We start from the raw sequence: 56423 nt of genomic DNA on the forward strand, positions 1-56423 counted from the left end.
TTGAACACCGGTTTTTGCTTATCGAAAGTATAATTGACAATAGCGTTGCCGCTTCCCCATCCTGCTCCCAGACTTTGAGATGCGCGATATTGCGTTCCGCCGCCTTGCGTCGATGTTCCCCAAAGCAAGTCAGTTTCCGCTCCCCGCACATCGTCACGCAAAATAATATTTACAACGCCACCGACGGCATCGGCGCCATAGATGGCCGACGCGCCGTCAGGCAAGATTTCAATCCGTTCGACCATGGAGGAAGGGATGGCTGAGACGTCAGCAGCGCCAACTCCTGATAATGAGCCGGCAGATACGCGCCTGCCGTTGATCAAGACAAGCGTATTTTCATCTCCCAACCCCCTAAGATCGATAGATCGATCCCCGGTTAGGCCTGAAATTTCGGACGACAGGTTCTGCGGTATTGTTCGCAAGAAGCCTGAGAGCGTCGTTTGGCCGGAGTTTAAGATGTCTTCCCTTTCGAAGACGGTCACCGGCGAGCCCGCGGGCGCAACCCCTTTGATGCTCGTCCCGGTGACTACAATTATATCAGGCTCTTCTTGATCTTCATCTTCCTCGTTTGTTTTTCCGCCTACTCCCCGAACATCATCTTCCTGATCCACCTGAGCCACGCGAAAGGTGCGGGCCTCATCGGCGCCGGCCGATGCGAGGGTTATGGTGTAGGCGCCGTTTGACAGCTCGTTGAACTTGAGCCCGGAATTCACGAGAAGCTTGTTCAGCGCTTCTTCCGGCTCCATTTCGCCTTTGACCGCCGGGGCCATCTTGCCTTCCACGAGATTTCGCGGCGCAGCGACGGCGAGGCCGGATTGTTCGTTGATAGCCAGGAGCGCTTTAGCGAGCGGTTGCGCTTCGATATCGAATTGCCGTTCGCCTTCAGCAAATGCCGGTGTTACGGCCACGGACAGCGCGACCATGGATGCCGCGCCAACAAAAATTCCCTTATATTTAGTTCCTGTCATGATGATCGCCCCTCTCGACGGTTTATTTGCAACTAAGCCGCCGAAGCGCGTCACCCCTGCTCCGCCTTTCCGGCTTCTTAACTACGACGGGGAGGCGTCCCTCGCGTTCCAAAAATTTTCATCGAACCGTCAAATTTTCATAACGTAGCGCGAGCCATTTCGATCAGCGGCGACGGATGACGATTTCCCGCGAGCCTGTCCGATCGACTTTGACCGGCTGGATCGACTCGACCACATCAAAGAACTGATCGACGTCAGAGGTCTGGAAGGCGAGCGTCGAGCGCAAATCCCCGACATCGGACGATGCAATTCGGACCGGCTTATCATAGTAGCGGTTCAGATCAGCGACGATTTCGGCGAGGCTCGCATCCTCATAAGCGAGCCGGCCCTCGCGCCAGGCGCCAGGCGGCGCCTGTTCGACCTGCCGGACTTCAGGCAGCGCAACGCGCCGCGCAGACGAGACGCGCTCGCCGGCGATCAGCACCTGTTTTCCAATATCGGCGACCTCGCCGCTATCGATCATTCGCTCAATATTGTCCGGCTTCATCACCTCGACGACGCCTTCGAGAACCGACACATGGACGATCTCGGCGCTGCGCTTGACGTCGAATTTTGTGCCGACGACGCGCACAAGCGTGTCCTGGGCTGCCACGAAAAACGGCCGGCCCGGATCTTTCGTGACCTCGAAAAACGCCTCGCCTTCTAGCAGTGTCACGCGCCTTGCGGTCGCTGTGAAATCGGTCGTAACTTCGGATTTCGCGCCAAGCGTAATGACCGTTCCGTCTTCGAGGGTGACGTCCCGGATTTCGCCAAGCCCGGTCGCGTAGTCGGACGTTGCGACCTGCGCCGACGTCGATGGCGGCGCAAACAACGCCGTATAGGAAATGACGCTGACAGTTGCGATCACGCCAAGCGCCAATGTGACGGCGAGTGCAGGTTTGCGCAGCCAGTCGGCGATCAGCACGGCGAGCCCGCGCTTTCGGTCAAGCGCCTCGTCAAGATCGACGCCGGCTTCGAACGCGACATAGTCGAGGTCGCGATAGACCTGCTCGAATTCGCGATAGGCGATTTTGCGAGCGCGGTCGCCATGGAGCCACACTTCGAAGGCCTCGCGAATCTCACGCGTGACTTCGCCCGAATGCAAAGTTGTGAACCATTCGGCCGCATCGCGCTCCAGCGCTTCCTCTTTAGAGAGGCCGTCCTCGTTATGGTCGACAGTTTCCGTCATGAATTCCTAATTCACTTCCTTCGTCCGTTGCTGAGCGCCAATCGTTTTTGTCGCTTCAAGGCAACCACGAGCGCCGCTATCCCAGCATTCATGTTCCGGCTAATATCGCCGGCGGACCATCCTGTTTCCTCGCTGATCTCGCGATAGCTTTTGCCTTCAACACGGCTCATCGCGAGGATCACCTGCTGCTTATGCGGTAATTCCTGCATGGTCGCGATCAATGTCTCAAACCGTTCTTTTGCAACTACGACGCGCTCGGGCGTAATTTCTTCCAACCGCAGCTCAGCGTCGAGGGCGATTTGCTCGGCGATATAGGCGTCGGCGACCTTGCCGGAGCGCTTGGCGTCGAGCACCAGGTTACGTGCCGCGATGAAAATGAAGGAGCGCGGATCCTTGATATCCTGCGGGTTCTCGAGAGCGGCGTATTTAGCAAATGCCGATTGGACAACGTCTTCTGGTTCGGGCGGTCCGGACCCGAATGATTTCCGGATATTTGCGACAAGGGCGGCGAAATGCGCGCGATAGAGGTCGTCAAGGCGGTTGTCGGCGGTGACTGACGAGTCACCTTTCCCGACGGCCGTTTTGTTACGACTTATCGACTTCGACTTTCGCAACCGCGCGCTTAACCTCCTCAGAAAGGCGGCATCGTAGATTGCAGCCGCCTAGGGGAACAAGGAATTTCCATGCATCATTGGGCATTTTAACAAATTGGTTGGCTTAAAGGACACAAATTGAGGCGTGCGCGCAACGAGAGCAAAAAAATCACCGGTCGAACAGTTAAAGCTTGGAACGGAACTGCGCTTCATCCGTCTTTGCGCCCATAACAGCGACGCAATCCTAAGTCGCATTTGCTCGATTTGGAGTAAATTCGGACCTGCGTCGTCATTAATGTGAAGGGAGCTTCCCTTCGCCCAATAATAAGCCCTCGGAACTAAGGTTCGCGCCACCCCAATCCCTCCGAGCGGCGCGGGTCTTTTTTGAAGAGACGCCCCACCTTCTGCTATTACTAGAATAGTCACTTTATTGCAGGTATTAAGTAGCCAAGATCTATCTTAGTCTGCATGACGTTTATGGCTCATGGCGGACATTGACTAGGCACTGTTGACGAAGTGCCGAAACCAGAGCCGGATCGAGGCGCGATGGATGAAGCCGAGATAGCTTTCGGCGCTTTTGTCGTATCGGGTCGCGAGGCGGCGTGAGCTGCGCAGCTTGTTGAAGCACCGCTCGATACGGTTTCTCAGCGTATAGACGAAGTCTTCGATCTGGATAGGATCCTTACGGTTTTTGCGAGCCGGGCCGGCGGGCGGCCGCCAAGGAAGGCAGGCGGCGGCGCGCATCCGACCGCCCTGCTCCACCGTGAAACCGGAACGCAAGCCCAACGCAAACGCACGCCCGCCGGTCAGCTCCGACCGCAAGAGAGGGAGGCCGGAGAAAGCCACCTTCAGGCCGCACCTGTTTGATGACGCCAAAAGCCCCTCGGGGAAACGCCGAATATGTGGCGAAAGGCGTCTAGCTCAGCGCAAAAAGAGGATATCCAAAACAAAAGCAGTTACGTCGCCAACATCCTCTTAGCGGTCGTTAGCCATCCGACCATCATGCTCCATAATGGCTACTTGCAGTAATTTTTCATACTTGCAGCGACAAAACGACACTAAAGCTCTATACTTTCGGCGAGCGCCAATGCGTCTTCGACTTCCACGCTTAGATACCGAACGGTGCTGTCGATCTTCGTGTGGCCTAACAACAATTGGACAGCCCTCAGATTTCCAGTTTTCCGATAGATTAATGTCGGTTTGGTTCTTCTCATTGAATGAGTCGCATACGATGATCGGGGCAAATCTATCTATCCAATCCATCGTTGGACCAGTCTTGCGTACTGCCGTGTGGTCAGATGCTTGTTTCGATCTTTTCTGCTTGGAAACAACCAATCGTGTGAGCGTAGCTTCTTAAAGTTGCTCCATTCGTCAATGGCTTCACGCGTACACTTTGTCATCTCAAATTGAACTGGATTTCCGGTCTTGCTTTGTAGCATCTTCGCGCGACTTCGAATTTCGCCACCTATTCGTAAATCTGAAACCCGTATTCGCAAGAGATCGCAGCCCCTTAGCTTGCTATCAATCGCTAAATTGAAGAGCGCAAGATCCCTCTTATTATTGCCAAGTTGCAGGCGCACCCGGATTGCCCATGCTTCCTGCGGCTTGAGCGGTGTCTTTTGGCCGACAAGTTTTCCCTTGTTCCAAGGAATATGGTTTTCCTTTGCTTTGGCAATCGCCATATTCAACTCCTACACTCTGGGAACTAAACATGTAACAGATCGATCACTCATTTCCTGGAGTAAGTTAAGTGCATTGCCAATTCCGCTATCACACACCGGCAATTAACAAGAGAATTCCGCTTGCGTTCGGGCGATCTCCTCCCAGTCGGCTTGCGAAGATTTGTTTGATGCAGCGTCACGTGGCTTATTCGCCGTCCGGCGCGGACGCCGCCGCGGCTGTTTCCGTGCCGCATCCAGAGCCTATTGCGCGCGAGTGATTGCATCCTCTTTCTTGATCTCCTCTTTTAACCATTCGGCATATTGCGCAACCGATCCCGCCCGCGCATCGACGACGGTTTTCGTAATCTGCATCGTTTGCTTGTTTTCCAGCAGTCGGACCTGTCGTTCGGCCTGTTTCAGCGCGTTTTCCATCATTTCTTCAAACCGCGCTCTCTGATTTGCCGGCAGCGCATCTAACTGACCCCTGTTTTGCTCAAATTCCCTCCGCGCCTCGGCGAGATCCTTTCTCGCCTTCGCCAGATCTTTCTGGTCCTTCTTACTGATACTCGGCAGGCCTAGCGTCATCGTCGTCTCATGAGGGATGAGCATCGTCGTATCGCCGCCATTCATGCTTTTCAGATATTGGTGCTTGCGGTCGATGCGTTGAATGAAGAACGGTTCGGACTTGCCTTTCCTTTTGGCGACGCCGTCGAACCGCATGCCAAGCGCAATATGACGGTCCTTGTCAATCAGCAAGCCGACGGAATTGATGGTGTAGTCAACGCCGTCAGCTTCTTGCGTTGCGTTGAGGCCATCCTGAAACAAAAAGTAGGCTTCATGCCCGTCGGCGCTGACGGCGTTCACAAAGTCCGCTTGCGCAGCGAACTCTTTTGCGTCCGACGCTGTGTCTTTTACCACCTGTATCTGCTTTTCCGGATCATCGACCAGGGCCTCTTTCACACCCTCCGCCATGGCGTTCAGCCCCAACTCGAACACGATCAGTTTCTCTTTTTCATCGGATGTGAGCGTACGTCCCTGACGGCCCGCCTCTAAAACCGCGATCAAATAGACGACCTCGCCGGTAATGCTGTACATTGTGAAGCCGGCGTGAGCCATCATGGAGCCCATTCCATAACCCCCTCCATTAACCGGTCCCATTTGATCCATCGCCTTCATGGCGGCTTCGCCGGGATTGACTTGCCGAAAACCGATCGTTCCCCCGGCATCGCCCTTGACCGCTTCGAAATAAAGAAACGCGTCAGGCGTGTTGGGGATGCCAGTCGTTTCACGAATGAAAAAACCCTCGATTCCGTTCATGCGCGCCGCCTCGCGCTGTTGCATGGTCTCGAATATTTCGGCGGCGGTTTGCGCGTTCGCCGCGGGCGCGAAAAGCATCGCGGCGACTGTCGATAAAATCAGTTTACGCATGGTCGTCTCCCCTTCGGGTTTGGCGTGAAAGCGTCGTCTGCGGAGACGTCACCGCGGCTTGGCGGCGTTGATCAAGGCGGAATTATATTCCATGGCGAGATTGCGCGCCTGGCTGAGACGCTCGTCGGCCGTACGCGCCGGATCTTGCAGAATCACGGCGAATGCGGCTTCGGCGGCCATCGTTTCAGCATCATAGGCGCCGCCGGCGACGCCAAGACCGGTCATGACGAACATCGTCACGCTGTCATCCGTTTCGGCGACGAAGCGCTGCGCGCCGGGGCCGAAATCGGCCGGCTTATAGGGCGCGCTCGGCTGGCCGTAATTCAGATCGGCGAGTGCAAGCAAGTCATCGACCGGCATGGTGGAGTTGAATGTTTCATAGGGCGTCATGACCGCGACCACGGAGACGTTTCTTCCAAGCCCCTCCGCGTCGCGATAGGAACAGCGCGGATTGGCGCTCCCCTGTCTCCTATTGCTGGCGTCGGCGACAACCTCTCGGACATTCAACAAGCTCTGTGCGACAGCCTCGGTGATCTGTCTGCAGGGGTTCAGCAAGGCATCGACGTAATAGGCCGGGCCGGTCGGTTCCGGCGCTGAGGCATCGGTTGTTTCTTCGGATGCTTGTCGCCTATCCGCATCGCGCGCCGCGTTGCCGGTCGCGGATTGCTCGCCGCCGCAGCCGGCGAGGAATGCAACGCCTGCGAAGAAAGCCAAGGCGTTGCAACAGGCAAGATGCTTGCGATATTTCATCCCGGATTTGGCCAACTCATTGATCATTGCGCCCATCCGTTATCTCAGGCCGATTTCGCGGCAAATCAGCTGCAGGCCGACAATTTCCTTTGTGGACATAAGCCCATGTTCATTCCAATGAACGATCAGCCCTGTCGCCAACGTGTCGGACGGACACAAAACGGCCTTGTGCCATTCCCCGCAATTCGGTCGTGTGTCCGTGTGAACATTGGGCCAATAGGTTGTGGATCCATCTTTGTTTATCTTGTCGCCGGATATCCGTAGGCCTTTCATGCGTTTATTGCCGTTGAAAGATGAGCAAACTTCGATAGAGCCGATCCCGAAAAGATCCTGAGGATCCTGGTTCAGGCTAACCTGTTTGTGGCTGTGCTCTGAATAGCTGCCGCACCCCCGCGTCTGACGACCAATGTTGAGTCCTATCCGACATGGCCGATTGGTGCGTTCCCACCAGCTGATATGGTTCAGAAATTCGTTGCGGAGATCCATCCTTATCGTATCTTCGCCCTCATAACCCGTGAGGCCGGAAAACTTCGGCTCCCCCACCGGCCGGGGTTTGCCGGCCGCCTCCAGGCCCTGCTGGTGATCGCGCGCCTCTTCCGCCGCCGCTTCAGCTTCCTCTCGCTCGCGTGCAGCTTCCTCTGCCGCCTCAGGCGAGTCATATTGCGGGTCCGGCGCGCCAGTCGGCAGGCGGCTCAAATCCGGGTTTTCAATTTCGTCCGGTATATGACCAACAGAACGCTCGTCCGTCGGCTCAAGTTCCGGCGCCTGGGACGGCGCGCCGATATCCGTATTCTTCATATCGTCCGGAACCTGACCGACGGACCGCTCCCCCTGCTGCGTCATGCCCGTTGCCCCACTCGATTTCTTGAGGGGCGGGTCATCGGGAAATTGTCGGTCACCCTGCGAAACGCACGCGAACCGATCAACTGACGTTGATGTCTCAAACTGATCTCCAGGCAGCGCACCGCAGCGGAACTGATCCCCCGGCAGATCCGCCCTATCGAACTGATCGCCCGGAAGAGCCTTGCATTCGAACTGATCGCCCGGAAGACGCCGACAGGCGAATTGGTCTCCGGGTAATTGCGTATTTTCAAACTGATCGCCGGGCAGCCGACTGCAAACGAATTGATCGCCGGGTAGAGCCGCAGGGTCGAATTGATCGCCGGGCAGCAGTGCGGAATCGAACTGATCGCCTGGCAGCTTGGCGAATTCGCGCTCATCGACAGTAATTTCCCGACAATTAAACTGATCGCCGGGCAGGAAACGCGGATCGAACTGATCGCCCGGCAACGGCTCCACCGTGCGACCCGGCCTCTTGCCAAGATTGCCTGACTCTTCTTCCCCTGCATCATTCTTCTCGGTCTCGCCGATAGCTTCGGCGGTTTGCGCGTCGCCGGAACTTGCATCAGGGTCGAGGTCAGGCGCATTGCGGGGCCGTCCAATTTCCGGATTGGCGATGCCCTCGGGAATTTGCGACACGGTGCGGCGCTGCTTTCCGGCGCCTTGCCGGAGTCCGTCGATGAGATCTGGCGATAAGGCGCTAGCGTAAACCCGCACGTCATCAATCGCCAGGTCTCTCGTAGTGCCATAATACGTCTTGAAGTCGTTGCCGCCGACAAAGACATAGGGCGTCTTGCCGGCTTCGGGGTCGTCCGGATCCAGAAATTTTCGCGGCTCTTTTGTATTAATATTGAGCCCGTCCTTGATTGTCGGCGGGCCGTCATTTTGATGGAGCCGGGCAATTCCAGCGCCTGTATCAAGCACGGCGGCGACAAAGACCCATTCGCCATTCGGGACTTTGTCGCCAGAATAAGAAACGCCCGGCCCGCCCGTACGCATGGCGAGCGTGCCGCCATTGACCGCCAAGGAAAGCCCTGCGGTGCTGCCGGAGTGAAAGACAGTGCGCGAACCGCTCGCGCCGTCTTCCTGTTTCACCCAGGCGGTGACGGTGACTTGCGGATAATCCTGGTGATCGAGGTTGAACGGCAGCGCGAGAACCGCCTCTCTGTCAAAGCTCAGGGCTTTCCCGACCTTTCCTGGCACCGCGACCGCTCCGCCTTCGCGTGAATAAGGTTTTCCCAGGCCGTCATCAGCGCTTTCCATCGGAAAATGAAGCAGCAAGTCTTGCGCCTTCGACACCGAAGCCATCACGGCAAATACAGCGATCAGAACGGCGCCAAAGCGAATTTTATTCATGAGATATTCTCCCGGAGGGTGAGGCGCATATAGTGCAAGGGCGCCTGAACCATCGTGCTGAAAAAGGAATGGACGGCACAGATCATCGCGCGATGATCCGTGTTTCAAATTTTCCGTTGCTGATTTCGAAACGCTTCATCTCGTCAGGCGTTTCGGCCAAAATTTTCTCCGGGGCTGCGACGGTCCCGGAGAAGGCGCCCTTGACGATGAGGTCTTCGCCCTCGCGCTGGACTTTATCGATCGTGACATTGACGGCGCCGCCATTCTCGGAGGACCATTTATTGACGATGCCGTCGGGAAAATAGTCGATTTTTTCCGACGCCAACACGTAAGGTTGATCGATGTCCGGAATAATAAAGTGCAGCAAGATTTCGCCTTCGCCGCGCCGGTCAATCGTCGGCTTCAAGTGACCAAATAGGGTAACAATGGCCGCCTTGCCGACGTTGCCATTCCATCGGCTGCGGCTCTTGATCTTGCCGTCCACCGTTGCGTGCGTGACGAGCCAGTCCCGCTTTTCGCCATTGATGATCGCGGCGATTGATCCGTCGATCCGCGCTGGCGTGAACCCGGCTCTGGCGGAGTTTTCGCGGGCCGCCGGCAGGCCGGCCCTTGATTGCCGCTCGTCGTTCGCCCCCCCGGACTGGCCGCACCCAGCGACCGCCAGCGCCAAGACTGTCAGAATAATCCGCCTCAAATTTCTCTCCCCGTTCATCGCCGGGCGCGCAGGTCGCCGGGATGGAGATCTGCGCCGGAACGCCTGCTTGGGCGTCACACCCGTCAATCAAAGAATCGAGAACGGCGTCCCTTTTGCGACATGGTTTCCCGAAAAATTCCGGGGATTTTTCTAAGCTTTGGAAATATCGAGGTTTTTTGATAGGCTTTGTTAGACGTTCGGGGGATAGCGACCATTCAAACAGCCGATGACATAACAAAATTGATGTCTGCAATCGGCGACGGCGACGCTGCGGCGTATGACGACGCAGTCAGCCTGTTGTATGACGAGCTGCACAAGCTTGCTCACATCCAACTCGCCAAGCGCGACACTGATAATGCGCTGCAAACCACGGCGCTGGTGAACGAGGCTTATCTCAAACTGAAGCACGGCGCCTACAAGCCGGTGGACCGCGGTCATTTCCTCGCGATCGCCGCGACGGCGATGCGCCACATTATCATCGACTATGCGAAGTCGCGCCTGGCTGCAAAAAGAGGCGCCGGCGCGGTGCATATCGAACTTGACGCAAACACAGGACAAATAGACGCCGAGGCTGAACAACTGCTTCAGATCAACGACGCCCTCTCGAGGCTGCGCGAGAAACATGAGCGCTTGGCGCGTATTTTTGAATGCAAGTTTTTTGCTGGTTTCGACGATGACGAGACGGCCAAAGCGATCAACCTTTCAAAGCGAACAGTCCAACGCGACTGGATTAAGGCGCGCGCGTTTTTGCAAGAAGAGCTCACGCCAAGCAGCTAGCTGTCGCTTCTTGACCTAATTTTTCGTTAATCAGGATCGAAAGCTAGAATTGGGACAAGAAGGATGACGGCGCATTCCGCGAACGAAATTGAAGTTCTGATGGACCGGCTCCTTGATCTTGGCGACAGCGACCGGCGCGCCTTGCTTGTAGAACTGGAAAACGACGATCCCGCACTCGCTAAGCGCATGAGACGCCTGTTGTCATTTGTAGCGGACGAGGAGACTCTGCCCGGCGAAGTACACCAGTCAGCTCCGGCGCTGATGACCGCTTTCAGAACCGCCGACCGAAACCAGCTTATCGGCCAGCGACTTGGCGCCTATGAGATAACTCACTTCGTGCGGCGTGGGGGCATGGGCGCAGTCTATCGAGGCGAGCGCGCCGATGGCGCCTTTGAGCAGAGTGTTGCGATCAAGATCCTGCCGGCTCGAATGGCGAGTTCCGAACGCCGTGACATGTTCGAACGCGAACGGCGCTATCTCGCAACACTGGAACACCCAAATATTGCTCGCATTATCGACGCAGGAATGGCGCCGGACGGCAGCCTTTATTTCATCATGGAGTTTATCGACGGAGAACCATTCGATGTCGCATTGGAAGATGTCAATGACGATGGCAGACTCCGGTTCTTTACAGATCTGTGCAACGCAGTTTCCTTCTGCCACAGGTCCTTAATAGCTCATGGCGATCTAAAGCCTTCAAATATTTTTATTAGCGACGGACGCCTGCGCCTGCTGGATTTCGGCGTAGGACGCTTGATCGGACCGTCGGCAGCAACGCCTTCCTCCGCCCCGCGCGGCTATTCACGAAATTACGCAGCGCCTGAACAAATCACGTCGGGCGAACCAAGCGTTGCGGCCGATATTTACTCGCTTGGTCGTTTGTTTGAACGCCTCATTGTTAAGGAGAAATCCGATACGGAATTGGCGGCAATTGCTGCAAAGGCCTGCGCCCGCGAGCCAACTGATCGTTATGGGAGCGTTGATGCCCTGAAAGCTGACTTGAGAGCCTATCAATCAAATCATGTGATCTCAGCTTTGCCGCAAACCGCCGGGTACAGAATGCTGAAGTTTACACGTCGTAATGTGCTGATTATCGCGTCGTTCTCCCTTATCGTTTTAACCTTGGCCGCAGGACTGTTCACCACATCCTGGCAATATCGAACCGCCACACGACAGGCGGCGCGGGCGGAAGCCGTTGCTGCGTTCGTAAAGAACATGTTTGAAGAGGTCGACCCTGAAGAGGCGGGCGTCAAGCCAGTGACCTTGCGACAAGTCATGGACGATTCCGCCGATCGTCTCGCCAATGAATTAAGCAGTGCGCCGGGTATCTATAATGAAATAAAGGCTGTAATTGCGTCCGGGTATTTTGGCGTTGGTGAATACGAACGCGCTCTGCAAATGCGCACTGAAGTCCTGGAATACGCACAAGGCGAATACAAACCTCCGAACATTGAACTCGTCGGAGCGCAGAATGCAATTGCAGCGGTGTATCGCAGTTATAACAAACTGGACGAAGCGATCACCCTTTGCAGGAATTCTTTGAAACAACTTAAGGCGCTTAGGTCTTTATACGAGAAAGCTCTGGCTGACACGCATTTTTGTCTGAGCATGAATCTCGCGCAGAAGGGCGGCGCAAAAAACATTGACGAGGCGTTGCGCCACCGACGGCAAGCTCTCGCCATCTATAGCGACTTGTATGGTGACGCGAGTCCTGAATACGCGAAAAGCCTGGCAAGTTTGGGAATGGTTGTTCGTGCGGCGGAAGACTACGTGACCGCCGCCCAAAATAGGGAAACCGCGTTAGCAATCGCCGAGCGCCACGGTCTTTTGATGGTGCCCTCATTTATTCGAACGCGATGCAACCTTGCACTTGATTATGTTGCGCTTGGGCGGCACGCCGAAGCCATATCTGCGAATAAAAAGTGCCTGCAGCTAAAAAAAGAAAGGCTGGGCGACGACCACCCTGAGATCGCAACGTCCCTCAACAACATAGCCCGATTGAATCTGCAATTGGGTGAAATCAACCACGCCCTTAATGCCGTGAACGAAGGACTTGCGGTCGCGCGCGAGTCTATTCCATCGACAAACTTTACGCGACTTGCTCTTGAGATTAACAAAGCCGCAGCGCTTTGGCAAAGCGGCGAGCCCGAGCTAGCAAGCATATTGGTAAGCGACGTCGTTGAACGTATGAGCGATCAGCTGGGTCCGGAGCATGGCGCGACAAAACGAGCGAACACGATTAAAGCACGGATCTTACTGGAGACCGGCGATGTGGAAGAGGCGGCACGTCTGCTTTCCGCGTCGTTAGAAGGGCTAAGTCAGTCCTGGCGCGCCGATGCTCTGCTTTGGCGCGCCGAAGTAGCTTACAAGCAGGGCGATCATGAAGGTGCGCGCAAGTTCGCTGATGAGGCGGTTCGCATGCGGCGGACATTGCCGATCTTTACACCCTGGCAAATAGCCGAATCGGAGTTCGTTAGAGCGCGAGCAGCCGACGACTCGGCGGAGGCGATAGCGGCTGCGGAGATTCTAGTTAGCCTGCCGCCAAATCACATCAGAAGAATCGAGGCGCAAGCCTATCTTGATGGACAGAAATAGATCTAAAGCAAACCTGTCCCTACCGAAAACTCTATCAGCAACAGATTCGCAGCATTTGGCGGCTCATGATCGCCTGTGATCGTGTTTGATGTTCTCAAGATTTTGGCTCTTGCCTTTCGGGACCTGTTTCGAGGCCGCGCTGCAGTCGAGGCCGAAATCACACTCCTGCGTCATCAACTCGCGGCCTTACGGAGAAAGGCTCCAGCCCGAATTCGATTAACTCGGTTGGTCTGAAAGCTTACGCTAAATACTACAACCAAGCGCGAACGCATCTGAGTTTAGATAAAGACGCACCCGTAACGCGGCTCACCCGGCAATCCGGCCTAATCAAATCCATCTCCCATCTCGGCGGGCTGCATTATGAGTATGTCAGAATCTAGTTTTCGGGAGGGACAGCCAGATCTCGCGCAAGCCTCTGAAGTTCGGCGGCTTCAGTCCACGGGAAAACGGAACGGGAAATTCGATCGGAATTACTGGCGGACAGGGTGGGATTCGAACCCACGAGACGGTTGCCCGCCTACACGCGTTCCAGGCGTGCGCCTTCGACCACTCGGCCACCTGTCCTCGCGCCAATGTCGCACGGCGCACGCGAGTCTTTCATTTCGCCGCCTTCGCGGCGTCGTCGGGTTGCCCCTTCGCGGCGGGGCGGCCTTCGACCACGCGGCCGCCTGTCCGGAAGGAGCCGGACTATAGCCATGGCGGCCTCCCGCGCAAGGCCGAATCCGCGGAAATTGCGCCGGAATTTCAGCCCCTTTGGCCGTTAACCGAGCGGTTTGCAGGCGGCGGCCGCGCGGGCTAATGTGGCCCCGTTAAGATTGCGTTTACCACCCGAGGGGGGCTTGTCATGGCGGCGTTTCGTATAATCGCATGGGTTCTGGTGGCGGTCGCCATCGCCTTGCTGGGCGCGGACGGCGTGTCGTCGCTCGAAGCGGGCGAGCCGGTGATGCGCTCGACGGGGATGGTGCTTTCGCTCTTCGGGGTCGACGGCGCGGCGCTTGTGGAGAATTCGCCCGGCGGCGTCTCTCAGGCGATCGGCACGATCATGGGCCTGCCGCTCTGGGGCGTTATCGGCGTCATCGGCGTCGTCATGACTCTCATCTTCCGCCCGATGGAATAAAAAGGCCCGGCCGACAGCCGAGCCCCTCTTTTACAGTCAGCTCAAGCCGTCTGCCCGTGCTCTTTCGCGCGCAGCTTCTCAAGCTTGTTGCGATAGCGCGACTGCACGGTCGAAACGACGACCATCACGAAGATGACGAAGTAGAAACTCGCCTTCGACATGGCGACCACTTCGAAGCCGAACAGCATCATATGCGCCAGATGCCCGCCTTCGGAGATCAGAAGCACGCCGACGATGAAAAGAATGAAAAGGCCGATCACCTCGAACATGCGATTCTTCTTCAAAAACACCGAGACCTGATCGGCGAGCGCGATCATCATTAGACCCGAGATGATAATCGCCGCGGCGATGACCCAGACCACATGGGTGAGCGCGATCGCCGACAGAAGCGAGTCGAAGGAAAAAATGAGATTCATGAAGACAATGGTTGCGATCGCCACCGGCACGGATTTTTCATGGTCTTCATCGAGATTCTCCACATGCTCGACGGCGAGAAGATGCATGATCTCTTTCGTCGCCGTGTACATGATGAAGCCGCCGCCCGCGAGCGAAACCAGCGAATGGAAAGTGAAAGACGCCTCGAAAATCCCGTCTATGGTCGCGGCGAAAAGCGGCTTTGTCAGACTGTTGATAAGCCCGAGCACGACGACCATCAGGATGAGGCGCAAGATGATGGCGAGGATGATCCCGACCCAGCGCACATATTTCTGGCGCGCCGGCGTCACGCGCCCGGATTCAATCGAGATATAGAGAAGATTGTCGAAGCCCAGCACCGCCTGCAGCAGGATGAGCATCATCAGGGTGAAAAGATTTTCCAGCGACAACAGAGATTCCATGGCGCGGCGCCCTCCATTTTACGTGCAGGGTAAAGGGCATGTTTCGGCGCGAACAATCAAGCGCTGGCGCGGCGCCTGGCGTATGCGGGCGAATTTCGTCATGCTTGAGGCAAGAGGAGTCATGCATGATGAAAATCGCCCTCGCCCTCATCGCCGGTCTCCTGGTCCTTGGGCTGCTGACGGTCGCCTTGCGCACGCCGCGCGGCGACCGCAACTGGGAGAAGGGGCTGTCGCGGACCCCGGCCTTCGAAACCTTAAGCAAAGGCCGCTGGCGGCTGCATGATCTGCGCGCTTTCGAATTCGCTGCTGACGGCGAAGTGAAACAGGCCTGGCGCGATAAGATAATCGACGCAAACGACCTCGAAGCGATCTGGTTTTTCGTCGAGCCCTTTCCGTCCTATGAAGGCGCGGCGCACACTCTCGTCAGCTTTGTCTTCGGCGGCGAGACCGACGAGACGATCGCCATTTCAGTCGAGGCGCGCAAAGAAGAGGGCGAGGTCTATTCCGGCTTTAACGGCCTTTTTAACAAGTTCGAGCTGATCTATCTCTGGTCTACGGAAAAGGACGTTCTGACGCGCATCGCCGTCGGCCTTAATCACGAGATTTACGCCTACCGGCTCGGGGTCGAAACGCCGGCGGCGCGCGAGATTCTCAAGCATTTCATCGCGCGCACCAACGCCCTCGCGGGCAAGCCGCGCTTTTACAACACGCTGACCTCGAACTGCACCAATGAGTTGGTGAAGGCCGTCAACAGCGCCCTGCCGGACACCCTGCCCTGGCATTACTCCCATGTGCTGACGGGTTATTCAGCCGAGCGCCTTCATGCGCTGGGATTTCTCGGCGAAACGAAAGCGTCTTTCGAAGGCATGAAAACGCAGGCGGCGGCGGGCGGCGCCGTTCGCGCCGCCGCCGGCGCGCCGGCTGGTGCGTTTTCAGATCTCTGGCGTGAGAAGATCGGCGCCGAAAACCATCTCACGCCGTAACCCACCGCGCCGAAACGTGCGCCCGGCGAGGCGAACCGAGATTGCTTAAAAGTCATGCGGCGAAATGATTTTCTTCTGCGGCGAACGGCGCGGCGGCGCTCTTCCCTTTTAAAAAATCCGATCCTATCTCCCGCTCATAACAAGAAACGGAGAGAGACCCATGACACGCCTGATTACAATCATCATGAGTTGCGCCGTCATCGCCGCGGCGGCCTATCCGGCGCTTTACGCTTACACGACCCTCGCGTAACCGCCGGCAAGTCTGCGGCCCCATAAGGCGCCGTCAGGACAGCAAACATGCCCCCACACTCCCCCAGCTGTCCGGCGGCGCCTTTACAGCGTCAACGCAGGCGAAAACGCCCTGTCAATCGGGAAAGAAGAAACGCGCCGCCGAGCCCGGCCGCAGCGCCGAGCGCGTTGCACACGGCGTCGGCGATCTCCGGATCGCGCACGCCGCCGAGCCCCTGCAGCCCTTCAAGCAGAACGCCGTAAAGACAAAGCGCGGCCCATGCGCCCCAGCGCTGTGAAAACACCTTCACCTCAGCCCAGAATGCGAGCGCGCCCAGCGAAGCATAGGCGAGAAAATGCGCGACCTTGTCGGCGAGCGCATCGTCGCCGAAGAGCGCGCTTGAAATCCATCGCGTCACGACGAAACCAGGCTCGGTATTGTCCGGATCGGGCGTCAGCGTCAAAAACGTGACAAGGGCGAACAAAAGAAAAAACAACGCCCGCGCCGCCATCAGGGAAAGACGCATCAATTCGTCCCTTCGCGCGCGGCGAGGCGACGCTCCCAGTCGATCGCCGTTTCGACAATGAAATCGATATCGTCATAGCGCGGGCGCCAGTCGAGCACCGTGCGGATCGCCGCATTGTCGGCGATCAATTGCGGCGGATCGCCGGCGCGGCGAGGCCCGACTTCATAATCCATCTCAGCGCCGGTGACGCGCCGGAATGCGTCCACCACTTCGTAGACGGAATAACCGCGGCCATAGCCGCAATTCAGCGTAATCGACCCGCCGGCCCCGCGCAGGCGCTCGAGCGCTTCCAAATGCGCCTGGGCGAGATCGCTCACATGGACGTAATCGCGGATAGCGCTGCCGTCCGGCGTCGGGTAATCGCCGCCATGGATCTGCAGCTTTTCCTGGCGAAGTCCCAGCGCGATCTGCGCGGCGGCCTTGATGAGGTGCGTCGGCTTGCCGATTTCTCCGGCGCGCCCGCGCGGATCGGCGCCCGCCACGTTGAAATAACGCAAGGTGACGTAAGAAATATCATGCGCGGCGGCGGCGTCCTGCAGGACGCGCTCGCTCATCGCCATGGAGGCGCCGTAAGGCGTGATGGAGTGGATGGGCGCGGTTTCCGAAACCGGCGTGCGCGCCGGCGTGCCGTAGACGGCGGCGGTCGATGAAAAGATGAAACGCTTGACGCCCGCATCGACGCAGGCGCGCAAGAGCGTGATCGTGTTCGCTGTGTTGTTGCGGTAATAATCGAGCGGATGGCGGATCGATTCCGGCACCAGGATCGATCCGGCGAAATGAATCACTTCCGTGATATCGTGATCTGCGAAGACCTTGGCGAGCGCTTCGGCGTCGCCGACATCGGCTTCGACGAAAGGCGCGGCTTTCGGCGCAAGCCAGCGCGCGCCCGTCGACAGATTGTCGAGCGCGACAGCAGGCTCGCCGGCGTCTTCCAACGCCAGCAGCATATGGGCGCCGATATAGCCGGCGCCGCCGGTCACCAGAACGCTCATGAGGCTCCGCCCTGTTTCACGCTCATAAAAACGTGATTCCTTGACACATTTTTATAGCCTTTTCAGCTAGCCAAGTGTACCGGCTGAGCCGGATTTGAGGTACATGGCGCGCATGATCCAGCGATTATTCAGGAAATCGGAGATGAAGGCCTCGGTCCCCAAGGGCAAGACCATTTACGCCATTGGCGACATTCACGGCCGTTCCGACATGCTCGATGAACTTCTCTGGCGCATTAAGGACGATGCGGGCTCTCTTTACGAGGCGAAACTGATCTTTCTCGGCGATTATGTGGATCGCGGGCCGGACAGCCGCGGCGTCATCGACCGACTGATCAGCCTCGGCCAGGATTACGAGGACGCGGTCTTCCTGAAAGGCAATCACGAAGCCCTGTTGCTCGATTTCCTCGCCGAACCGGAAGATTTGTCGCACTGGCTCGACTGGGGCGGCGCCGAAACGCTGGAAAGCTACGGGCTCGACACGGTCGGCAAAGAATATCGCGCGCTCGCCGAGGAATTTTTCGAAGCCGCGCCGCAATCCCATCTCGATTTTCTGAACGGGCTGGGGCTCACCCATATCGAGGGCGATTATCTGTTCGTGCATGCGGGGCTTCGCCCCGCGACGCCGCTGGAAGAACAGACGGAAGAAGACCTCATCTGGATTCGCAAGCGGTTTCACAACGCCGCGCCGAACTCGCGCCCCGACTATGTGGTTGTCCACGGCCATACGCCCACCGACAAGCCCGACGATGCGGGCTGGCGCATCGGCGTCGACACCGGCGCCTGTTATGGCGGGCTGTTGACCGCCGTCGCGCTGAAAGACAATACGCGGCGCTTTTTAAGCGTGAAAGACGATTAGCCGTTCGCGGTTTTCGCCGCGTCCGGATTGTCAGCGATCAGGCGCGGTCCGCCCGCCGCGGAGAGGATTGCGCGCAGGGTCTGCGCCCCCGCCGGCCCGTCGCCGGCATTGATCGCCTTGCCGTATTCGCTGGAGAAATTCATCGAGGTGATGATATGCGGCGACGGCGTGACGAAAATGATCTGCGCGCCGAGCATCACCGCCTCGCGCCAGCGCTCCATGATTTCGCGCTTGTAACGGGACGACGCGATCAGGAAATCGGGCTCGGCGGAGCGGCATTCGGTTTCGGAAATGATGCGCGGGCCTTTTTCGCCGAGGCGTTCTTTTTCCCGCGCCATCCCCGTATCCACCGCCGCGGTGACAGCGTTCGCCGCCGGTCCCGCCCAGCGCAGCAAGGCTTCGGTCTGGGGATCGGCGCCGAGAATATGGGCGCACTCGCCGCGCGACGCGATGTCTTCGAGGATGGTGATAAAATCGCGGCGCACTTCCGCCGCGCGCTGTTCGAAAGACTGGTAAGGCTGCAGCGCGCGCATGGCGAGGGCGTTTTCTTCGTCCCAGAGCCGCGCCAGACGCTCATACCACGGATCGAAATCATATTCGTCGAAGTCCGCATGGGTGATGAAAAGCCGGATCGACCCGCCCTCTTTCGAGGTCAGCGCGCCCTTGAAGATTTTCAACCCCGCCTCGCGCACCAGCCATTCGAGAACCGACAGCGAGTAGACGCCGGAGACCCCGGCCTGCAGCGTTTCGACAGAGGTGCGCGTCAGCACCATAGGCGCATAAAGCGTTTCCAGCGCGAAAACGCCGTCATCGGTCAGAACCGACTTCACCCGCGCCAGAAAGCCGCGCGGATCGTCGACATGTTCGAAAATCGAAACGGCGGTGACGATGTCGAACTTCTTGTCGCCGAACGCCGCGTCGAGATCTTTCGAAGGAAAAGCGGACCGTCCGGTCCAGGCCCAGTCGCCGATTTCATCCACATGCTCGCCGGGATCGACGCCGAAACGCTCCACCCAGCGCGGATAGAAAGACAGAAGCGTGCCGTCATTGCAGCCGATGTCGAGCGCCGCGCAATCGCGGCCCGAAATCATTTCCAGCGCCTCCGTCGCCACGGCGCGCAGATGATCGCGGGTCGAGGCGTGATGGCCGGAGCGGATATAGGAAACCTCGTCTTCCGGATGCGCCGATTGCAGAAGGCCGCAGGCGCGCGCGTCGCGCGAGGGATCGCAAAGAACGTAATCCGCCGACGCGTCAGCTTTACGCGAAAGACTCTTGCGCGGACCCAGCGGCATGGAAAAGGCCGGCGTCAGCGCTCTCGATCCGCATGCGCGGCAGTGCGTAATTGTCTTCACGGGGCTGGCGCCTTTCGGAATACGGAGCTTGCGTTTCCCGAAACCTCGCAGGCCAGCGTCAACAAATTGTAAAAGCTGCGAAAAAGTCTTTCAAAAGCGGGGGGTTAGACACACCCTGCTTACCGAACTTAACAAAGTCTTGCCAAGAGCCCCGCTCCGCGGGGGCCTCGGGCGTTTAAGACGCCGCGAGATAGATGAGCCACAGGCCGGTGACGAGCAGCGTCAGCACTGTCAAAACTGTGCCGACCGCGCGGCCTGCAGGCCATAGCCCAAGCCCCAACCCCAACAAATGCGCAACGCGCGCAAAGAAAAAGACGCCGCCGAGAATATGGATCGCTGTCGCCGACACGCCCAGAAGCGCCAGCAGGACGAGTCCGCCGATCGCCGCCGGCGCATATTCTATATAATTGCCCTGCGTGCGGATCGCCTTCACCATCTCGGGATTGTCGCCGTCGCCGAGATTGACCTTGTGTTTCATGCGGTTCATGCCGACCCGGGCGCTCAAGAAGATAAGAAGAAGGGCGTTGAGCCCGACCCAAAGGGCTGCGGCTTCCAGCGATGTCACGGCGTCTCTCCTGTTTTTATTGTCTGATCAGGCGCTCATGCGTTCGATGAGGCGGCGCATGAAGACGGTTCCCGCCCGTACTTGCTCGAGCGTGATGTATTCGTTGGGCTGGTGCGCCTGGTCGATGGAGCCCGGCCCGCAGATCACGACGGAAAAACCGCCTTCCTGAAACTGCCCCGCTTCCGCAGCATAGGAGACGACCTCGGTCGAATTGTGACCGGTGATCGCCTTGGCGAGATCGGCGGCGGGATTGTTCGCCTCCGGCGCCAGCGAGGGCGCATTGGTGATCTGGGTTATCTCGATGCGGCAGCCCGGCGCCTTGGCGCGCATCTCCGCCTCGACGCCGCGGGCGAAATCGGTGAATTCGCCGATAATCTCCTCGCGATTGTCGCCGGGAATGACGCGCATGTCCCAGTTAAACTCCGCCTCGCCGGCCATGATGTTCAATTGCGTGCCGCCGCGCACCACATTCACCGTCATGCTGGAATAAGGCGGATGAAACGGGCAGTCCGGATCGGCTGCGGCGGCGTTGCGCTCGCACATATCGGTGATTTTCGAAATCAGCTTCGCCGCCGCCTCCACCGCGGAGACGCCGCGGTCGGTCTGGCTCGAATGGGTGGTGTAGCCGGTCACCTTCACCTTGAAGGAGGCGATGCCTTTATGGCCGTCGATCACCTTCATATTGGTGGGCTCACCGACAATGACAGCCGAGGGCCTCGGCGCTTTTTCGGCGATTTCGGCGATCATCCGCGGCGCGCCGAAAAGACCGATCTCCTCGTCATAGGAGAGCGCGAAGATGATCGGACGCTTCAGCTGCGCTTTGCGCATTTCCGGAACCAGCGAAAGCCCGATGGCGGAAAAGCTCTTCATATCGGCGACGCCGCGCCCATAGAGCTTGCCGTCCTTTTCGACGACAGTCCACGGATCGCTCGCCCAGTCCTGACCTTCCACCGGCACCACGTCGGTGTGGCCGGAAAGCACCACCCCGCCTTCGACCTTCGGCCCGACGACGGCGTAGAGATTGGTTTTGGTCCCGTCATCACTCGGAACCCGGAAGGACTCGATCCCGTAATGATCGAGATAGGCCTCCACATCTTCGATGAGCGGCAGGTTCGACTTCGACGAGGTGGTGTCGAAGGAAACGAGGCGGGAGATCCAGGAGAGCTGTTCGGCAATGTCTGTCATGGCCCGCAAATTGCGCGCAAAACAGCCCGGAACGCAAGCGTTCTGAACGCCTCGCTCTCGTCTTCAGTCCTGAATTTCAAGGAAAATTCGGGCTTTCAGCCTCGCCCGACGGAGGCGGCGTGGATGCCCCGGCGCGTATGGCCGGGGCATCAACAATACGCTTTACAGCTTAGGCCGCTTTCTTGCGGCGAACCGTTTTGCGCTTCGCAGTTTTTTTCGCGGTCGTTTTCTTGGCCGCTTTTTTCGCCGCCGGCTTTTTCTTCACCGTCAGCTTGGTCTTCCTGGCCGTTTTGCGCTTGGCGGGCGCCTTGCGCTTGGCTGTCGTCTTCTTGGCCGTCTTGCGCTTGGCGGTCGCTTTACGCTTGGCCGGCGCCTTCTTGGCCGTCTTGCGTTTGGCGGCGGTTTTCTTTTTCGCCGTCGTCTTGCGCTTGGCCGTTGCGGCCTTTCTCTTGGCCGTCGTTTTCTTGGCGGCTTTTTTCACTGCTTTTCTCATTGGAGCACATCCCCTGAAACACTGACCATGTGTCAGCAAGAATCCCCATTATCTTGATGCGAGTAAACGAACAATAAAAAAAATGAAGAGTCTGCAACGGCTTCCGCAGCGCTGTTCCTCCTACGGAAGGTCTTTCTCACGGACTCAAAACCCCCGCTTGAGACCAAGCGGGGGCGTTTGGAAAGACCGATGGAAAGGACGTTGTCACTTCACATCAATCAGTTCGACTTCGAAGATGAGCGCTTCATTGGGACCGATGGAGCCGCCGGGCCCGCCGCGCGCGCCATAAGCGAGCTCTGGCGGAATGAAAAAGCGGAACTTGTCGCCCTCGCTCATCAGCTGCAGGCCTTCGGTCCATCCGGCGATGACGCCGCTCAGCGGAAAGGTGGCGGACTGGCCGCGGGCGTAAGAGGAATCGAATTCGGTCCCGTTGATCAGCGTGCCCTGATAATCGACTTCGACCGTATCGCTCGCCGCCGGGCTCTTCCCGTCCGCCGGGCCTTCGGAAATCACCTCATATTGAAGGCCAGACTTCGTCGTTTTAACGCCGTCTTTCTTGGCGTTTTCAGCCAGAAACGCCTTCGCCAGTTCGAGATTGCGCTCGGGGTTTTGCACCTTGATGAGCTCGACATCGACGATCAGCGTCTCATTCGGGCCGAAAGGCGCATCGGGGCCGATGCGATCGCCATAGGCGAGATCCGGCGGCAGGAAGAAGCGATAATGATCGCCCTCGTCCATCATCTGCAGGCCTTCGGCGAGGCCCGGCATGTCGACGCCGATTTCGCTGACGCGAACCTGCGGCGCGGCGCCGATCGCTCTCGAAGAACTGATTTCGACGCCGTCGGCGGTCGTCATGGCGAATTCGAAAACCACGAGGTCCGTGGAGGTCGGCGTCAGGCCGTCCCCGTCGCCTTCTTCGAGCGCCATATATTGAAGACCTGAGTCCGTAACCTGCACTCCTTCGCGGGCCTTGTTCTCTTCGAGAAATTTTTCGGACGCCGCGAGGTTTTCCGCCGCCTGTTTTTCGAATTCGGCTTTCAGCTCCGCGCCGGTCTTGGCTTCGTCGGGGAGCTCGGCGGTTTCTTCGACGGGCGCGGCGTCCGTCGCCGCTTCAGCCGAAGGCTCTGCGTTTTCGTCTTTATTCGCACAGGCGGCGAGCGCCAGCGCCGCCGCTCCGATCATCAATCCTGTCTTACGCACCCAGGATGCTCCTTTTTGTTGCGTGATGGAAATTGGCGCCGACCCTAGCCTATGGCGGCGGCGCGAGAAAACCGGCAGGCGCGTTTAATTACGAAAGCGTCGTTAAATCGGGGTAAGGCGGCAATCAGACGGCGAGCCGCGCGCTGACATAAACGGCGTATATCGCAAGCCAGCACGCCGCAAGGCCGTATGGAACAAGGCGTTCAAGCCCTATCCGTTTCGCAAGCGCGGCGCCGAGCGCCGTCAGCCCGATAGCGAGCGAGAAACGCGCCAACCGCGCGACAAAGCCGACAATCGCGAAAAGGATCGGATTGACGCCAATCATCCCCGCCTCCGCCGCATAGATCTTGAACGGCGCGCCGGTGATCGCGCCGAGCGTCAGGTGAAGCGGCCAGGCGCCCGTCATCTCGTCCGCGACGCGCATGGTGAGATCCGGCCCGATCAGCGGCACGGACAAGAGGAACCGACATGCGCCGCCGAGATCATGGGCGCCCCAGAGCCACATCAAGAGCCCCCCGACAACCGCCGCGCCGGCGGCGGCGAGCGACAGGCGGAAAGCAGTCTTCAGTCCGAAGACGAGCACTGCGGCGGTGAGCAACAGATCGGGCACGATAAAAAAGAACGTCGCTTCGGCAAAGCCCCAGGCAAGCGCGCCGGCGCCCCACCATGCTGCGTTTCTCACTCCCATGGCTGGAAACGGCCCTGTTCGGCGAGTTCGGTCATTTGCAGCTCAAGCTCGCCCATGAAGCTTTGCGGATCGCCGGTCCATTTGATGGCGGCGCCTGCAAACACATCGCAATTGAACGGCACGAGAATGAAACTGCCGCGCGGCAAGGCCTTGCCGAGCCCGTGCATGAAAACGGGATAGATGGGAACGTCCGGCCGCGCTTTTGCGAGGTAAGCGACGCCGCGCTTGAACTCGGCGCGCTGTTCCGGCTCGCCGCGCGAGCCCTCCGGAAAGAGGATCAGGATTTCATTGCGGTCGAGCGCGGCTTCGAGATCGGCGAGCGGGTTCTTTCTAACCCCGCCCCGCGCCAGCGGAATGATGTTGATGATATTGAGCGCGAACCATTTGAGCCAGCGATTGGCGAGGAAATAATCCGCCGCCGCCGCGGGCCGCAGGCGATGGAGGTCTTTCAAGGGAAAGAGCGCCATCAGGGTCAGCGTGTCGAGATGGGAGTTGTGATTGGCCACAAGCACCGCCGGCCCCTTTTCGGGCAGATGCTCGCGCCCGCGCACATTCATGCCGAGAATGACGAGCAGAACGGGGCGCACGATAAAGAGGAAGAAGAGGAATTGCAGCACGCGCTTCATCAAATGCGCCCCGAAAACACGAAGAAATGCATGGCGTGATAGAACACCGGCGCGGCGTAGATGAGGCTGTCGACCCTGTCCAAGATGCCGCCATGGCCGGGAATGAGCCCGCCGGAATCCTTCACGCCGAGATCGCGCTTGAAGGATGAAATGGTGATGTCGCCGAGAAAGCCGGCCACCGCGATGATCGCGCCCGCAACGCCCGCATAATAAAACGGCATGGGCGTCAGGAACGGCCCCGCAATCGCGGCGCCCACAACCGTTGAACCGAGCCCGCCGAGAAAGCCTTCCCAGGTTTTCTTCGGACTTACTTGCGGCGCGATCTTGTGCTTGCCGAAGAGCCGCCCCCATGTGAACTGCGCCACATCGTTGAACTGCGTCAGCGCCACGAGAAAGAGGAGGAGCCCCGCCCCGCCGGCGGGCCCCGCGACGCTTTTATCCGCGGCGAGCAGCATCGCCGTATGGCTGAGCGCGAAGACGGTGATCATCAGCCCCCAGCTCAAGGTTCCGACGGCGCGCAGGAAGCCTTCCGTCTTGCCCATGAGGGTCATCGCCATGGGCAAGAACAGGAACATCCAGACCGGGATGAAGGTGAGAAACAGGCCGTAGCTATTGAGATGGGCGAAAAGGAACTGCGCCGGGATCGCCCAGTAGGCAAAGAGCAGGATCACGCGGTCGACGCGGCGCGTGGGGATCAGCGAGAGATATTCCTTGAAGGCGAGAAACGTCACGAAGCCGAGAAAGACCGTGGAGACGACGCGGTTCGTGACGATGGCGACGGAGAAAATGGTGATCATGAACCACCAGGACGTCACCCGGCGGGAGAGCTCCTCCGTCACGGCGCCCGGCTGCTTGCGTTTCATCACCGCGACGATGACGCTCGCCGCGATCAGCAGCGCATAGATGACCGCAATGGCGTAGAAGACAGTGTCGGGCAGCGCGTCAGGTATCGGCATGGCTGACCTCCTTCAGCGCGGATCGGGCGCGGTTGACGATGGTCGCGGCGCCGAGCGCGCAAGCGAACGCCATCAGCACGGTCGACCACCAGCCCGCCTCGAAAAAGACCAAGAGAAGCGCCAGCGCGCCGAAGAAAAAGGCGCGGTCCGATTTGCCGAACGGCCCGTCATAACGCCGCGACGCGCCGATCTGCACCGCGACGACGCCGGTCATTTCCGCGATGATCCCGAGCGTGACGGCGACGACCACCAGCGACGCCGGCAGGCCGGGAATGAAGACGAAAGGCAGGTAAAGCGCCGCGTCGGAAATAACGTCGGTGAGTTCGTTGAGGATGGCGCCAAGCTTCGAGGCCTGCCCGAATTCCCGCGCCAGCATGCCGTCGATGGCGTTGAGGGCCATGCGAAGGAAAAGAATGAGCGGCAGGAGGGCGAGCACCCATTTCGCGCCCGGGTTCATCAGATGCGCCGCGCCATGGGCGAGCGAGAGCCCGCAGGCGATCAGCGTCACCTGATTGGCGGTGACGCCCGCCCCTGCCAGCCGCCCGCAGAAGGGCCTGAGCAGCGCCTGAAATTTCGGCTTGAGGTCGTAGATGCTCGCCAAGGATCGCCCCGCCTTTATTCATATGCGAGACTAGCGGGATTCCTTTTTAAGAAGCCTTTAATTCAGCCCGTACTCGCTGACCGAGGCGAGCTCCGCCGCGCCGATGAGGCGCTTGCCCGCGAGGCGCACGGAGTGGATCGGGCCTTCGATCTCCCGGATCCAGAAATCGAGGAAGCGCGACAGCACCGGATATTTCGGGGCGATGTCGTAATCCTGCCAGACATAGGCCTGGAGGAGCCCCGGATGGTCGGGAAGATGGTAAAGAATTTCCGCCGTGGCGAGGCGATAACCGGCAAGCTGCTTTCTTACTAAAGAGTGGTCCTTATTCATGGACGGCCCTTCCACGCTCTCAACTATACCCAGGCGACATAGTCGGGCCTGAACCTTGCCGATTTGCAAGCTTGACAGCGCCGTTTGAGCCTAAATTCATCCAGTTTTTTCAATATGTTAGCAGCCATGCACACGGGGTGCTGACAGGCTGTTCAAAAAAATCGCCTGCGCGGGAAATTTTCTCTTTACAGGCAGACCCGTCATCCCTATTTCGCGGGTCCGCCATTCCCATGGGACCTCACCGCAAGAATGGCGTTTGATTTGAAGCTGCTTTTGCGAGGTTCCATGAGATGGATCAATTCCAATCTGCGCTTGCGCTGGTCGTAGCCGACCGTCCGGACCTACCCGTTCACTGCATCCGGCCGCACGCCGCCCAAAAGGCGGCGGACTGGTTCGTGCGCCGTTTTCCCGGCGACGTTCTCTATGCGGTGAAGGCGAACCCCCATCCGGCGATCCTCGAGGCGGTCTACGCCGCCGGGGTGCGCTGGTTCGACGTCGCCTCCCTGCCGGAGATCGAGCTCGTCGCGACCCGTTTTGAGGACGCGACGCTCGCCTTCATGCACCCGGTGAAAGCCCGCTCGGCCATCCGCCGCGCCTATTTCGACTATGGCGTGCGGATCTTCTCGCTCGACAGCCGCGAAGAGCTCGCCAAGATCGTCGAGGAGACCGGCGGCGCAAAAGACCTGCATCTTATCACGCGTCTCGCGGTGTGTTCCGACTACGCCCAGCACAAGCTCGGCGGCAAGTTCGGCGCGAGCGGCGTCGAGGCGGTCGAGCTGCTGCGCGAGGCCCGCGGCGTCGCCGACGAGCTCGGCGTTTCCTTCCATGTGGGCTCGCAATGCATGCGCCCCGAAGCCTGGCGCGTCGCCATGGCCCATGTGGGCGATCTCATCCGCGAGGCCGGCGTCACCGTCGACATCGTCGATGTGGGCGGCGGCTTTCCGGTCGCCTATCCGGGCCTCACGCCGCCGCCGCTCGAAGACTACATGGTCGAGATCGAGGCGGCCTTCGAAGAGATGCCGGTGCTTGAAAACGCCGATCTGTGGTGCGAGCCGGGCCGCGCGCTCTGCGCCGAAGCCGGCAGCCATGTGGCGCGCGTGGAACTGCGCAAGGGCGATGCGCTTTATCTCAATGACGGCGCCTATGGCGCGCTTTTCGACGCGGCCCATGACGGGCTCGTCTATCCGGTGAAGCTGCTGCGTGAGAAAGGCTCGCCCCGGCGCCCGCTGCGCCCGTTCAAGCTTTACGGACCGACCTGCGATTCCATCGACGCCATGGAAGGCCCGTTCATGCTGCCGGCCGATGTCTCGGAAGGCGATTACATCGAAGTCGGCATGACCGGCGCTTACGGCTCGGCGCTCGCCACCAAGTTCAACGGCTTCGGCGACTATATCGAGGCGGAAGTCGCGGACGCGCCGATGACCACGGTTTTCGAAGCGCCAAAACCGCAAATCGCCGAAGTCATCGCCATCGGCGATTTTTAAGGTTTCAGCAGGAATGCTGGAAATGACGGCGCTCATCGGCTAGATGGGCGCCCTGAGCCCAGATCCTGAACCAAACGCGTCAAATGAAGGAATAGAGACAGACGTTAGACAGCCTCGACACGATACGTTTCAGGCTCAGCTTTTAGAAGAATCAGAGCCGTCGGCGCATCGGTTTAAGGAAAGGAACGTCTGATCTTCCAACTTCCGAGATGTTTGATGCGCCACGGCTCAGGCTCTGTATACGGCCCTCCGCGCATGCGTTCTTTGGAACGAATGCGGTCCGGATCCGGTTTTTAACCCGGTTACGCGAAAGGACCGATTTCAATGACCCAACCCACCGACAACCGCAAAGCCGAGCTTCTCTCGGCCCCGGTCGAACATATCGACATCACCGAGTTCGACGCGCGCCCGATCATCGACGCCTGGGGCAAGATGAGCTTTACGAGCCGCGAGGCCGCGCGCGCCGCGCAAATCCTCAACATGGCGATCGAAGACGAGGACTGCTCCACCTGGCTCGTCATGGCGGGCTCCACCGGCGCCGGCGGGTGCCTGCATGTCTGGCGCGACATGGTCGAATACAACATGATCGACGCGGTGGTCGCCACCGGCGCTTCCATTATCGACATGGATTTCCTCGAGGCGCTCGGTTTCAAGCATTACCAGGCGAACGAAATCCCCGACGACAACACGCTGCGCTCGCTTTATATCGACCGCATCTACGACACCTATATAGACGAAGAAGAGCTTCAGCATGTCGACGAGACGATCTACGAAATTTGCGAACAGCTGGAGCCCCGCCCCTACACCTCGCGCGAGTTTATCCACGAGATCGGCAAATGGCTCGCCGCGGGCAACGCCAAAAAAGAAGGCTCGCTGATCCAGAAAGCCTATGAAAAAGGCGTGCCGATTTTCGTGCCGGCTTTCTCCGACTGCTCGGCCGGTTTCGGCATCGTCAAGCACCAGGTCGAACGCCGCAAGGCGGGCAAACCCTTCGTCACGATCGATTCCGCAGGCGACTTCCGCGAACTGACCGAAGTCAAGCTCGCGGCGGGCACGACGGGCCTGTTCATGGTCGGCGGCGGCGTGCCGAAAAACTTTGCCCAGGATACGGTCGTCTGCGCCGAAATCCTCGGCCATGACGACGTCGAAATGCACAAATACGCCGTACAGATCACCGTCGCCGACGTGCGCGACGGGGCCTGCTCTTCCTCGACGCTGAAAGAGGCGGCGAGCTGGGGCAAGGTCTCGACCGTCTACGAACAGATGGTCTACGCCGAGGCGACCTCCGTGGCGCCGCTCATCGTCTCCGACGCCTGGCATCGCGGCGGCTGGAAAAAACGCGCGCCGCGCAACTGGGCGAAGCTGTTCGCATAACGGGCGGGTCAACCCCTAATATTTGTTCACCATTGTTACCAATTTGGCGCCGGTGCGGGAAATCCGCCGCACCGGCGCTTTCTTTTTGCAAACAGACTTCAGCCTGCGATTAACCAGATGTTTTCCGAGGAAGGCGCAAAATTGGGCTTTCGACGCGACTGACGCGTTTCATGAAAACAGGTTTTCAAAATGGCGTTGACAGCGCGGCGAACCGGCAAAGCGATGAGCGAACATGCGCGCGACCGCCTCCAAAGCTTGCGCGCCTATCCCACGCTCGACACCTGGATGAACCCGCTGACCCGCGGGCTCGCCCGGCACTTCGCCAATCAGGACTGGCTGAAAACCCAAGAGCAGCTCGACTTCACCTATCGCATGAGCGATTGCGAGTTCGGCGGCGTCAACTGCGTGCGCTATGAAACCGAAAAGACCCGCGAGACTGACCGGATCATCTTTTACGTTCATGGCGGCGGCGGGGTCAGCGGCTCGCCGCGCGTCAACGCGTCGATGATTCTCCCAGCCTGCCAGCTTACCGGTCTCGAGGCTATCGGTCCGGACTATACGCTCGTTCCCGAAGCGCGCTTCCCGACGCAAATCGAGGAAATCGACCGCGCCTATAAGGCGCTTATCGCCAAACGTCCCGAGGCGCGCATCGTCCTTTTCGGCGATTCCATGGGCGGCGGCTTTGCCCTGGCGGCGGTGATGAAGTGGCGCGACGAAGGCGCCAAACTCCCTGACGGCCTCGTCTTGGCCTCGCCGGCGATCGACGGCGAAGGCGCGTCCGACACCCAGACGACGGTCGACGGGCACGATCCTTTCATGCGCTCGCATGGCGGGCGCCATTGCCGGCGCCTGTTCGGCTTTTACGCGCCCGACGAGAATCTCAAAGACCCGCGGATCTCGCCGATTTACGGCGATTTTCGCGGTCTGCCGCCGATGCTTGTCCATGTGGGCACGCGCGAGATCCTGCTCGGGGATTCAGCGCGCCTTTCCGAAGCCGCGCGGCGCGCCGGCGTCCAGTCGACCTTGCGCGTCTTCGACGGCATGTTTCATCTTTTTCATATGCACTGGGACCTGCCGGAAGCGAAAGCCGCGCAACAGGACATCGCCGATTTCATCCACGCGTTCTAGCCGGCCCGGCGCCGGTTAAGCACGGCGATGCGATAAAGCCCGCAGCCGGCCACATAGATTATTTCAACGTCGAAGACCCGGTTGAGCGCGACCACAACCCAATATTTATCGGGTCCGATAAACGCCGTATAAAGATGATAGACGGCGAGGAAGCCGTGCACGAAAACCAGCGGCGCCGGAAACCACCGCCGTTCGGCCATGCGGTACATGGCGAGCGCCGTCGCCCCGTCCACCGCGGCGAAGGAAAACGCCAGCGCCGGCCCCTGTGCGATCATCCATAGCTGCAGGGTGAAAGCCCAGTTGACGCCCAACAGACGAGAGGCCGCCGCGATCTGCGGCGACCTCGAATGAAATCCGATAAAAAGCGTGACGCCGGCAAGAGCGGCGTAAATGCTGATGGTTATCCAATACCCAGAATAGATCTCACCGCCTCGCTTGCCGCGGGCTTGGGACGCCCGCCCCCTGCGGCCTCCAGAAGCTGCGCGCCGGCCTGCATCGCCTGCACGCTCATCATCTCGTGAGCCTTTGCGGTGACATCGGCGAGATTCACCAATGCGGACTGCATCTGCGCAAAAGCCTCGCCGCCATTCGATGCATGAAGTTTGCCATCGACCCCTTTTGCGACAACTGCGCCCGCAGCCAGGGTCGCGGCAAGGCCCGCAATTTGCTTCTCAAAACGCAACAACGCCAACTGTTCTTTTCGGAGATCTGTCATTTCTTATCCTCACAAGTAAAAAGTATGGTACTCAAACAACAATACAACCTTAGCGGGAATGAAGGTGAAATCCAGACCAAATTACAACTTATGCGGGAATTTTCTTGAGCAGGGATGAGGACAATTACGCCGCCCGGATCGGGCGGGCCATGTGGCGGGTCGCCAAGAGGCGGGCCGCCGAGACGCAATTTTATGAGAACATGGCGCCGCAGCGGGCGCCGGTCATCGCCGCTGAAGCGGCCGGTCCTGAAAATAAAGCTCCGACGCCAACTCGGCGCCCCGGTCCAGCGCCGACAGAGACGGAACGCCCCCTGTCTCTTTCAGAATTTCTTCGAGCACTGGGCGAAGAGCTTGCGCAAGACGAGCCGGACCCTGACGGGTCGTGAGACGCGACAGCGCCGCATAAGTGTTGACGGTGGCCTCAGCGGCGATGTCGAGCGTTTCGGGCGCGGCGGGCGCCGCCTCTTCAGGCCGCAAATGGTTGATTACCACCGCCATGGCGAGCCGCAGCCGCGAAGCGTCGAGAAGCGCCTCTTCCGGCGTGGCGGGCATGGCGAGAATATCGGCGCCGCCACGGACCTCGCCGTAAAGCGCGGCGAGGCTCACCGCGCCGCCGGTCGCCTCCGCAATCCGCCGGGCGAGCAACGGCTTTGGAGCCTGGACGCCGGCGATGATCCGGTAGAGCGTCTGGCGGGAGACGCCCACCCGGTCGGCGAAATCCTGAACGCGCTCCTCGACATCGTGGAGATATCGTTTCAGCGGGTGCATGGGGTTAACCGTTTCTCATTTTCCCTTACGGGGCCCGAAAGGTTGTCACGAGACTCGCAACAATCCGTTAAGAATTGCTGCGCTGCGGCAGACGTCCTAAGAGACCGCCTCGCCATTTCAGAAACAAAAGATTATTCCCGCCCCATGAGCGCCCTCCTGTTAACCCTTGCGGACATTCGCCTCTCCATCGGCGGCGAGCCCCTGTTCGAAAACGCGTCTCTCAATGTGGGGACGCGCGCGCGCATCGCGCTCGTCGGGCGCAACGGGTCCGGCAAGTCGACGCTGATGAAAATCGCCGCCGGCCTCGTCGAAGCGGACGGGGGCGAGCGCTTCATCCATCCGGGTGCGACGGTGCGTTATCTCGCCCAGGAGCCCGATGCGAGCGGCTATGACGCCATCGGCGATTACGCCCGCGCCGGATTGGACGAGACCGGCAAGGCCCATGAAGCGGAAATGATGCTCGAGGAGCTCGGCCTCAATCCGTCCCTGTCGCCGTTAAAACTGTCCGGCGGGGAGCTGCGCCGCGCAGCGATTGCGCAAGCCCTCGCCGCGGCGCCGGACATTCTCCTTCTCGACGAGCCCACCAACCATCTCGACCTGCCGGCCATCGCCTGGCTCGAACAGAAACTGCGCGCCCTTCCCTCCGCCATCGTCGTCATTAGTCACGACCGGCGCTTTCTCGAAACCGTCACCAACGACACGGTCTGGATCGACCGCGGCGCCACGCGCGCCACGGGTTCCGGCTTCAAGGACTTCGAAGCCTGGCGCGACAAGTTCCTGGAAGAGGAAGAAGCCGCGCTGCACAAGCTCGGTCGCAAGATCGCCGCGGAAGAACACTGGATGCGGTACGGCGTCACCGCGCGCCGCAAGCGGAACATGCGCCGGGTCGGCGAATTGAAATCCATGCGCAAGCAATTGCGCGAGGCGAAACGCGTCGAAGGCGGGCCGACCTTCACCCTGCAGGCGGGCGCGGCCTCCGGCAAGCGCGCCATCGTTGCCGAGCATGTTTCGAAATCTTACGGCGAGCGGAAAATCATCGACGATTTTTCGATCGAGATCGCGCGCGGCGACCGCATCGGTTTCGTCGGCCCCAACGGCGCCGGCAAGACGACGCTGATCAATCTCATCACCGGCGCCGTCGAACCCGATGAAGGCTCGATCAAGCTGGGGACCAATCTCGAGATCGTCTCTCTCGACCAGCGCCGGGCGAGACTCAAGCCCGAGATGCGCGTCGCCGACGCCATCAATGACGGAACCGGCGACTGGGTCACGATCAATGGCGAAAAACGCCATGTGGCGACCTATCTGAAAGACTTCCTGTTCGGCCCCGAACAATGGCGCCAGCCCGTGACCGCGCTTTCCGGCGGCGAACGCGGGCGCCTGGCGCTCGCCGCCGCGCTCGCCAAGCCGTCGAACCTTCTCATTCTCGACGAACCGACCAACGATCTCGATCTCGAGACCCTGGAAATGCTCGAGGATCAATTATCCGCCTACGAAGGAACGCTTCTCCTTATCAGCCACGACCGGGCGTTTCTCGACAATCTCGTCGCCAGCGTCGTCGCGCCCGCCCCCGAAAAACCCGGCCGCTGGATCCGCTATGCGGGCGGCTACGACGACATGGTCGCACAGCGCGGGAGCGCCCCCGGCCTTGAAGGCGCGAGCGCGAAACAAAAACAGGCGAAACAAAAGTCGTCCCCTGAAAATCCGAAACCTGCGCCGAAGGCCAAGCTCTCCTACAAGGAGCAGTTCGCCCTGAAAAATCTGCCCGGCGAAATCGATACGCTGCAAACGCAAATCGCCGCGCTCAAGACAAAGCTCGACGATCCGGACCTGTTCTCCAAAGACCCCGCCCTGTTCGACAAGACCGCGAAAGACCTCGCCGCGGCGGAAGAAACGCTTGCCGAAAAGGAAGAAGAATGGCTGGTGCTGGAGATGAAGCGCGAGGAACTGGAGAATTGAAACGCAAATGAACAATCACGCAAAACCGCCCCTGAAAGCCGAATGCCGTTGCGGGAAATTGCAGGCGTCGATTGCGGCGGCGCCCCTCATCACCTCCGCCTGCCATTGCAAGGGCTGTCAGAAAATGGCCGCAAGCGCTTTCTCGCTGACGGTAATTGCGCTGAGTGAAAGCTTCTCTGTTATTGCCGGCAAGCCGGTGATTGGCGGCTTGCACGGCGGCGCGCGGCATTACTTTTGCGATTACTGTTTAAGCTGGGTGTTCACGCGCCCTGAAGGCTTCGATGAAATCGTCAATATACGCACGACCATGCTGGAAGACGCGGCGGACTTCCCGCCTTTCATGGAAACCTGCATGGCGGAAAAATTGCCATGGGCTAAGACCGGCGCCGTCAGAAGTTTCGACCAGTTCCCTGACTCCGCCGAATTCACAACGCTGCTGCACGACTATGCGGAGTGGCGAGAGGCGTAACTAAGCGAAAATCGCCACGCTTTGCCGCCCGGCGATGACAAGCTCGCCGTCGCGGTTCCAGACCAGCATGTCCTGGCTGGAATAGCCGTCGCCCGCCTGTTCGGCGCGGCTTTCCATCAGCCACCAGCCGTCGCGGGTCGCCGGCGCGTCCGTGAGCATATTGACCATCCAGGTCATGGAGCTGATCGGCGCAAATTCGGTGAACATCGGCATCAGCGCAGGCGGCGGCATGTCGGCGAGCGCCAGGAGCGCGACGACGCCGTCCGCCCCCTCATCCTTATGGCGCACCCAGATGAAATGATCGTGCGCTTTCGATCCGGTCGCGGGGCGCCCGCCTTTGGCGAGACGCGCATCGAAATGCCTGGCGAAAGGCGGGCCCATTCCCTCCGGAATAAAGGGCGCGCAATCCTCCGGCGCGGGCATGGCGGGCTGAGCCGTGAAAGTCCGGTTCCATTGCGAGGGACGCGCGCCGCCGAATGCGAAAGCGCAGCGCGTGGCGATCCCCTTTTCGCCGGAGATGTCCGCTTCCACGAAAGTCACTGACCTGCCCTGGCGCAGCATCGCCGCCCGCCCCGTAACGGGGCCGCCGGCGGGCCCGATGAAAGAGACGAGCGCCGAGCGCAAGGGCGGCGCGTCCGGAAAAGCGCGCCGCGCGGTTTCAAGACAGAGCGCGGCCGACAGCCCGCCATAGGTGGTGCGCCCCTGCATCCATTCGCCGGGAATGGTCAGCGCCAAAACGCCGTCCTGAAACGCGGCGCTCGCCATTAATTGGGAAAAAGAGATGCTCATGCTGGGGTCATGACGGGAGGATGCCGGCCTTGCAAGCGCGCAGGGCAGTCCGCGCGCCACGCCCCGTGGCTGAACCCTGGAGCTGTCTGGGAACAGTCCCGGAGCAATCCGGGCCCGCCCCGAAGGATTAACCATCGCCGGTTTTTCCTCTACCATGGGGCCTCGTGGGAAAATCCGTGAGATTTCGCGGGTTTTGAGAGGGGAACCGACATCATGAGCGCATTTGGCAAATGGTCTGGCGGCAAAGCCTCGGACATGCTGGGCGCCATGCGCGCGAGCGCCGACGGCGCGCCGAGGCGGCTTTCCGGCGGCGGCGAGCCCCGCCAGAGCGAGCGAACAACACAAGATTTTGCGCCGCTCGACCCGACCCGGGCGCTGTTTCCCAATGAAGAGGAAACGCCGGAAGGGGAAACGCCGCGCCGCGCCGCGCCGTTGCAAAACCTTCTCGGCAAGAGCGCCTTCAATCTCGAACGCCTGCGCGAACTCTTGGGTTATCACGCCGCCCTCATCGCAAGCGCCACGGCGGACCGGGCCGCCGGCGAAAAGAGCCTGACCATCTGGGGCTGGCGCGCGGCCATCGGCGTTCTCTGGCTCGCCGCCGGGGTCTGGCTGAACCAGGCGGCGCTGAACGCCCGCGCCGAGGATCTCGCCGCGACCGTCACCGGCGGCGTGCCCATCGCCGACGCTGAAATCCTGTCCCGGGTTTTTCTGGCCGTCGGGACCGCCGGGATCGCCGCCGCCATGGTGATGATCTTCTGGGTCTTCGCCGCCGGCAATGGCGACAACAGAAAGCTGCGCCGGCGCGGCGAGGCCTTTGGCGGCGAGCTCGCCGGGGAAATCCGCGAGCTCAACGAGACGCTGAAAGCGCGGCGCGACATGGTGGTGGAAGGCCCGAAAAGCGCGCGCGGCCTCAGCGCCGCCAGCCAGTGTCACCTCGAAGGGCTCGAGGCGTGCTCGCTCTTCGGCCAGATCCCGTTCCTCACCGCCAGCGATCCGGAAGACGCCGACGCCGAATATCTGCGGTTTTTACACCGCTTCGCGCCGCCGGCCCCGGGCTACGGCTTCGGCGCGGTGCTGGGTTTCGGCCTCCTGTCGGTCGCGATCGGCGTTCTGGCCGGCTGGATCGCGGGCTTTGCGCGCGCCGTCAGCCTTTACAATCCGGACGCCGCCATCGTCGCCGCCGAACCGGTGGTGATCGCCATGATGGCCTATCCCCTGGCCGCACAGGCGCTGCTCTTCGGCGGGCTCCTCTATCTCCTGATGGGCCTCGTGATCGAGGCGTTTTCCGGCGTCGTCGGCCGGGGCGAGATGGCCCGGGCCCGGCGCGACGCGCTCGACGCCATGCGCAGCGCCTATGTGGCGCAGGAAGCGCCGCTTGAGACGGAACTGGTGCGCCAGGTCGAGGACGTGGTTGAAATCCTGCGCGCGCAACTGGGAGTTGGCGGCGCCCGCGCCGGGCTTTCCGGCGGGCGCAATGAGGACGCATCGGCGAATCACGCAGGCGCATTTTCCCCCGAAGACGAGGTTCCCGAATGGCGCCGGCGCGATTCGTCGGTGAAATTCGTCGAGACCGGCTTCTCCGCCGCCCCCTCAAGCTTCCGCACGGACGCTTTCGCGAAAAAATTTTCGGGGTCCGGGGAGCGGGAAACGGGGTCGAAACGAGGCGGCGAAGGCTTGAAAAACCGGTCTCGCGATTAATCTTTGAGGCGCACTGAGCGCGCCTCGTTAAGACCTCCTTAACCAAAAACTTTTGCCCATGGACTAACTTCATATTGACGTCCGCGCGGGGCTCCATCACTATATCTTGTGTCGACGCGGGGCGTTGGCGATTCACAAAAGAATGAGACAGCCGCTGCCGGATGCGGCCCCTTTCGGGCAATCCGGAGCAAGGATTTTTGCGCCTTTTTTCGAAGGCGAAAGAACGAGGGACGGGGCAAGGAATGTCGCTTTCAGAAGCCGCCAAGGATATGGAAAACACCGGGACAGAGGCCGCCGAGACGTCGGCGCCGCAGGCGCTTGAGGGCCATGCGGAGGCCCAGAAAGAGGCCAAAAAACCGGCCCTTAAAGTGGTGCGCGACATCGTCGTCGACCGCTCGCGCGACGCTCTCCTCACCGATTTCGGCAAGACCACCATGGAGGACCGCTATCTCCTCCCCGGCGAGTCGTTTCAGGACATGTTCGCGCGGGTGGCGCGCACCTATGGCGACGACGCCGACCACGCCCAGCGCATCTATGACTATATCTCGAAGCTGTGGTTCATGCCCGCGACGCCGGTCCTGTCCAATGGCGGCGCGGAGCGCGGCCTGCCGATCTCGTGCTTTTTGAACGCCGTCGGCGATTCGCTCGACAACATTGTCGGCACCTGGAACGAGAACGTGGCGCTCGCCTCGAATGGCGGCGGCATCGGCACCTATTGGGGCAATGTCCGCTCCATCGGCGAGAAGGTGAAGCATTCGGGCCAGACCTCCGGCATCATCCCCTTCATCCGCGTGATGGATTCGCTGACGCTGGCGATTTCGCAAGGGTCGCTCCGCCGCGGTTCGGCCGCCTGCTATCTCGACGTCCACCATCCGGAAATCGAGGAGTTCCTCGAAATCCGCAAACCCTCGGGCGACTTCAACCGCAAGTCCCTGAACCTGCATCACGGCGTCAACATCACCGACGAGTTCATGCATGCCGTCGCCAAGGACGAAGAGTTCGGCCTGAAATCGCCGAAGACCGGCGAAGTGATGCGCACGGTTTCCGCGCGCAAGCTGTGGCAGAAGATCCTCGAAGTGCGCCTTGCGACGGGCGAGCCTTATCTCCTCTTCTCCGACACGGTGAACCGCCAGATGGCCAAGCACCAGCGCGATCTAGGGCTGAAAGTCTCGACCTCGAATCTGTGCTCGGAAATCATGCTCCACACCGGCCTCGACCATCGCGGCGAGGAGCGCACGGCCGTGTGTTGCCTCTCCTCGATCAACGCCGAGAAATACTTTGAATGGCGGCATGAACCACAATTCATCGAGGATGTGATGCGCTTCCTCGACAATGTCCTGCAGGACTTCATCGACCGCGCGCCGTCGGAAATGGCGAAGGCCGTTTATTCGGCTGAGCGCGAGCGCTCTGTCGGGCTCGGCCTCATGGGCTTCCACTCCTTCCTGCAGACCATGGGCGTTCCCTTCGAGAGCGCCATGGCGAAGTCGTGGAACAACCGCCTGTTCAAACATATCCGCATGGGCGCGGACGCGGCGAGCGTCGTCTTGGCCGAAGAACGCGGCCCCTGCCCCGACGCGCAAGAGCGCGGCGTCAAGCAGCGCTTTTCCCACAAAATGGCGATCGCGCCCACCGCCTCGATCTCGATCATCTGCGGCGGCTGCTCGCCCTGCATCGAGCCGATCCCGGCGAATGTCTACACCCACAAGACCCTGTCGGGCTCCTTCACGGTGAAGAACGTGGCGCTGAAAAAGATCCTCGCGGAAAAAGGTCAGGACACTGACGACACCTGGACCTCGATCCTCGAGCATGAAGGCTCGGTGCAGCATCTCGAGTGCCTGACCGACGATGAAAAAGACGTCTTCAAGACGGCCTTCGAGATCGACCAGCGCTGGGTGATCGAGCTCGCCGCCGACCGCTCGCCCTACATCTGCCAGGGCCAGTCGGTGAACGTCTTCCTGCCCGGCGACATCGACAAATGGGACCTCCACATGCTGCACTGGTCGGCCTGGGAGAAAGGCGTCAAGTCGCTTTACTATTGCCGCTCCAAATCCATCGCCCGCGCCGGCTTCGCCAACGGCAAGAAAGCGCCCGCCGAAGACGCGCCCCCGGCGGGCGGCGTCGAAGCCATGATGGCGGCCGCGGCGAAGACGGATTATGACGAGTGTTTGGCTTGTCAGTGAGCGGTAATTATACCAATGAGAAATGGGCAGGTTTTACTGCTCATTTTTCTTAACTCGCCCCTGCAACATAAATGTGCCAACAGCCCAACTAAAACCTATTGCCACCCCCGTTATTAGAAACTTTAGAAATTCGGCAAACACGCCTAACCTTTCCGATGGCGTAAGATTATTTTCCGGCTCAACATAGTCCACTGCTGATACAAACAAATCGTAGGACCACTTTAGAGGAAGAATTAAAGCTGGGGTTTCAACGGTCTCAGTAACATTTTGCGAGACACTGCTGAATACTTCAGAACAAGTGGCCTCTGAGGCCTTGGATTTAGCGTCGGCTAACTCATGCCGTAATTGCATTATCTCTTTTTTCTGAGTCAATAAAATTTGCTCATTAAAGACCACATTCACAGAAGCATAAGCAATCCAAACAACTGCGGATGCGGTGATTACCACCAAAGCCGCCTGCGTTTTTGTTGACATGTTGATTAAGTGCACAACGCTATCAGATTTATGGTAAATCTGACGTTCTGGAAAAATTTTTGCAGCCCATGTTTTAATTTTATCGCGAAACGATTTTATTTTCTTGGACATTTGGACAACCTCAATCTCCAAATGGAGTCTTATATTTATAGGATGTCGGCTTGAGCAAGCGTAAGGTAGAATAAAAAACGTATCCTGCCAATTGTGAGTCGTTATCCCGAACAAGCGGCGAAATAGAGTTTCGCGGCGTTGATCCGAGACTTGGAAAATCACAGCAAGTAGCAAGTAGGGCGGGTTGAGCGCAGCGATACCCGCCGAACCGCTCTCGGCACGGATGAATGGCGGGTATCGCTGCGCTCAACCCGCCCTACGGGCCACCTGAAAACACTCTCCACGGTTCGCGCCAGGGGCGCGGGATCGTTGCGGCCGAGCTTTTCCGGTCACTCTCTCCCCCGCGCATCCCGGACTTGATCCGGGATCCAGAAAAGTCTCGGCATTGCTGGATCCCCGCCTGCGCGGGGATGAGCGGGCGGAGAGGTCTCGTTCTGCGCCGGCGCCGATAGACAGCGCAGGGGCGCCCGTGTTCCCATGGGGCGATGGAATCAGACTGGAAACAAAGGGGAGACTCATGACGAAACGGACCTTGCAAAGACTGCTGATCGCCGCCGCGGCGGGCGCCCTCGCCGCCTGTGCGGGCGAGGAGGCGCAAGACGACGCCGCCTCTTCGGAGGCGCAATCCATGGCCGAAACAGCCGCAAGCGATGACGCGCAAGCCGCCGCCGAAAGCGCGCCCGAACCGGCGGAGCCGGCAGGGGAAGAAACAGCCGCGCCCGCGCCCGCCGCCGCCGACGATCCCGTCACCGGCATGTGCCTTTATTACAATAAGGGCGAAGAAGACGCCTGCGCCTGCGCTGCGGAGCGCTTCCGCGAGGCGGAGGCGGAGGCCGACCGCTACGCCGCCATTGCGTCGGCCTTTCTCTCCGGCGACGCGGCGCTTTCCACCGCGGACCGCTGGCAACAGGCGGTCGAGGCCGCGGCGGCGGCCGAAGGCGTCAGCATGACCAGCCTCCTTGCGCAGTCGAACGCGCTCGGCAAAGCCCATCGCGAAGCCATGAAAGCCTGCGGCCTTTAACGCCCGCTTCGCCGCCCTCACCGGCAGCGTCTCGGTTTGCCTTCATCCTGAGGGGCCCCGCCCCTTCCTCCTTCGAGATGCAAGCCCGACCGCGAATGCGGTCAATTTATCATTAGCGCGCCTTCGCGCGCAGGCGGCTTGCTCCTCAGGATGAAGGGGCGGGGCTGTTTCGAAGGGCGAAGGCAAACCGAGACGCTACCCGCTCGCCTTGCTCCCTTCCGGCCGATCTGCTCTTTTGCGCGCGCAAGCAATCGAAAAGGGGCCGGGCATGACTTTCAGAAACATCACGCTGGCGGCGGCCGCAAGCGTCGGGCTTTGCGCGCCCGCGCTCGCCGCCGACGACAGCGCCGAGAAAATGAAACTCGCCGAAGAGCTGGTGGAGCTGTCCCAGGCGAAACAGATGAGCAAACAGATCATCGCGCAGATGGCGCCGGCGCAGATTCAGGTCATCAAATCCATGACGCCGGAGACCGATCTTTCCGACGCCCAGCTTGAGGCCATCCTCACGGAAACCTCCGCCATCATGCGCGAAGAGCTGGAGCCGGCGATCGACGGGCTGATCGACGACATGACCCCGGTCTACGCCGAGGTTTACACGGTCGAAGAGCTTCAGGGCGTCGTCGATTTCTACAAATCGCCGGTGGGCGCGTCGTTCCTGTCGAAACAGTCCCTCGCCATCGAAAAGTCCATGGCGGTGTCGATGCAATGGGCGCAGAACGTCATCCCCGGCGTCATGGCCCGCGCCATGCCGCGCATTCAGGAAAAGGTGAAGCAGATGAAAGAGGCGCAGTAAAAGACGCGCGCCGTCATCCCGTGCGCAGGCGCGTCATGCAATGACGCGCTGCAGACACGGGATCGCTCCCGGCAGTCGCTTGAGCTTCATTGCCGTCCCCAGTGACGGATCAAAGCGACTCGTAAAGGTCGCGCCAGTCCGGATTCATCGCGTCCACAAGCCGGTTCTTCCATGCGCGGCGCCATTTTTTCACGCGCTTTTCATGAGCGATGGCGTCTTCAATGCGATTGAAGGGCTCGTAGTAGACAAGCTTCTTTAAACCATAACGCCGACAAAATGAGGAGCCGCGGCCTTCCTTATGCTGAAAGACGCGTTCATGGATGTCGGCGGTTACGCCGGTGTAAAGCGGGCCGTCGCGCTTCTCGCCGATGAAGTAAACATAGCCGGACATGCGAGCGAGCTTACTACGGGCTCGCCGCATTCGTCATCCAAGCGGGTTGTTGTAATTTTCGGGGAGTGGGGATGGCGATCCCGGATCTGCGCAGCGGCGTTCCCGCCGCAGCGCGTCCGGGATGACGATTGAATGGAAGCTACGCGGCTTCCTTGATCTCCACCAGGGTCAGACCGAAATGCAGGTCTTCGCCGGCGAGCGGATGATTGCCGTCGGCGACGACGCCGTTCTCACCCACTTCGGTGATGACGAGATTGATGGTCTGGCCGTCCTGGGTGCGCGCCGAAAGCGACATGCCCGGCTGGGGCGGCTGATCTTCCGGCAATTGCTCGCGCGGGATCTGCACCACCATTTCCTCGCGGCGCGGCCCGAAGGCGGCGTCGGAGCCGACGGTGACCGCCTTCTCCTCGCCTTCCGCCATGCCGTCGAGCGCCTGCTCGACCTCGGGGAAAATATCGCCCGAGCCGAGGGTCAGCGTCTGCGGGCCCTGTTCCTGCGTGCCGCCGACGACCCGGCCGTCGCCGGTTCGCACGACATAATCGATGGCGACGGTGTCGCCCTTCTTCGCTGCAGCCATGTTGAATTCCTTTTCGTCTCTCTTTGGGGACCGCCGCCCCCGCTGATCGCGCATAACGCGCCCTCGCGGAAGACCGCGCCGGACGGTAAAGCGCGCCGAATACCGGCATAGCACGGGTTCCGCCGCCAAAAGCGGCGCGCCGGCTCTTGCTTTTGCCCGTTCAGACCTCGCAAACGCCGCCCCGCCCGTCAACCCGACGATGCGGGCTGTACGGCGGATTCGTCGCCATTCTGCAGGTTTCTTCCACCCGCCGGCGCTTTTCATGCGTGCGCTGCGCGTCCTTGGATGACCAATGATATAGGGCCGCGGACGCCGGTTTAAACCCGAAACGCCGGACGGGGAGGGAATTTAATGATGAATCTTTCCTCCCGCCCCGCCCGGCGCGGTTTACGACGCCAGGCGTTGCAGGAAAAAAAGAAGGAGACAAAAAAACCGGCTCCCGCAAAACGCGAAGATGATGATTTGACCGCCTTCGCGGTCGGGGAGCCGGCGGCGCGGAAGAAAGAAAGCGCGCGTTACTCGCCTTTTTCGACCTTCCATGTGGTTTCGACATTGCCGCCTTTTTTGCCGTCCTTGCCATAAGCCGAAGCGCAATCGCTTCCCTTGCGGCCGCTGCGCATATCCGTCCAGTCCTTGCAGCGATAGCTGATTTCGACCGTATACGGATCGCGTGTCGGCATGACCTTGGCGTCATACAGCGTCCAGCGCTTGCCGGCGTCCTCGATTTCGAACTCGTCGACCGTCCGGCCGCGGGCGGAAGTGCGGCGCGCCGCTTCGCGCGCGGCCTGCACCGCCGGCAACAAAAGGCCGACCGCCTGGGGCTCTTCCTCGGTGGTGAGATAGAGCGTGTTCGCGCCGCGCCACTCGGCGGCTTTCGCCTCGCCGTCAATGCCGTCGAACTTGATATAGGCCGCCGCATGGGCCGACGCCGCAAAAGCAACCGCGCTCGCGCCAGCCGCCAGAAGACAGGTGAGTTTTTTCATTGGATGTCTCTCTTTTCTTTTCATGGTCCTCGGCGCCCCCAGCGCCTTGATGGGAAGAGACATAGCCCGGCCCGCGAAAAGCCTCAGTGACGGGCGTCACAGGCCGGACGCAAAAACGCCCGAGGACCCTTTGCGGCCAAAAAGGCGCATCGAAGCCCGCTCCGTTTGCTGTTAAGATCAGGCGCCGTCCGATCCCACAGAAGGAAGAAACAGTCATGCCCCGCTTTTCTTTCGCCGCCGGTTTCGCCTGCTTGCTGGGTCTCGCGGCCTGCGCGCAAGAAGACGCATCAATGGAAACTCCGGCGCCCGACCCGGAGATGGTCGAGACGGCGCGCATGGCGGCCGGCGCCCTCGGCGAAAGGCTGAAGGGACGGCTTGTGGAAGCCATTTCCACCGGCGGGCCGGTCGCGGCCATCGATGTCTGCAATCTCGAGGCGCCGGAGATCGCGAGCGCCGTCTCCGCCGAGACCGGCATGCGCGTCGGACGCACGGCGCTTCGCCTGCGCAATCCGGACAACGCTCCGGACGCTTTCGAGCGCGCCGGGCTGGAGAGCTTCCAGCGACAGCTCGAAGACGGCGCCGCCCCTTCGGGCCTTGAAATCGCGGAGATTGTCGATGGGCCGGACGGAAAGACCTTGCGCTATATGAAGCCGATTATGACGGGGGGCCCGTGCGTTCTCTGCCACGGAACGGATGTTGCGCCGGAAGTGCGCGCGGCTCTCCTCGAGCGCTACCCGGATGACGAGGCCGTCGGCTTTGCGCCCGGCGACATGCGCGGCGCCTTCACCATTTCAAAGGCGCTGGCGCCCCGGGAGAGCGAATAATGAATCGCCTCGCCCTCGCCGCCGGCGTTCTCGGCTTTCTCGCCGTCGCCCTCGGCGCGTTTGGCGCGCATGGACTGGAAGGCAAGCTTTCGCCGCAAGCGCAAGACTGGTGGGAGACGGCGACCTTTTACGGCCTCGTCCACGCCGTCGCGGCGTTCAGCCTGGCGCTGCACGCCAGGCCGGGCTTGGCGCGCGCCGGCTGGGCGTTCGTCATCGGCGCCGTCGTCTTTTCCGGCTCGCTTTACGCCATGGCTTTAGGCGGGCCGCGCATGCTCGGCATGGCGACGCCCTTTGGCGGCGTAAGTTTCCTTGTCGGCTGGGCGCTGGCGGCGATCGCCGGCGCGAAGCGCTAGAGCATCCTGATGTTTATGCGAGTCATCAGGATGCTCTAGATTCCTTATTTGCGCGTTTTGAGACGGAAAACCGGTGAACCACTTTTCCTTCAAAACGCGCTAGCGGCGCGGCTTCAGGAAAAGGCTCGACGCGCCGAGGGCGGACGTTAAGCCGATAAACACAAACAAAAAGATTTCCAGAATACCCATCGTTCTCTCTCCCCAGACAAATCGATGTCTGTCTATTGGGGCCTCTTATTGAGGTCGAAATAGGGCTGCGGGGCGACGATACAAGGGAGTTTCGCCTCACGCGCGATCACACGGTCGTGCTTTGCGGCGAAATCGTGGCGGGCCCCTTGGCGATAGCTATTTGGTGCCGGGCTCCATGGCTTTGAGGATAACGCGCCCGAGATCGGCGACCATGGCGACCATGGCGATGGCCGGGCCGCGCTGGATCGCTCCGGTGATCTCATAACCGTCCCACATGAACAGGGCCAAAGCGCCCATGATGATCACACGGGCGAGAATGGTGGCGGTGAAATTGATGGTCTTCGCGCCCAGGCGCTTCTTGCGCTGCTCCGGGGTTTCATTGACGCCGCGCGGGCGTATGCGCGAAAGATCCGGCTCCAAGGTCGCGGGCCGCGCCGGTGCGGCGCTTTGCGCGACAGGCTCTTCAGCCGGGGCGCCGCCCGCGATCGCAGCAAGCCGGGCCGCGCTCACGCGCGGCGCTGCGTCGTCCTTCTTTCTGGCAAAGGCCATCGGCTTTCCCCATGCGCTTTAAGACGGCGATTGTCTGCGCGGAACGGTTTCCGGCTTGTAAAAAACACACGGACAATTTTCAGCACGCCACAGGCCCGGTTTAAGAAAAAGGGCGGCCCGAAAGCCGCCCTTTTCCAAGTCCCCTCTGACGCGTCCGGCGTTAGAACGACTTGCGCACGGTGACCCCGTAGGTGCGGGGCGGCGCGAGATAGCCAGAGTAGCTGCCCGGCTGAATAACCGTCGGGAAAGCGCTCAGGAGATACTGATCGTCCGTCAGGTTGCGGGCCCAGCCCATGATCTCAAAGCCGTTGTCCCACTCAACGCCGAGGCTGAGATTGAGAACATTGACTTCGCGGCTGGCGAAACCGGCCGGAACGTTGTCCACGACCTGCGTATTGCTTTCATAAAGATATTCAGCCCGCAGATAGCCCTGGGCGTTGGCGAAATCATGCGTGTAGGTCGCTGAAGTCGAGACGCTCCAAGGCGAAATGCCCGCCGGCGTAAAACCGGAAGCGTCGAAGAAGCTCGCGCCCGCATCACATTCAGGAATATCGAAGCCCTCGAAAGACGAGCATGGCGCACCCTCGAAGGAATCGTATTCCGGATCGAGATAAGTGACGCCCGCCGTCAGGGAGAGCGCGTCGATGGGCGCATAAGCGCCTTCAACCTCGAAACCGCGCACCGACTGCTCGTCGGCGTTGGCGAGCACGAAGCCGTCCCCGATGAAGAGGTTCGACTGGAACCCCTGAATGGTCTGGTCAAATATGGCGACGTTCAGATAGCCGCGATCGAATTGAGCTTTGAAGCCGAGCTCGAAAAGCTCGACATCTTCAGGCCCGGCTTCGCGGCCGAAGCCGGTGGTCGGATCGGGCGGCATGGAGTCCGAAGACAGGTTGACCGCGCCGGCCTTCCAGCCCGTGGAGTAAGAGAAGTAGGCGTTGAGGCTGTCCGTCACGTCATAGGCGATGCGCGCCGTATAGGTGACTTTATCGTCGTTGAGCTTGCCGTCATCGAGCGGATTGCCGGGATCAGGCACATTGACCGGCACCGGCAGGAACTGCAGAGGCGACAAGGCCAGCGCGGCGTTACAAAGCAGCGCCGGGTTCGAAGCGTCGCAAGGCGTCGCCCCGATCGCGCCGGCGACGGTTCCGATGGTGGAAACATCCGTGGACGCAAATGGCGCGCCCGTCGCCGGGTTGATGACGATCCCGGGCGAGAGCGCCGCAAGCGGCAGCGGCGAGCCGGAAAGCGCGGCGATGTTGGCCGGCGTCGGGGGCAGCATGGTGATGTTGGCGAATGCGCCGCCGAAACCGACCTCGACAAGATCCACATTGTAGAACGGCTCGTTATTCACGTCGTTCAACGTGTAGTCTTTCTTGTCCTTGATCCAGGAAACGCCGCCGGTGAGCGTCAGGCGGTCGGTCAGGTGAACGTCGGCCTGGCCGTAGATCGAATAGGACTTGTTGTCCATTTCGTAATCGCCGAAATAGCCGTTCCCCGCCTGGAGGAAGGTGCCTGCCGGCAGCCCGAGCGAAGATTCAAGGCCGCTGATGCCGCCGCCGGCGAGAACGCCGTCAATGAACGCCCGCGTCTGCGTGCCGCTAATGACGTCGCGCGTGAAATCCACGTTTTCATCAAAGTAGAAAGCGCCGACGAGCCAGTCGACCATGTTGTCGCCGGTCGAAGCGAGACGCAGTTCCTGTGTGAAAGTCTTGTAAGCGCGATCCTGCGGGTTGGTGATGATGTCCGCCGCGCTGAAATCGGCGTCGGTCTGGGTGTTGTCCGATTGCTTGCGATAGGCGGTGATCGAGGTCAGCTGCGCGCCCCCAAGATCCCAGTCGCCTTGCAGAGAAATGCCTTTGCCGGTCAGCTCGTTGCTGGGCGTCGTGTTGAGAGCGACGCTGTAGTCTGTATCGCCGGCGGGATCGATGAGTTCGCCGAGGCCAAAGGGCGACGGCGCGCCGATGGCGAGCGTGGCGGGTCCGTTGAAGAGCTGAATCGCGCCGCAGCACTCTTCGTCGATCTTGTTGTAATCGCCGATCAGGCGGAAGGAGAGCACATCGCTCGGCTGGAACAATAACTCCGCCCGGGTCGACCAGCGATCGCGTTCATTGGTGTCGTTGCCGGTGACCGTGTTCGTGTAATAGCCCTCGCGCTTGTTGATGCTGCCGGAAACGCGGAAGGCGAGCGTATCGCTCAAGGGGCCGGTCACCGTGCCGGAAAACAGCACCTGATCGAAATTGCCGTAAGACGCCTCAACGCTGCCGCCAAGTTCGTATTCCGGCTCTTTGGTCGTGATGGAAATCGCGCCGGCCGAGGTGTTCTTGCCAAACAGGGTGGACTGGGGGCCGCGCAGAACTTCAACGCGCTCAAGCACGGGAAGGTCGAGGATCGCAGCGGCGGAGCGCGAGCGGTAGACGCCGTCGATGAACACGCCGACCGAAGATTCGATGCCCGGGTTGTTTGCGCCGTTGCCGAAGCCGCGAATGATGAAATTCGTTTGCGACGAGTTCTGCAACTGGGAGACGCGAAGCGACGGAACGGAAAACTGCAGGTCGAGAATATCCTGAATCTGCGCTTTCTTGATCGTGTCGTCGCTGACAACACTCACCGCGATCGGCACTTCCTGCAAAGTCTGCGCGCGCTTGGTCGCCGTGACGACGATCTGGTCGGCCTGCGCGGCCGCGCCGCTGGCCGCAACAGCGCCGAGCGCGACGCCGGTAAGGAGACGCGCAGCGAATACGTTTAGCGTGGAATCCTTTTTCATCATCTAACCCCTAATCTTGCCCCTCCCTGATCGGGGCGTTTTAAAACCCGGCTGATTACGCCCGCCGGGCCTGTTTCCTTTTTCTCTCACCGTTCCGGCGCCGTCCAGTGGCCGCAACAGCGGCCAACTGCGCTCCGGTTGCAGGCGTTACAAATTTACAACAAAACCGGTCGCCGTCAGGCCATGCTGCATCGCAAAACAAACGCTGGCGCAAGATTAACGCTGAGCCTAAATTCTCAATAAACAATTAAGTACGTTTGAGAGGGCGGCGCGCCGCGTTGCGGGGCCAATGAACGCCGGCCGGCATTGCGCCGAAAGACAAGGCGCGTAAAGCGTGCGCCTTTGTCATGCGCCTTGCTAATGACCGGCCCGACAAACCGCTTGGGAAACGGCGGAGCCGCGAGCGAAGCGACTGGCCGTGAGATATGGAAAATGGTGGGCGCGACTGGGATTGAACCAGTGACCCCTACGGTGTGAACGTAGTGCTCTCCCGCTGAGCTACGCGCCCTTCGGCCGGACCCTTTTACGCGAAGGATGCGGCGGGGAACGCCGTTCATAGCCATTCGCGCCGGGGCGTCAAGCGATCCCGTTGCCGGTTTTTTTGAGCAGGGCGGTTTGCGGGTCTTCGGCGGGGGCGTCTTCCCCGGTTTGGCGCGGTTTGGCCTTCGCCGCCGGCGCGGGTCTGAGGCGCGTCTTGGGAAGGACAAGGATCGCCCGCGCGCCCTCGCCCGGCCGGGAATCGATGCGGAACGACCCGCCATGGGCGTCGGCGATGACCTTCACCAGCGGCAGGCCGAGCCCCAGCCCTTCGCGCGAGCGCCGCATCGACATGTCGAGCAGCGCAAACGGCGCGGTCAGATCCTCCAGACTCTCCGCCTTCAGGCCGGGGCCGTTATCCTTGATCATGATCGCGAGATCGCCTTTTTTGGTGATCGCCGCCCCGATGGTGATTTCGACGCCGCGGGGGCAGAACTTCACCGCATTGTCCAGGAGCTTGCGGATGGCGCGGGAGACCAGCGCCCGGTCGCAGCAGATTTCCAGGTCGCGGTCGCATATCTTTAACGTCGTCATGGCCTCAGCCAGCTCCAGCGGTTTTTCGACGCCGGTGATCGCGTCGTCCACCAGAACGCCCAGCGTCACCTCCGCCTCGTTCAGCGTGATGGGCCCGGAGCGCGCGTCGGAGGCGAGCAGCATGTCGGAAACCGAGTTCAAGAGCCGGCGCCCGCCATCGACGATATAGTCCGCATATTCGCGGTGAAGGTTGTCGTTGTCCTTGTGGAACTGGTCGGCGATGATCTGGCCGAAGCCGATGATCGCGTTGAGCGGCGTTCTGAGTTCATGGCTCATGACGCCCATCAGGCTGTCCTTGAATTTCGCGCCGGCTTCCGCCTGGTCGCGGGCGGCGCGCAGCGCCTTGCGGTCGTCATGGGCGCGCAGGACGAATTTCACCGCATGGTGAAACAGGGACCAGTTCATGGGCTTGGCGAGAAAAGAGGTGGCGCCGGCCGCAAAAGCCCGGTCGACGGCGTCGCCGCGATCGCTCGCCGTGATCACCATGACCGGCGTGTCGCCGAACTTTTCGTCCCGGCGGATCGCCTCGGTCAGTTCGAACCCGCTCATCACCGGCATGTCGAGATCGGAGATGACGAGATCGGCGCCGTCATTCTTCAGGATGGTCAGCGCCTCGGCGCCGTCGCAGGCGGCGTGCACGCGATAGCCCGCCTCGAGCAGCTTGGCGCTGGCGAGTTCGCGCATGATCGCGTCGTCATCGGCAAGTATGACTGTCCTAACGGCGTCCACGACTGCACGGCTCTCCCTTGCCGTACGCTCCTAAGCGGCGTTGCGCGCCGACTTATTAACGCAAAGTTATCTTAACAGGCGGTTTCCCGATAAGGTGGCGCATAGAAATTAATTTTCAAACAATTCGGCGCAGGTTGAGCCCGCCCGCATGCAAGCGGGGAGCAGGACCGTCATGTCGAAACGCACGCAAACCCTTCGCGGAAGGTTAACATCTCTCGTCATCGTCGCGATCTTCGGGGCGGTGGCGATCGCAACAGCGTCCTCCGTATGGCGCGAAACGGCGCAATTCGGCGCGGGAAAGCGCGCCGAACTGGACGCATCGGCGCATATTTTCGCAAGCACGATCGCCGAACCTGTCGCCATGAACGACAAGGCCGCGACGCTGGGCGCCCTGCGCGCCATTTCTTATCTGCCGACGATCGAGCATGTGCGCATCAATCGAGAGGATGGCGCCGTCTTTGTGGAGCTTGGCAGCACGGCGGAAATCCGCGAAACCGGCAATGGCCTTTTCCAGGAGAACTCGCCCTTGTCGATGTTGAGCTCCGGAACGGCGTCGGCCACCGTGCCGGTCCGGTATGGCGACGAAACCGTTGCAACCCTGACCCTCAACGCCAGCACCGGGTCTTTGTGGGAGCGCATCGGCACGCTTCTTTATGACGCCCTCGTCGCCGCAATTTTCGCCGGCGGCATCGGCATGCTCATCGCCATGAAGATGCAGCGCGCCATCACCGACCCGATCCAGCGGCTCGGTCTCGTCATGGGCCATGTGCGCGAATCCGGCGATTTTAGCGTGCGCGCAGATCCGGTGGAAGACGAAGAAACCAACCAGCTTGTCGAAACCTTCAACACGATGCTCGACCATATTCAAGAGCGCGACTCGAAGCTGCAGGCGCATCAGCGCAATCTTGAAAAAACGGTCGAACTCAGAACCCGCGAAATGCGCGCCGCCAAGGACGCAGCGGAAGCGGCGAATGTCGCGAAATCCGATTTCCTCGCCACCATGAGCCATGAGATCCGCACCCCGATGAACGGCATGCTGGCGATGGCCGATCTCCTGAGCAAAGCCCGCCTTGCGCCGCGCCATAAACGCTACGCCGAAGTCATCGCCAAATCGGGCCAGAGCCTGCTCGCGATCATCAACGACATCCTCGACTTCTCCAAGATCGAGGCCGGCAAGCTGCAGCTCGAAAAGATACCGGTGCGCCCGGCCGATATTGTCGATGACGTGGTGGGGCTTTTCTGGGAGCGCGCGGCGTCGAAAAATATCGATCTCGCCGCCTATGTGGCCGCGAACACGCCGGAGGAAATCGAGGGCGACCCCGTGCGCATCAGCCAGGTCTTGTCGAACCTCGTCAACAACGCCTTGAAATTCACCGATCACGGCCATGTCGTGGTCGGCGTCGCCTTGAAATCCGGCGGCCGCGCGCAAGACGAGGCGTGCACGCTCGAATTTTCCGTTACCGACACCGGCGTCGGCATTGATAAAGACAAGCAGGCGACGATTTTCGAAGCCTTTTCACAAGGCGACCAGACGACGACGCGCCGCTTCGGCGGCACCGGGCTTGGCCTTGCGATCTGCCGCCGGCTCGTGGAGGCGATGAACGGCAAAATCGGCGTGAAAAGCCGTCCAGGCAAGGGGGCGCGCTTTTTCTTCAGTACAACAACAAAAACGCTCGCGGCGGCGAAACCCGTCAGGCAGGTCAGGGACGAAAAACGCGCCGTCATCGCCATCGAAGGCGACGCGACCCCGAAAATGCTCGCCCATTATCTGCGTGAAACGGGCGTCATTCCGCACATCGTGGAAGAGGGCGCGCAATTCGGGCCTCATATCGCCTGCGCGGACATGATTTTCGCCTCGCCCGCCTTTTATCACGTCTATCAAAAAACGATCAGCGAGGGCAAAGCGCAATGGGTGCCGGCGCGCGTGTGCATTTGCGAACTTGGCGATGTCGCGCCGGACGCGCTCGTGGAAGACGGCGTTGTCGAGGATATTCTTTTAGCGCCGCTCTCGCGCCGCGAAGTGATGGAGCAGGTGGGCCGCATCATCGACGGCAGGCTTCGGGGCAAAACGGCGCTCGCCACAACGGAGACGGCGCAGCCCGACCGGCTTTGCTTCCGCGGCCAGCGCGTGCTGGCCGCCGACGACAGCGCCGTCAACCGGGAGGTCGTGAAAGAAGCTTTGGCGCGGCTCAATCTCGACGTCACGCTCGCCGGCGACGGGCGCGAGGCGCTGGCGCTCGTCAAGAGCGAGCCTTTCGATCTTATTTTGATGGATTGCTCCATGCCGAAGATGGACGGCTTTGAAGCGACGCAGGCGATCCGCAGCCTTGAGGAAAGAACCGGGCGCGCCCGGGTTCCGATCATCGCCCTGACCGCGCATGTGGCGGGCAAAGACGCGGCGTGGCGGGAAGTCGGCATGGACGAATATTTGACGAAACCGTTCACCCTCGACAGCCTGTCCGGCGTGATCGCACAATATCTCGAAGCGGACGCGGGCGGCCGCGCGCCGGAAGCAGACGCGCCGGCGGATGAAGAAGACGCGCCGGCCGATCATGAGGACCCCATCGCGCCGGAGCCAGAAGAAGACAATCCGGTTTTCGACCGGACCGTGCTGGAGCAAATCGCCGTCATGCAGTCAGGCGCCGCCAATCTGCCCTTGCGCGCCCTGGCGATATTCGAAGAGCACTCCCGGGAGGCGATCCGCACGCTCGCAAACGCGTTGAAAACCGGAGACAACGAAGCCGTCGCCCAAGCCGCGCACGCTCTGAAATCCATGAGCGTCAATGTCGGCGCACGCCGGCTCGGCGCGGCCTGCGGCGAAATCGAACGCGAAGCGCGCAACGGCGCCGCCAAAGCCGCGCTCAGCGCCTTGTGCAAGCAAGCCGCGGCGGAATTTCGCGAAACCCATCGCGCGCTGCCGGCGCTGATGCAGGAATTCAAACAATCCGCAGCCTGACGGAATCAATGCACGCGGATCGAGACCCTGACGCATCCAATAATCGTCACCGCCGGCGTCACCGCATAGGACGGATGACCGCTTTCGCTGGAATGAGGCTCGAGCCGCACGGCGCCGCTGCCCAGCGCCGGATTTGACCGCCACCGCCGCAAGACCAGCGCGTCATTGACGAGCGCCAGACAGAAATCGCCGTCGTCCGGCTGGCGGTCGTCGTAATCCACGATCACCACCGTATCCGGCAGGAAGGAAAGGTTGACCGCCGGATCGTTGACGAAAACGGCGAAGAGCTTCGCCGGGCCCAGCGTCACCGGGATGTAGTCCTCCGCCATAGCGTGCGGATCGGCGTGCGGATCGCGCGCGAACAAGGCCGCCGCGCGCAGGGAGATGACCGGCACATGCCGGACCGGCCGGCGGATATAGGCGGCGGCGGCGTGTGTGTCGGTCTCCGCCGATGACCGGTCGCCCGCTGCGAGCCAGTCGAGCGAGGCCTCCAGCGCGTCGGCGAGCTTGGCGAGGGTCAGCCGGCGCGGGTCGTGAACGCCGCTTTCCCAATTGGCGATGGCCGGCTGGGTCACCCCGATGCGCTTGGCGAGATCCGACTGGCTCAATCCCTTGGTTTTTCGGGCCTGGCGGATGCGCTCGCCGATGGAGCGGGCGGCGGCGGTTTGAGTGACGTCCATAAGCCCTCCTGATTTATAAGTTATTCTTATATTATCAGTTTCGGCTACGCCATAAAATTCTGCACAACAATTACAAAGCGCACCAAATTCGCCTTAAACCGCGAAAACGCCTCCCCTTTCGGGGAAACCGGCAGGTATAAAAATTACTAGGAAGAGACTTGAAAAAATCAGCTTGTCTTATATTCTGGCGGCGGTGGAAACGACCCAGCATAGATCGGGGAAAAGCAATGACTGACCTGTGCGATCAAGACGGCGCCAGCCGTCTCGCAGCAAAAATCCAGGATTTCTGGCGCAAACGCGGTTTCGATGTTGTCGTTGAAATGAAGGAGGAAGGCTTCGTGTCGACCATGCGGTCAGCGCGCACCGATGTCCGCTCTAATATGATCAATGGCATGCCGACCAAGATCATGTCCGCCGAAGCCGGCTAGCCTTTTAAAGCGGCCTCAATCAGCGGCGCGGCTTCGCGGTAACTTGAAAAGACCGCCGCGCGATCGGCGAGCGTCACCGGTCCGTATCCGAAATCTGCAACAAAACAGGGAAGCCCCGCCGCGCCGGCGGCGCGGATGTCGGTGTCGCTGTCGCCAATGAAAGCGGCCCGCGCCGCCCCGATTTCCTGAAGACAAAGCCGCACCGGCGCCGGATCGGGCTTGGCCGCTTCGGCCGTGTCGGCGCCGACTATGGCGTCGAAAAGCGGCGCGACCCCCAGCGTTTCAATCAGACGGCGCGCCATCGCCTCGCGCTTGTTGGTGCAGATCGCCGCCCTTGCGCCGCGCGCCAGAAAGCCCTCGGTCATCTCGATCACATGATCGAAAGGCCTCGAATGAACGGCGATATTTTCCCCGTAGAAGTCCAGAAAGCGGGTCATGGCGTCGTCGAGCTCGCCTTCTTGCGCCTCGCGCCCGGCGCTTAAGAGAAAGCCGCGCATCAGCATCCGCCGGGCCCCATGGCCGACGAGATGGCGCACCTCGCCGGTCGGGACCGGCGCGAGACCGGCGGCGGCAAGGACGTGGTTCATCGACGCCGAGAGGTCTTCGACCGTGTCCACCAGCGTGCCGTCGAGATCGAAAATAAGCGCGCTTCCGCGCAGATCCTCCGCCATAGCTCCGCCCTTTTGCTCCTTTACGCTCCGAACAGGCCCGAATCGCGCCAATTCGCCCGGCTAGCCATAGGCCGTTTCGCCCTGGCTGTGATAGACGAGCCCCGCCTATATGTCCGCTTTTGAAGAATGAAAGTTCGACAATGACCGACCTTAAGACCGCCGCCGTGATTCTCGCCGCCGGGCACGGCACGCGGATGAAATCGGCGCTGCCCAAAGTCATGCATGAAATCGGCGGGCGGGCGATGATCGCCCATGTGATCGACGGGGCGGCGGCGCTCGCGCCTGAGCGCATGGCCGTCGTCATTGGCGATCATGCGCCGGAGGTCGGCGATTTCGCCAGGACGGTGCGCGGCGACATTGCGGTCGCGGTGCAGGCGCCGCCGCAAGGCACCGCCCATGCGGTGATGCAGGCCCTGCCCGCGCTTAAAGGCTTTTCCGGCGCCGTGCTCGTGCTTTATGCGGACACGCCGCTCGTCACGCCGCAGACGCTTCAAGCCCTCGCCGGCGAAATCGAAAACGGCGCCGCCGTCGCCGTCCTCGGCTTCACGCCGGAAGAGCCCGGCGCCTATGGCCGGTTGAAGCTCGACGAAAAAGGCGCCCTCGCCGCTATCGTCGAAGCGAAGGATGCGAGCCCGGAAGAACTCGAGATTACGCTGTGCAATTCCGGCGTCATGGCGATCGACGCGGCTTTCTTGATGAAGCGTTTGAAAGACATCGGCAACGACAACGCCAAGGGCGAATATTATCTCACCGACATTGTCGCTCTCGCCCGCGCTGACGGCCAACCCTGCGCCGTGATCGAGGCGGACGCCGACGAGGTCTTGGGCGTCAATTCGCGGGTCGAACTCGCAGAAGCCGAAGCGGTGTTTCAGGACCGGATGCGCGAGGCGGCGATGGCGGCGGGCGCCACGCTCGCCGATCCCCTCACCGTCTATTTCTCCTACGACACCAAGCTCGGCAAGGACGTGACCGTCGGCCAGCATGTGGTGTTCGGCCCGGGCGTGACGGTGGCCGACAACGCCGAAATCAAGCCTTTCTCGCATCTTGAAGGCGCGTCCGTCGCCGGCGGCGCCAGCGCCGGGCCGTTTGCGCGCCTGCGCCCCGGGGCGGCGCTCAAAACCGGCGCGAAAGTCGGCAATTTCGTCGAAATCAAAAAAGCGGTGATCGGCGACGGGGCGAAGGTGAGCCATCTCAGTTATATCGGCGATGCTGATGTCGGAGCTGAGGCGAATATCGGCGCCGGGACCATCACCTGCAATTATGACGGCTACGGAAAATTCAAAACGGTGATCGGCAAGGGCGCCTTTATCGGCTCGAATTCCGCGCTCGTCGCGCCGGTGACCATCGGCGAGCGCGCCTATGTGGGCTCGGGCTCCGTGGTGACGGAAGACGTCGCGCCCGGCGACCTCGCTCTCGCCCGCGCGCGCCAGACCGCGATCAAGGGCTGGGCCGCACGGTTTCACGACAAACACAAAGCCAGGAAGAAGTAGGATTTAGACAATGGACAAGGAAGCGGGCAAACGCCTCGCCGCAGAGGAAGCCGCCAACCATATCGAACGCGACATGACCTTAGGCTTAGGCACCGGCTCCACCGCCGCCTATTTCGTCGACATAGTCGGCAAGCTGGTTTCCGAAGGCTGGGACTTGCGCGGCGTGCCGACCTCGGAAGCAACGCGCGAGCACGCCGAGCGCGTCGGCGTCGAGATCATCGAGCCAGATGAGGCGACCGTCATTGACCTCGCCGTGGACGGCGCCGACGAAGCCGATCCGTCGCTCAATCTCATCAAGGGCGGCGGCGCGGCGCTGTTGCGCGAAAAGATCATCGCTTACGCCGCGAAGAAATTCATCGTCATCGCCGACAAGTCGA

General features: G+C 60.6%; 53 protein-coding genes, 2 tRNA genes and 2 pseudogenes (2 of these 57 running past the window's edge). 20 read left to right on the forward strand and 37 right to left on the reverse strand.

The window, feature by feature from the left end:
* The 9 genes and pseudogenes from CW354_RS01675 to CW354_RS01715 form a co-directional block, all read right to left on the reverse strand.
* Positions 1–1022, reverse strand: partial view of a TonB-dependent receptor gene (locus CW354_RS01675; RefSeq protein WP_133162118.1) — the 5' end (the start) only. Its footprint begins 1669 nt before the window's first position; only the first 1022 of its 2691 coding nucleotides appear in the window; it begins with the start codon at positions 1020–1022; its stop codon lies off the left edge, out of view.
* Positions 1023–1131: 109 nt separating this feature from the next.
* Positions 1132–2196, reverse strand: a complete 1065-nt coding sequence (locus CW354_RS01680; RefSeq protein WP_104828304.1) for a FecR family protein — start codon at positions 2194–2196, stop codon at positions 1132–1134.
* A gap of 11 nt (positions 2197–2207) precedes the next feature.
* Positions 2208–2810 (reverse strand): RNA polymerase sigma factor, encoded by a 603-nt coding sequence (locus CW354_RS01685; protein ID WP_165793476.1) that lies wholly within the window; start codon positions 2808–2810, stop codon positions 2208–2210.
* Positions 2811–3287: 477 nt separating this feature from the next.
* A pseudogene (locus CW354_RS01690) lies at positions 3288–3500 on the reverse strand (IS5/IS1182 family transposase); the annotation flags it as partial.
* A 347-nt stretch (positions 3501–3847) separates the two neighbouring features.
* Positions 3848–4471 (reverse strand): annotated as a pseudogene (locus CW354_RS01695) (tyrosine-type recombinase/integrase).
* Positions 4472–4711: 240 nt separating this feature from the next.
* A complete protein-coding gene (locus CW354_RS01700; RefSeq protein ID WP_133162120.1) occupies positions 4712–5767 on the reverse strand; it encodes a DUF4132 domain-containing protein in 1056 nt (351 codons plus the stop codon).
* 159 nt (positions 5768–5926) lie between these two features.
* Entirely contained in the window at positions 5927–6655 is a 729-nt protein-coding gene (locus CW354_RS01705; protein WP_165793477.1) for a DUF3558 domain-containing protein, read from the reverse strand.
* Positions 6656–6667: 12 nt separating this feature from the next.
* Positions 6668–8824: a LamG domain-containing protein gene (locus CW354_RS01710; protein ID WP_104828309.1), complete on the reverse strand. Its 2157-nt coding sequence runs from the start codon at positions 8822–8824 to the stop codon at positions 6668–6670.
* Between the two features lie 82 nt (positions 8825–8906).
* A complete protein-coding gene (locus CW354_RS01715) occupies positions 8907–9494 on the reverse strand; it encodes a hypothetical protein (RefSeq protein WP_104828310.1) in 588 nt (195 codons plus the stop codon).
* Between the two features lie 210 nt (positions 9495–9704).
* Between CW354_RS01715 and CW354_RS01720 the strand changes: the two genes are divergently transcribed.
* Complete coding sequence (locus CW354_RS01720; RefSeq protein WP_279303112.1) at positions 9705–10295, forward strand: ECF-type sigma factor; 591 nt, start codon at positions 9705–9707, stop codon at positions 10293–10295.
* Between the two features lie 63 nt (positions 10296–10358).
* Positions 10359–12890 carry a tetratricopeptide repeat protein gene (locus tag CW354_RS01725; protein ID WP_104828312.1) on the forward strand — a complete coding sequence of 844 codons (2532 nt, stop codon included), beginning with the start codon at positions 10359–10361 and terminating at the stop codon, positions 12888–12890.
* Between the two features lie 474 nt (positions 12891–13364).
* On the opposite strand, the gene CW354_RS01730 is transcribed toward CW354_RS01725, so the two are convergent.
* Positions 13365–13454 (reverse strand) — tRNA-Ser (locus tag CW354_RS01730).
* A 280-nt stretch (positions 13455–13734) separates the two neighbouring features.
* Here CW354_RS01730 and CW354_RS01735 point away from each other — a divergent pair.
* Entirely contained in the window at positions 13735–14007 is a 273-nt protein-coding gene (locus CW354_RS01735; protein ID WP_104828313.1) for a hypothetical protein, read from the forward strand.
* Positions 14008–14048: 41 nt separating this feature from the next.
* On the opposite strand, the gene CW354_RS01740 is transcribed toward CW354_RS01735, so the two are convergent.
* Entirely contained in the window at positions 14049–14843 is a 795-nt protein-coding gene (locus CW354_RS01740; protein WP_104828314.1) for a TerC family protein, read from the reverse strand.
* Positions 14844–14968: 125 nt separating this feature from the next.
* Here CW354_RS01740 and CW354_RS01745 point away from each other — a divergent pair, with 125 nt between their 5' ends.
* A complete protein-coding gene (locus CW354_RS01745; protein WP_165793478.1) occupies positions 14969–15826 on the forward strand; it encodes a lipoprotein N-acyltransferase Lnb domain-containing protein in 858 nt (285 codons plus the stop codon).
* Positions 15827–16167: 341 nt separating this feature from the next.
* Here the strand turns inward: CW354_RS01745 and CW354_RS01750 are convergent, their stop codons facing one another.
* Entirely contained in the window at positions 16168–16581 is a 414-nt protein-coding gene (locus tag CW354_RS01750; RefSeq protein WP_104828316.1) for a VanZ family protein, read from the reverse strand.
* Entirely contained in the window at positions 16581–17573 is a 993-nt protein-coding gene (gene galE / locus CW354_RS01755; protein ID WP_104828317.1) for a UDP-glucose 4-epimerase GalE, read from the reverse strand. The genes CW354_RS01750 and galE overlap by 1 nt, the downstream gene beginning before the upstream one ends.
* A gap of 142 nt (positions 17574–17715) precedes the next feature.
* Between galE and CW354_RS01760 the strand changes: the two genes are divergently transcribed.
* Positions 17716–18429, forward strand: a complete 714-nt coding sequence (locus tag CW354_RS01760; protein ID WP_165793479.1) for a metallophosphoesterase family protein — start codon at positions 17716–17718, stop codon at positions 18427–18429.
* On the opposite strand, the gene CW354_RS01765 is transcribed toward CW354_RS01760, so the two are convergent.
* The 10 genes from CW354_RS01765 to CW354_RS01810 form a co-directional block, all read right to left on the reverse strand.
* The gene (locus CW354_RS01765) at positions 18426–19781 is read right to left on the reverse strand and encodes a class I SAM-dependent methyltransferase (RefSeq protein ID WP_133162122.1); all 1356 of its coding nucleotides are present in this window, start codon (positions 19779–19781) and stop codon (positions 18426–18428) included. The genes CW354_RS01760 and CW354_RS01765 overlap by 4 nt on opposite strands.
* 175 nt (positions 19782–19956) lie before the next feature.
* Entirely contained in the window at positions 19957–20346 is a 390-nt protein-coding gene (locus CW354_RS01770; RefSeq protein WP_104828320.1) for an MAPEG family protein, read from the reverse strand.
* A 27-nt stretch (positions 20347–20373) separates the two neighbouring features.
* A complete protein-coding gene (gene argE / locus CW354_RS01775; RefSeq protein WP_104828483.1) occupies positions 20374–21531 on the reverse strand; it encodes an acetylornithine deacetylase in 1158 nt (385 codons plus the stop codon).
* A gap of 169 nt (positions 21532–21700) precedes the next feature.
* Positions 21701–22024 carry a hypothetical protein gene (locus CW354_RS01780; RefSeq protein ID WP_133162123.1) on the reverse strand — a complete coding sequence of 108 codons (324 nt, stop codon included), beginning with the start codon at positions 22022–22024 and terminating at the stop codon, positions 21701–21703.
* A gap of 204 nt (positions 22025–22228) precedes the next feature.
* Entirely contained in the window at positions 22229–23224 is a 996-nt protein-coding gene (locus CW354_RS01785; protein WP_133162124.1) for an FKBP-type peptidyl-prolyl cis-trans isomerase, read from the reverse strand.
* A gap of 124 nt (positions 23225–23348) precedes the next feature.
* On the reverse strand, positions 23349–23912 hold the full coding sequence (locus tag CW354_RS01790; protein ID WP_104828323.1) for a hypothetical protein: 564 nt from the start codon (positions 23910–23912) through the stop codon (positions 23349–23351).
* Complete coding sequence (locus CW354_RS01795) at positions 23903–24538, reverse strand: lysophospholipid acyltransferase family protein (protein WP_104828324.1); 636 nt, start codon at positions 24536–24538, stop codon at positions 23903–23905. The genes CW354_RS01790 and CW354_RS01795 overlap by 10 nt, the downstream gene beginning before the upstream one ends.
* A complete protein-coding gene (locus CW354_RS01800; protein WP_104828325.1) occupies positions 24538–25494 on the reverse strand; it encodes a phosphatidate cytidylyltransferase in 957 nt (318 codons plus the stop codon). The genes CW354_RS01795 and CW354_RS01800 overlap by 1 nt, the downstream gene beginning before the upstream one ends.
* Positions 25481–26095: a CDP-alcohol phosphatidyltransferase family protein gene (locus CW354_RS01805; protein WP_104828326.1), complete on the reverse strand. Its 615-nt coding sequence runs from the start codon at positions 26093–26095 to the stop codon at positions 25481–25483. The genes CW354_RS01800 and CW354_RS01805 overlap by 14 nt, the downstream gene beginning before the upstream one ends.
* Before the next feature lie 57 nt (positions 26096–26152).
* Complete coding sequence (locus CW354_RS01810) at positions 26153–26425, reverse strand: usg protein (RefSeq protein ID WP_104828327.1); 273 nt, start codon at positions 26423–26425, stop codon at positions 26153–26155.
* A gap of 290 nt (positions 26426–26715) precedes the next feature.
* Here CW354_RS01810 and CW354_RS01815 point away from each other — a divergent pair, with 290 nt between their 5' ends.
* The 3 genes from CW354_RS01815 to CW354_RS01825 all read left to right on the forward strand — a co-directional run bounded on the left by CW354_RS01815 (position 26716) and on the right by CW354_RS01825 (position 30411).
* Entirely contained in the window at positions 26716–27909 is a 1194-nt protein-coding gene (locus CW354_RS01815; RefSeq protein WP_104828328.1) for a type III PLP-dependent enzyme, read from the forward strand.
* 324 nt (positions 27910–28233) lie between these two features.
* Complete coding sequence (locus CW354_RS01820) at positions 28234–29283, forward strand: 1,9-bis(guanidino)-5-aza-nonane synthase (protein WP_104828329.1); 1050 nt, start codon at positions 28234–28236, stop codon at positions 29281–29283.
* A 189-nt stretch (positions 29284–29472) separates the two neighbouring features.
* Positions 29473–30411 carry an alpha/beta hydrolase gene (locus tag CW354_RS01825; protein WP_104828330.1) on the forward strand — a complete coding sequence of 313 codons (939 nt, stop codon included), beginning with the start codon at positions 29473–29475 and terminating at the stop codon, positions 30409–30411.
* Here the strand turns inward: CW354_RS01825 and CW354_RS01830 are convergent.
* From CW354_RS01830 to CW354_RS01840, 3 genes are all read right to left on the reverse strand, one after another.
* The gene (locus CW354_RS01830) at positions 30408–30722 is read right to left on the reverse strand and encodes a hypothetical protein (RefSeq protein WP_104828331.1); all 315 of its coding nucleotides are present in this window, start codon (positions 30720–30722) and stop codon (positions 30408–30410) included. The two genes, CW354_RS01825 and CW354_RS01830, sit on opposite strands and share 4 nt — an antisense overlap.
* A gap of 89 nt (positions 30723–30811) precedes the next feature.
* Positions 30812–31102, reverse strand: a complete 291-nt coding sequence (locus CW354_RS01835) for a hypothetical protein (protein ID WP_133162125.1) — start codon at positions 31100–31102, stop codon at positions 30812–30814.
* A 246-nt stretch (positions 31103–31348) separates the two neighbouring features.
* Complete coding sequence (locus CW354_RS01840; RefSeq protein ID WP_104828333.1) at positions 31349–31894, reverse strand: helix-turn-helix transcriptional regulator; 546 nt, start codon at positions 31892–31894, stop codon at positions 31349–31351.
* Positions 31895–32038: 144 nt separating this feature from the next.
* On the opposite strand from CW354_RS01840, the gene CW354_RS01845 reads away from it, so the two are divergent.
* Positions 32039–33853, forward strand: coding sequence for an ABC-F family ATP-binding cassette domain-containing protein (locus CW354_RS01845; protein WP_104828334.1), 1815 nt, complete (start codon positions 32039–32041; stop codon positions 33851–33853).
* Positions 33854–33860: 7 nt separating this feature from the next.
* Complete coding sequence (locus tag CW354_RS01850) at positions 33861–34322, forward strand: GFA family protein (protein ID WP_104828335.1); 462 nt, start codon at positions 33861–33863, stop codon at positions 34320–34322.
* On the opposite strand, the gene CW354_RS01855 is transcribed toward CW354_RS01850, so the two are convergent.
* On the reverse strand, positions 34323–35111 hold the full coding sequence (locus tag CW354_RS01855; protein ID WP_165793480.1) for an acyl-CoA thioesterase: 789 nt from the start codon (positions 35109–35111) through the stop codon (positions 34323–34325).
* A 213-nt stretch (positions 35112–35324) separates the two neighbouring features.
* On the opposite strand from CW354_RS01855, the gene CW354_RS01860 reads away from it, so the two are divergent.
* A complete protein-coding gene (locus CW354_RS01860; RefSeq protein WP_104828337.1) occupies positions 35325–36809 on the forward strand; it encodes a hypothetical protein in 1485 nt (494 codons plus the stop codon).
* 269 nt (positions 36810–37078) lie between these two features.
* On the forward strand, positions 37079–38989 hold the full coding sequence (locus CW354_RS01865) for a ribonucleoside-diphosphate reductase subunit alpha (protein ID WP_104828484.1): 1911 nt from the start codon (positions 37079–37081) through the stop codon (positions 38987–38989).
* A 33-nt stretch (positions 38990–39022) separates the two neighbouring features.
* On the opposite strand, the gene CW354_RS01870 is transcribed toward CW354_RS01865, so the two are convergent.
* Positions 39023–39574, reverse strand: coding sequence for a guanine nucleotide-binding protein subunit gamma (locus CW354_RS01870; protein ID WP_133162126.1), 552 nt, complete (start codon positions 39572–39574; stop codon positions 39023–39025).
* Positions 39575–40091: 517 nt separating this feature from the next.
* Here CW354_RS01870 and CW354_RS01875 point away from each other — a divergent pair.
* Both CW354_RS01875 and CW354_RS01880 read left to right on the forward strand, forming a co-directional pair.
* A complete protein-coding gene (locus CW354_RS01875; protein ID WP_104828339.1) occupies positions 40092–40595 on the forward strand; it encodes a hypothetical protein in 504 nt (167 codons plus the stop codon).
* A gap of 268 nt (positions 40596–40863) precedes the next feature.
* A complete protein-coding gene (locus CW354_RS01880) occupies positions 40864–41388 on the forward strand; it encodes a DUF2059 domain-containing protein (protein ID WP_104828340.1) in 525 nt (174 codons plus the stop codon).
* Positions 41389–41497: 109 nt separating this feature from the next.
* Here the strand turns inward: CW354_RS01880 and CW354_RS01885 are convergent, their stop codons facing one another.
* The 3 genes from CW354_RS01885 to CW354_RS01895 all read right to left on the reverse strand — a co-directional run bounded on the left by CW354_RS01885 (position 41498) and on the right by CW354_RS01895 (position 43339).
* Positions 41498–41779, reverse strand: a complete 282-nt coding sequence (locus CW354_RS01885) for a GIY-YIG nuclease family protein (protein WP_104828341.1) — start codon at positions 41777–41779, stop codon at positions 41498–41500.
* Between the two features lie 139 nt (positions 41780–41918).
* Positions 41919–42356: an FKBP-type peptidyl-prolyl cis-trans isomerase gene (locus CW354_RS01890; RefSeq protein ID WP_104828342.1), complete on the reverse strand. Its 438-nt coding sequence runs from the start codon at positions 42354–42356 to the stop codon at positions 41919–41921.
* A 515-nt stretch (positions 42357–42871) separates the two neighbouring features.
* Entirely contained in the window at positions 42872–43339 is a 468-nt protein-coding gene (locus CW354_RS01895; RefSeq protein WP_104828343.1) for a hypothetical protein, read from the reverse strand.
* A 215-nt stretch (positions 43340–43554) separates the two neighbouring features.
* Between CW354_RS01895 and CW354_RS01900 the strand changes: the two genes are divergently transcribed.
* Both CW354_RS01900 and CW354_RS01905 read left to right on the forward strand, forming a co-directional pair.
* Complete coding sequence (locus tag CW354_RS01900) at positions 43555–44163, forward strand: c-type heme family protein (RefSeq protein WP_104828344.1); 609 nt, start codon at positions 43555–43557, stop codon at positions 44161–44163.
* Positions 44163–44516, forward strand: coding sequence for a DUF423 domain-containing protein (locus CW354_RS01905; protein ID WP_104828345.1), 354 nt, complete (start codon positions 44163–44165; stop codon positions 44514–44516). The genes CW354_RS01900 and CW354_RS01905 overlap by 1 nt, the downstream gene beginning before the upstream one ends.
* 345 nt (positions 44517–44861) lie before the next feature.
* On the opposite strand, the gene CW354_RS01910 is transcribed toward CW354_RS01905, so the two are convergent.
* The 4 genes from CW354_RS01910 to CW354_RS01925 form a co-directional block, all read right to left on the reverse strand.
* Positions 44862–45254 (reverse strand): hypothetical protein, encoded by a 393-nt coding sequence (locus CW354_RS01910; protein WP_104828346.1) that lies wholly within the window; start codon positions 45252–45254, stop codon positions 44862–44864.
* 160 nt (positions 45255–45414) lie between these two features.
* On the reverse strand, positions 45415–48024 hold the full coding sequence (locus CW354_RS01915) for a TonB-dependent receptor (RefSeq protein ID WP_207764617.1): 2610 nt from the start codon (positions 48022–48024) through the stop codon (positions 45415–45417).
* Positions 48025–48454: 430 nt separating this feature from the next.
* Positions 48455–48529: transfer RNA gene (locus CW354_RS01920), tRNA-Val, on the reverse strand.
* 68 nt (positions 48530–48597) lie between these two features.
* Positions 48598–49821, reverse strand: a complete 1224-nt coding sequence (locus CW354_RS01925; RefSeq protein WP_104828347.1) for an ATP-binding response regulator — start codon at positions 49819–49821, stop codon at positions 48598–48600.
* A 172-nt stretch (positions 49822–49993) separates the two neighbouring features.
* On the opposite strand from CW354_RS01925, the gene CW354_RS01930 reads away from it, so the two are divergent.
* The gene (locus CW354_RS01930) at positions 49994–52777 is read left to right on the forward strand and encodes a hybrid sensor histidine kinase/response regulator (RefSeq protein ID WP_165793481.1); all 2784 of its coding nucleotides are present in this window, start codon (positions 49994–49996) and stop codon (positions 52775–52777) included.
* A 5-nt stretch (positions 52778–52782) separates the two neighbouring features.
* On the opposite strand, the gene CW354_RS01935 is transcribed toward CW354_RS01930, so the two are convergent.
* Complete coding sequence (locus tag CW354_RS01935; RefSeq protein ID WP_104828349.1) at positions 52783–53457, reverse strand: helix-turn-helix domain-containing protein; 675 nt, start codon at positions 53455–53457, stop codon at positions 52783–52785.
* A gap of 227 nt (positions 53458–53684) precedes the next feature.
* Here CW354_RS01935 and CW354_RS01940 point away from each other — a divergent pair, with 227 nt between their 5' ends.
* Complete coding sequence (locus CW354_RS01940) at positions 53685–53885, forward strand: hypothetical protein (protein WP_104828350.1); 201 nt, start codon at positions 53685–53687, stop codon at positions 53883–53885.
* Here CW354_RS01940 and CW354_RS01945 read toward each other — a convergent pair.
* A complete protein-coding gene (locus CW354_RS01945; protein ID WP_104828351.1) occupies positions 53882–54556 on the reverse strand; it encodes an HAD-IA family hydrolase in 675 nt (224 codons plus the stop codon). The two genes, CW354_RS01940 and CW354_RS01945, sit on opposite strands and share 4 nt — an antisense overlap.
* A 140-nt stretch (positions 54557–54696) precedes the next feature.
* Here CW354_RS01945 and glmU point away from each other — a divergent pair, with 140 nt between their 5' ends.
* Entirely contained in the window at positions 54697–56046 is a 1350-nt protein-coding gene (gene glmU, locus CW354_RS01950) for a bifunctional UDP-N-acetylglucosamine diphosphorylase/glucosamine-1-phosphate N-acetyltransferase GlmU (RefSeq protein WP_104828352.1), read from the forward strand.
* A gap of 10 nt (positions 56047–56056) precedes the next feature.
* Positions 56057–56423, forward strand: partial view of a ribose-5-phosphate isomerase RpiA gene (rpiA, locus tag CW354_RS01955; protein WP_104828353.1) — the 5' portion only. 329 nt of this gene lie beyond the right edge of the window; only the first 367 of its 696 coding nucleotides appear in the window; it begins with the start codon at positions 56057–56059; its stop codon lies beyond the right edge, outside the window.

Origin of the sequence: Hyphococcus luteus (assembly GCF_002943565.1) — a bacterium.
GTDB classification, from domain to species: domain Bacteria; phylum Pseudomonadota; class Alphaproteobacteria; order Caulobacterales; family Parvularculaceae; genus Hyphococcus; species Hyphococcus luteus.

Bases quoted from the DNA above. Each gene is read 5' to 3' on its own strand.
- CW354_RS01680 (WP_104828304.1), bottom strand. From the start codon at position 2,196: ATGACGGAAACTGTCGACCATAACGAGGACGGCCTCTCTAAAGAGGAA.
- CW354_RS01700 (WP_133162120.1), bottom strand. From the start codon at position 5,767: ATGAACGGAATCGAGGGTTTTTTCATTCGTGAAACGACTGGCATCCCC.
- CW354_RS01705 (WP_165793477.1), bottom strand. From the start codon at position 6,655: ATGATCAATGAGTTGGCCAAATCCGGGATGAAATATCGCAAGCATCTT.
- CW354_RS01710 (WP_104828309.1), bottom strand. From the start codon at position 8,824: ATGAATAAAATTCGCTTTGGCGCCGTTCTGATCGCTGTATTTGCCGTG.
- CW354_RS01725 (WP_104828312.1), top strand. From the start codon at position 10,359: ATGACGGCGCATTCCGCGAACGAAATTGAAGTTCTGATGGACCGGCTC.
- CW354_RS01735 (WP_104828313.1), top strand. From the start codon at position 13,735: ATGGCGGCGTTTCGTATAATCGCATGGGTTCTGGTGGCGGTCGCCATC.
- CW354_RS01740 (WP_104828314.1), bottom strand. From the start codon at position 14,843: ATGGAATCTCTGTTGTCGCTGGAAAATCTTTTCACCCTGATGATGCTC.
- CW354_RS01745 (WP_165793478.1), top strand. From the start codon at position 14,969: ATGATGAAAATCGCCCTCGCCCTCATCGCCGGTCTCCTGGTCCTTGGG.
- CW354_RS01750 (WP_104828316.1), bottom strand. From the start codon at position 16,581: ATGCGTCTTTCCCTGATGGCGGCGCGGGCGTTGTTTTTTCTTTTGTTC.
- galE (WP_104828317.1), bottom strand. From the start codon at position 17,573: ATGAGCGTTCTGGTGACCGGCGGCGCCGGCTATATCGGCGCCCATATG.
- CW354_RS01760 (WP_165793479.1), top strand. From the start codon at position 17,716: ATGAAGGCCTCGGTCCCCAAGGGCAAGACCATTTACGCCATTGGCGAC.
- argE (WP_104828483.1), bottom strand. From the start codon at position 21,531: ATGACAGACATTGCCGAACAGCTCTCCTGGATCTCCCGCCTCGTTTCC.
- CW354_RS01780 (WP_133162123.1), bottom strand. From the start codon at position 22,024: ATGAGAAAAGCAGTGAAAAAAGCCGCCAAGAAAACGACGGCCAAGAGA.
- CW354_RS01790 (WP_104828323.1), bottom strand. From the start codon at position 23,912: ATGGGAGTGAGAAACGCAGCATGGTGGGGCGCCGGCGCGCTTGCCTGG.
- CW354_RS01795 (WP_104828324.1), bottom strand. From the start codon at position 24,538: ATGAAGCGCGTGCTGCAATTCCTCTTCTTCCTCTTTATCGTGCGCCCC.
- CW354_RS01800 (WP_104828325.1), bottom strand. From the start codon at position 25,494: ATGCCGATACCTGACGCGCTGCCCGACACTGTCTTCTACGCCATTGCG.
- CW354_RS01810 (WP_104828327.1), bottom strand. From the start codon at position 26,425: ATGAATAAGGACCACTCTTTAGTAAGAAAGCAGCTTGCCGGTTATCGC.
- CW354_RS01815 (WP_104828328.1), top strand. From the start codon at position 26,716: ATGGATCAATTCCAATCTGCGCTTGCGCTGGTCGTAGCCGACCGTCCG.
- CW354_RS01820 (WP_104828329.1), top strand. From the start codon at position 28,234: ATGACCCAACCCACCGACAACCGCAAAGCCGAGCTTCTCTCGGCCCCG.
- CW354_RS01825 (WP_104828330.1), top strand. From the start codon at position 29,473: ATGGCGTTGACAGCGCGGCGAACCGGCAAAGCGATGAGCGAACATGCG.
- CW354_RS01840 (WP_104828333.1), bottom strand. From the start codon at position 31,894: ATGCACCCGCTGAAACGATATCTCCACGATGTCGAGGAGCGCGTTCAG.
- CW354_RS01845 (WP_104828334.1), top strand. From the start codon at position 32,039: ATGAGCGCCCTCCTGTTAACCCTTGCGGACATTCGCCTCTCCATCGGC.
- CW354_RS01850 (WP_104828335.1), top strand. From the start codon at position 33,861: ATGAACAATCACGCAAAACCGCCCCTGAAAGCCGAATGCCGTTGCGGG.
- CW354_RS01855 (WP_165793480.1), bottom strand. From the start codon at position 35,111: ATGAGCATCTCTTTTTCCCAATTAATGGCGAGCGCCGCGTTTCAGGAC.
- CW354_RS01860 (WP_104828337.1), top strand. From the start codon at position 35,325: ATGAGCGCATTTGGCAAATGGTCTGGCGGCAAAGCCTCGGACATGCTG.
- CW354_RS01865 (WP_104828484.1), top strand. From the start codon at position 37,079: ATGGAAAACACCGGGACAGAGGCCGCCGAGACGTCGGCGCCGCAGGCG.
- CW354_RS01870 (WP_133162126.1), bottom strand. From the start codon at position 39,574: ATGTCCAAGAAAATAAAATCGTTTCGCGATAAAATTAAAACATGGGCT.
- CW354_RS01875 (WP_104828339.1), top strand. From the start codon at position 40,092: ATGACGAAACGGACCTTGCAAAGACTGCTGATCGCCGCCGCGGCGGGC.
- CW354_RS01880 (WP_104828340.1), top strand. From the start codon at position 40,864: ATGACTTTCAGAAACATCACGCTGGCGGCGGCCGCAAGCGTCGGGCTT.
- CW354_RS01885 (WP_104828341.1), bottom strand. From the start codon at position 41,779: ATGTCCGGCTATGTTTACTTCATCGGCGAGAAGCGCGACGGCCCGCTT.
- CW354_RS01890 (WP_104828342.1), bottom strand. From the start codon at position 42,356: ATGGCTGCAGCGAAGAAGGGCGACACCGTCGCCATCGATTATGTCGTG.
- CW354_RS01895 (WP_104828343.1), bottom strand. From the start codon at position 43,339: ATGAAAAAACTCACCTGTCTTCTGGCGGCTGGCGCGAGCGCGGTTGCT.
- CW354_RS01900 (WP_104828344.1), top strand. From the start codon at position 43,555: ATGCCCCGCTTTTCTTTCGCCGCCGGTTTCGCCTGCTTGCTGGGTCTC.
- CW354_RS01905 (WP_104828345.1), top strand. From the start codon at position 44,163: ATGAATCGCCTCGCCCTCGCCGCCGGCGTTCTCGGCTTTCTCGCCGTC.
- CW354_RS01910 (WP_104828346.1), bottom strand. From the start codon at position 45,254: ATGGCCTTTGCCAGAAAGAAGGACGACGCAGCGCCGCGCGTGAGCGCG.
- CW354_RS01915 (WP_207764617.1), bottom strand. From the start codon at position 48,024: ATGATGAAAAAGGATTCCACGCTAAACGTATTCGCTGCGCGTCTCCTT.
- CW354_RS01930 (WP_165793481.1), top strand. From the start codon at position 49,994: ATGTCGAAACGCACGCAAACCCTTCGCGGAAGGTTAACATCTCTCGTC.
- CW354_RS01935 (WP_104828349.1), bottom strand. From the start codon at position 53,457: ATGGACGTCACTCAAACCGCCGCCGCCCGCTCCATCGGCGAGCGCATC.
- CW354_RS01940 (WP_104828350.1), top strand. From the start codon at position 53,685: ATGACTGACCTGTGCGATCAAGACGGCGCCAGCCGTCTCGCAGCAAAA.
- CW354_RS01945 (WP_104828351.1), bottom strand. From the start codon at position 54,556: ATGGCGGAGGATCTGCGCGGAAGCGCGCTTATTTTCGATCTCGACGGC.
- glmU (WP_104828352.1), top strand. From the start codon at position 54,697: ATGACCGACCTTAAGACCGCCGCCGTGATTCTCGCCGCCGGGCACGGC.